Source organism: Photorhabdus heterorhabditis (assembly GCF_018448905.1).
Lineage (GTDB): Bacteria > Pseudomonadota > Gammaproteobacteria > Enterobacterales > Enterobacteriaceae > Photorhabdus > Photorhabdus heterorhabditis.
The window spans coordinates 1-43,773 of sequence record NZ_RCWA01000037.1 but is presented as its reverse complement, the minus strand read 5'-3'; the positions used below and the strand labels follow the sequence as shown (position 1 = coordinate 43,773).

The window sequence follows — 43,773 nt, the reverse complement described above, 5'->3', positions numbered from 1 at the left end:
GAAGCGAAACTGGGGTTATTACCCCGCCCTTATCAACATTCCCGAACAACTCAAGCCGCCTTTTCATTTCCTCATAGTCATCCCCTTTATCAAACAGCAAGGCAAACTGATAATTCCCTTTCTTACTAATTTCAAAATCAATTTTGACTGATTGACCAGACTTCGATACGTCAATCGGTCTGTATATATCAATGAACTTAGAGCAGGCCATTAATAAAGTGCAGCTCATAAAAACAATAATATTTCGCCAATTTTTAAATCTTTCGTGTATATGTAATACTTTCATTTCATCACTCCAAATAAAGTAAGACTGCGATAAACCATCTTTAACCATTAACAGTCACTTATCTCAAACACGAAAAACGGTGAATATGGCGAACCGGGTTCACAAAGCTGTTCTTACGACCCGCCGTTTTCTCACCGCTCTCTCAGACTTTCATCTATATGCTGCTGCAATGGACTCAAGAAATAATCGATCACGCGACGTTGATCGGTTTTTATTTCTGCCGTGATTGACATGCCCGGAGACAGCGCGACTCGCTGACCGTTAACCATCACGTGATCAGACTTCAAGCGAATACGGCTGCTATAGATGAGCCCATGCTTTTCATCCTCGATGGCGTCGTTTGATACGTTGAGCACTTCGCCGTCAACAGTGCCGTACTTGGTGAAAGTGAAGGTTTCCACCTTGACGGTAACCGGTTGACCAACATGGACGAAACCTACATCCTTGTTTTCCAGCATGGCCTCCACTTCTACCGGTTGATCTGCGGGGACGATGACCATCAGCGGCTGAGCAGGTGTCACCACGCCACCGACAGTATGGATAGCGAGTTGTTGAACTGTGCCGGCCACCGGGGCTTTAAGATTGGTCAAGGTTTCTTGGTAACGGGCCTTCGCCAGCTCCTGAACCAAAGTCGCTGCCTTTTTGTTGGCTTCCTGTTGCAGGTCGAGCATGGCGCGGCGATTTTGCGCAACAACAGCCTCACGCCGACGTCGCGCCTCGTCCTGAGCAGCGGCATGCTGTAAGACACTGGCCTGCTGTACGCTTAACTGACGTTGCATATCCAATCGCGTCTGCTCTTTTTCCAGATATTCATGCCGCGACACATACTGTTTCGTCAATAACCGTCGGTAATCTTCGGCTAATCGTGTCGCAATCGGTAGCGTTTTTCGCAGGCTAGCCACCTGGGCTTCGGCAGACTGGATTTCGGCGCTGCGTTGGAGGATTTCTGCGTCCACCAACTCCAGGTTGCTGCGGTATTCCTGGTATTGTCCTTGAAGCCAGCGTTGGGCACTGAGCACCTGCTCAGGGTTGGCGTTGTCAATCGTGCCTACCAGCGACGCTGGCGACTTTTGTTGATTGATCGCGTCGAGCATGGCGGCACTCCGCGCACTGTCGATACGAGCAGCCAGCAGCTCGCTCTGAATCCGGCTGACTTCGGCGCTCGCCGCCGTCGGATCGAGTTCGACCAACAATTCGCCAACTTTCACCGACTGACCGTCATTGACGTGAATCGCTCTGACCACCGCCGTTTCGCTAGATTGAATCAACTTGGTCTTGCCATTGAGAACAACCTTTCCCGGGGCAATAGCCACGACCTCGATTTTGCCGATGTAGGCCCAGAGCAACGCCAATACAGCGAAACCCATAATGCCCCAGGTGAAAATCCTCGGGGCTGGGTGCACCGGTGTTTCCTGCAACTCCAAAGCCGTCGGTAAAAACTGTAATTCATGAGCCAGTCGCGGCGACACGTCCATGTTTTTACGTTGGCGCCAAGACTGACGCCACGCGTGACGATAACGCTGCAATAAGGAAAGGGTGGCGCTCATTTGAAATTATTTTCCCTAAATCGGAGTATGTTTATCTTGGTCACATCTACCTCTGATGGTGTTATTAACCCTTGATTATGTTATTAACCATTGATTACGTTATTAGCCGTTTGCATCGTACGTTCTGGAAATGGGAGCCTTTCAGCCTTGCTGCATTCGATACAGTCGTGAATAGTGGCCGTCCTGACGCGCCAGTAACTCGGCGTGAGCCCCCTGTTCAACGATCTGCCCGCGATCCATCACAAGGATACGATGCGCGTCGCGTACAGCAGACAACCGATGAGCGATAATGATGACCGTGCGTCCCTTGCAAATGCTTTGCATGTTCTGCTGCACCACCCGCTCAGACTCGTAGTCCAGCGCACTGGTCGCCTCGTCAAAAATCAAAATGCGAGGATTGCCGATCAAGGCTCGGGCAATGGCTACCCGTTGCCGCTGACCGCCAGAAAGTGACGCGCCGTGCTCACCCACAATGGTGTCGTAACCTTCGGGCAGTTCAAGGATGAATTCATGAGCTCCAGCCATGCGGGCGGCGTGCATGACCACTTCGAGCGGCGCACCCGGATCGCTCAAGGCAATGTTTTCACGAATACTGCGGTTGAATAGCATATTGTCCTGCAATACCACGCCAATCTGCCGGCGCAGCGAGGACACATCAGCCAATGCCAAGTCCATGCCATCGACCATGACCCGTCCGCGCTCCGGAACATAGAGCCGCTGCAACAAACGGGTCAGAGTACTTTTGCCGGAACCGGAGCGGCCCACTACACCAATGATTTCTCCTGCACCAATGACCAAGTTGACTCCGCGCAACACCTCAGAACCATCAGCCCGATAACGAAAATGCACCTGTTCGAACTCTACCTGCCCCTTGAGCGGCGGCACCGTGCTACGTGTAGCCTGAGACAATTCAGTACGGGAATTGAGGATGTCTCCCAGACGCTGCACGGAAACCCCGGTCTGCTGGAAGCTGGTCCACAGTTGCGCCAGGCGCATGATCGGGCCACTGACACGGCCGGCCAGCATATTGAATGCGATCAGCTCCCCCACCGATAGCTGCCCCTCTATCACGAGATGCGCACCGAGCCAGAGTGTAGCGACCGTCACTAACTTGCCGATAAGCGAGACGCTTTCATTGGCGATAGTGGATAAGGTCTGTGTTTTGAAACCTGCGGCAACATAAGCCGCCAGTTGGTTATCCCACTTGCGGATAGCCTGCGGTTCAACCGCCATTGACTTTAGGGTATCGATGCCATTGACCGTTTCGACAAGGAATGCCTGATTCTCAGCATTGCGTGTGAAGCTATCCTGTAATCGCTTACGCAAGAGAGGTGTAACCAACCCTGAAACTAGTGCATAAAGCGGCAATGATAACACCACAACGAGAGTCAACCAGCCGCTGTAATAGAACATCACAAGGATGAATACCAGAGAAAAAAGCACGTCGAGCATCAAGGTAATGGCGTTGCCGGTGAGGAAGCTACGGATGTTTTCCAGTTCGCGTACACGAGCCACAGAATCACCGACTCTCCTTGCCTGGAAGTAAGCCAACGGCAGATTAATCAAGTGCCGAAACAGACCCGACCCCAACTCCACATCAATACGGCTGGTCGTATGAGCAAACACGTAGCTACGCAAACCGCTCAAGGCCGACTCGAACAACATGATGCCCAGCAATCCTACCGCGACAACATCCAGTGTGGTTAGGCCGTGGTGTACCAGTACTTTGTCCATGACCACCTGAAAGAACAACGGAGTCACCAAGGCAAACAACTGCAAGGCAAAAGACCCCAACAAAACTTCACCCAACAACTTGCGGTATTTGACGATAGCCGGGATAAACCAAGTGAAGTCAAAGCGCGAAGTCTCTCCAGGCAGACCGTTACTTGAACGCACAAGCACCAGTTGCCCTGTCCAACGCTGCTCAAGCTGTTCGAAGCTGATAACTTCGGGGCGCGCCGAACGTGGGTCCTGAATCAGAGCCTGTTCTTTATCCAGTTTAGCCAAAATAAAAAACTTTCCATCTCGGTCAATGGCAATGGCTGGCAAGGGAGTATGTTCAAGTCTGACAAGTGTTGTGTGTACAGCCTTGGCTTTCAACCCTGAATGACGGGCAGCCAGCAGCAGCTCTTTCAGGGTAAGACCTTGGCTGGAAGTGGAAAATTCGTGTGAAAGTTGTTCAGTCGATATAGCGATATTATGAAACCTAGCCAACATAGCCAGGCAAATCAGGCCGGTATCCAGCTCCGAGGAAGAATGGGGTGGCTCAGTACTCATTTCATTATCTTGCATCAGACAACTTAATCCTTAAATCAAAAATCTGGATATTCATCTCACCCCTAGCAAGCTATCCAGACATATCCGCAATCCGTTTAGTAAACAAATCACAATTTATATAATTAGGCGTTTATATCATCAGATAATAATAAATTTCATTTAATACATTCACAAACTGTGACATTAACCACACAATAATATTAAAATTTATTAAATTTATAATTTTTCCGCTTACATTGATAACAAAATATAAACATCAACAATTTGATTCAGTCATTGCAACTATTTTTGAATCTTTTGAATCGGTGAAATTAAGATATCGATCGGTATATAGCCATCACGATGAAACTAATCGGTATTACCGACTGGACAAAGCGGCTAATAATCGCTCAACAAAAAAGACTAGAAAAGATATTTCAATTATAAACTAGCCAAAATTTGGCATACAGGTAGGTTTAAGACACATTTATCTTGTATAGGCTAGCTTATTGCACGAGAATTTTTCAATCACCCAATCGAGAACTTTTTACAAAAATAAAAAGGCATATTTACCGAAGTCAGCACGGTAAATCAGAAATCTCATTAATAACATTAATGATATACTTATCAGAATTAAAAACCCCAATCCAACAACCGAGCAAACAATGATCAAAAAACGTCAAGGAATATATGACCACATCATTAATATATAAATTTTTTTGCACAAATCAATCTATCAAAGCAAGCGCTAATCCGTCTGTAAGCTAAGCCGCTCTGCTAATCCACTGCGCCTTTGAGTGGGAGTTTGAATGGCCTGACGTAATACCGCATCATGTGCATAAAGAGTCAGCTTTTCTCTAGCCCGAGTCATCGCTGTATAGACCAGTTCTCGGCTAACAACCGGTGTAAACTGCGTTGGCAGTACCAGAGCCGTGTGTTCAAATTCTGAACCCTGCGATTTGTGTACGGTCATCACATATGCTGTTTCATGCTGTGGCAAACGACTTGGCTGAATGCCTTTAATCTGTCCATCAGGTAGTTGAAAATAAGCACGTAGTTCATTATTTTCATCCCTGAGCATAATACCGATATCACCATTAAACAGGCTAAGTGTGCTGTCATTACGGGAGATCATAATGGGTCGGCCTGCATACCCACGGCTGAAAATCCCAGTAGGACGACGGATAAGCCCCTGACGATGTAATAGCTGTTCTATACGCTCATTAAGTCCACTAACACCAAATGGCCCTTCTCTAAGTGCACATAACAGGCGGTAGCGGTTAAATTCATCCAAAATCGCTTTAACAGATGCTTGCTTTGCGACCAATTGCAAATAAGAGCGATAACCCGATACTGTTTCAATCAACAACCGCTGATAATCCTCATCATCAAACAATCGGTAAAAACAAATATCATTCAATGGCTGTTGCAGAATAGAGAGAGCTTGCTGGCTCTTTCCCTGATTAACTGCCGCAGCAAGTTGACCAATCCCCGAATCTACATCAAAACGATAACTTCTGCGCAAAAGGCACAAACGGTCACGAACTTCAGGAACATTCTCCTGTTCACCTGCAACTAACTGGCATCCAGTCAATCGGCTTAGCTGTTCTGCCCTTACTGCGCTATATCCCATCTCAGCAAAACGGCATATATCTCCCAATACAGCTCCAGCCTCCACTGACGCCAATTGATCACGATCACCAAGCAAGACAATTTTTGCATAGGACGGCAACGCATCAATCAACCGGGCCATCATGGGTAAATCCACCATTGAAGCTTCATCCACCACCAATACATCCAAACTCAATGGGTTATCTCGGTCATAGCGTAACCGTTGGCTATCCGGCTGAGCCCCCAATAAGCGGTGAATCGTCTGAGCCTGATCTGGCATAGATTCAAACTGTTTCTCCGTCAGAGGAAGCTTTCTGACAGCACTGTTAAGAGATTCCGTTAATCTGGCCGCTGCTTTTCCCGTCGGAGCAGCCAGTCGGATCACCATATTTTTATCAGGATTAAGTTTGATTAAGGCCGCCAATAACTTAGCAACAGTGGTTGTTTTCCCGGTTCCCGGCCCACCAGAGATAACCGAGACTCTGCTAGTTGCCGCGACAGCAGCAGCCATCTTTTGCCAGTCCATGGCCTCACCAGATGGCGTAAATAATTCGTCCAGAATCGCTCTCAGTTGCTCTTCCTGAATATTATCAGTTGATTGATTGGCAGAGAAAAACGCTGCGACTTGGCACTCACTTTGCCACATCCTTTGCAAATAAAGTCGGTTATGTGAAAGAACAACGGGTGCTGGCTGGGAACCATCACTAACAGCTGCACAATGCTCCAATGCCTCGCGCAAATTCGGCTCATCAGGGTTCCCCGCAACTTGCCATAACTGTTCTGCAAATTCACGTTGCCGCCCATCAAAAAAATATTCAGGCATTATCCGGTTAACCGGTAGACAAACATGACCAGCCCCGGCCTCAGCACTCAACAATGCCATCACCAACAACAGAGCAGGATCTTCATCCCCAATCAATGCATGAGCAAACTGTAAATCCAATGGACGCAGAAGCCTGAGATCTACTGCCTGTTGTAATAATGAAATCATCAGTTTTTCTCTTTCTCAGGTTGTTCATTGCCACCGAAAAGCAGATCCAAAGCATTAACAAATTCGGCTGATGGCCGACAACTAAAAATACCATTTCCCGGTTGTTGTTTATCAATTCCTCTCAAGAACAGATAAATCACTCCGCCAAAATGTTGTTGGTAATCATAATTAACCAATCTGTGACGCAAGTAACGATGTAGTGCAAGTGTATAAAGCTGATATTGCAGATCATAACGATGCTCAATCATAGCGGTTTCCATCGCTTCACGAGTATACGCTTGGCTACCATTTCCCAACCAGTTTGATTTGTAATCCAACACATAGAACCGATCTTGCCAACAGCAGACTAAATCAATAAACCCTTTCAGCATCCCTTTCACCTGATGAAACGCCAATTGGGGACAACGGGCAGAAACAGGGTCATAACGACGCGTCACGGCATCTAGCTCCTGAGATCGCAAAAGTTGCTCAACTGGCAGATAAAACTGCATTTCATCCTGCTGGTGATGAAGAGGAATTTCTGAAAGCTGCATCCCGTCACTATTCAATGGGGTCGTAAAAACCTCTGCCATCCATTGCTGTAATATCCCACTCCAATGTTCATCAAACCCGGCTGATTTCAGCTGTTCAGCCAACCATTTCTCATCAGGTAATTGGCTGAAATTCAGCTCTTCTAATATCGAATGCAAAAAAGTGCCGGCAGAAGCTCCCCGTGGAAACGTATGTGGTGTCATTTCAAGTTGTTCTGCTATTTGTTTTTCACCATTGGCGTCAACATCCAACTTTGGTGCAATAGACTGAACAATCACATCTACAGATTCTTCTCCAGCAAAATAAGAGGAAGCACTGCCACGATGGACAACGGAGTTTTGTAAACCGGAATAACTGGTAATACGCCAGTCATCCTGAATGCTGCGTTTAAATTGCTTCGCCGACAACACCAAATCATGTTGGCTTTGTGACTTCCAGGGATGCTCACCAATGTCATTGATTGATGATACGACGATTCCATCCCCACTTAATTCTTTAAGGCATGTCGTCAAAAAATCAGCATCACCTTTAGCACCATTTTGCAGAAGATAACCCAGAGCGCACTGATGCAGATCGGTATCCCCGATCTTCTTCTTATTGCCTTTTATCAGCGGAGCCACGCCGACACTGCAATGGTAAACAGAACGCGTCAGTGCGACATAAAGTAAACGTAAATCTTCGGCCAACCGTTCTTGCTCAGCCAGTTTGATAGTTTCCTCATCAGGGAAAATATCAAGACAAGCATTAAAGCTTACACGATCATGATATATCGCCTGTTTCTGCGTTCTGAAATTACAGGCAAATGGCAACCATACCAGCGGGTATTCCAGACCTTTAGATTTATGGATAGTACAGATTTGTACCAAATGACGATCACTTTCCAGCCGCATCTGCTGGTTTTCTGATTGTGGATCAGGATGAGATATTTGCTGAGCTAACCAACGAGTGACTGCATGTTCACTATCGAGTTGTAAAGATATCTCTTGCAACAACTCACCAATATGCATTACATCCATCAAACGTCGTTCACCGTCATAACTGGCAAGTAAGTTCTCAGCAATACTATGGTTTGCCATTACCGCCCGTAACATAGGCAGTACTCCACGACGCTGCCACAGACGAAAGTAACCATCAAACTCATCAACTAGCTGATCCCAAGCTTTTTCATCATGATTCAGTTTGTCTATCTGCCGAGCAGTCAAACCAAATAAACCACTAGCAAGCGCACTTCTCAAAACCCGTTCTTTCTCTGGCGACAACACAGCTTGCAATAACCAAAGAATATCCTTTGCCTCTGCGGTATCAAATACACTCTCTCGGTTAGAAAGAAATACAGAAGGGATAGATAACAAGTTAAGTGCATCACGGATCAGTATGGCTTCTTTTCTGCTACGCACCAGAACCGTGATGTCAGCCGCAGTAACAGGCCGAACCTTCTCATTTTTATGTAACAGAGCATGCCCTTCACTGCCAGCTTGCAACCAATCACGAATTTGTGCCGCACAGAATCGTGACATCGTTTGCTCGTAATCTCCGGTAGAAACACCTTCCCCTGGCTGCAACCAGAAATTCAATGCGGCCTGCTCCTTAGTATCATAGCTAAAAGCAAGTCCCCGGTTTTTCTCCGCCGCAGAAACCTCGACAAAAGGGATCTGTTCAAACAAGAAGGGATTTTCTGAACGCATAAACAACTTGTTTACTGCCTGTACCATTGAATCAGCAGAGCGCCAGTTTGTCTCCAAAGTATAGTGAGCACTTACCTGAGAGCGGGCGCGGATATAAGTGAAGATATCTGCGCCACGGAATGCATAAATAGCCTGTTTGGGATCGCCGATAAATAACAATCCATTTTCAGGCTGATTGCCATAGATGGTGTGGAAAATCCGATATTGCTGTGGGTCGGTATCCTGAAATTCATCAATCAACGCAACCGGATAGCGCTGACGGATCGTCTGGGCAAGCAAATCACTACCTGGACCTTTCAGAGCATCATCAAGGCGGGTTAATAAATCACCAAACCCCATATGACCACGTATTAATTTTTCCTGACGGATTGACTGGCGAATCTCAATAATAGCTCTGGAGATAATCAAATCACGTAAAGTCAGTGGTTGCTGATACAAATTATCTATCGCAACAAAAAGTGAATGCTCAGGTGCATCACCTTTTTTTGTCTTTTCTACTAATACCGACTGCCGGAATTTCTCCAGCTCTTTTGGTAACTGATAATCCTCTGTAGGTTCCTGGGCCCAATCAGTAACTCTGTTCAGCCAGTTTGGTAAGTGCTTACTACTATAACTTCTTTTATCTACACCAGAACCCGCGATTAAATCATGCAACTCTCCGACAACTTCATTCCATTGACATTTAACTCCATAAATCAACTGCGTAATTTTCTCATGACGGCTTAACAGCGTTTCATCACTGTTTGGCGCATCAACGATATATGGCATATCCCCTTGCAAATAAGGATGTAATTCAGCCAACAATGCTTCCGGCCCACTCCAATCCTGGCTGATAACCTGAGCCATTGATAACGATAATGGATAGCAGTGGCGCCGCCAGAAATCGGCACATCCCTGCCTCTCTAGTGGATGTTCATCCTGAATTAATGTCTGTTCAAACAATATCCCGGACTCAAAGGCATTATGTGCCAGCATTCTCTGACAGAAGCCATGAATGGTATAAATCGCGGCCTCATCCATCTGTCGCTCGGCAGCCAGCAACCAGATAGTGGCTTGCTCTCTATCCGAAATTTCATCCAGTAGCTGTTGATAGGCAGACTCTGAATCTTCTACTCCGTTTCGAATACAAGCAAGGCGAAGTTCATGAATGTTTTCACGGATACGCCCACGTAACTCATCTGTTGCTGCCTCAGTAAATGTCACCACCAGGATTTCTTCCACGCTTAAAGGCCGTGGAAAAGCAGCATCTTTCCCCAGCCCAAGTAGAAGACGGAGATATAAAATACCAATGGTGTAAGTTTTACCCGTCCCGGCAGAAGCTTCGATCAGCCGCTGACCATTCAGCGGCAGAGTTAATGCATTAAGCTTGTGGGCAGATACCTCTGTGATCACCGAGCTTTTACCTCAACAGGTAACTGTTGCTGAAATTCAGTAACATCATGATAGGTTTTCCAACCTTTCAATTTCGCATATCCATCTGAGTTCCCTGATTTACCAATCACTTGTGAAATAAATGACAGCCCCCGATGTTTGTTTACGGCATCCCGGTAAAAATTAATCAGTTGTTTCTGTGTGGTTTTCTTTAGTACCTCAAGCATTTTATCTCTACTGTCGAAACTAAAGTTATTACGACTGAAATCACCAGAGAAACGGGCAACTTCGGCATAGAACGTTTGCGGCGGTTGCTGACTTTCATTAATCAGTGCGTTCTTGTACTGCTCAAAATCAGTTTGGGACATGTCTTCCAGTTTACTGCTCGCCTTTTGGTAGAAATCCTGATAACGCTGATTCAGATATTTTGGTTGCTTGCTATTACTTTGTAATAGAAAACCCAGCCCCCACTGTTCCCCAACACGGGTATTGAAAGCAAACACTGCATATCCCAGTTGTTCTACTGTTCTCAGCTGCTCATAGAACCACGGCTTGAGCATATTGCTTAGTAGACTCGAATAAGCATAACCCTCTATACGGTTATAACCGTTCGGAATATAAATTTCTGCCAGGGCACTATCAGTACTGCTACCAACACGCTGAAAATTAACTTGGTAATTTTTATCAATCACCACCTTATCCCCACTCCACCAGCTATTTCCTTGATTTGCCAGTTGCTTATGGGCAGATTCAGCAATCACTTTGCTCTGCTGTTCGGTCAAGTTTCCAATTATCATCATCTGCAAAGCAGAATTTTTTATTAATTCATGACGATACTCAACAATATCCTGAACGGTGATAGCTTCCAATTCTTTCAAACGAACGGACTGTTCTGTGTAAGGCACCACAGAAAGACGTTTCAGCGGCTGCATAGCCATGTCATAAGCTTTACCGTTATTAGAAACCTCTATTTGTTCACGATACCAAGATTTAGCTTGCTCCAGTTGATTCTCAGTTGGCGCAAACGCCATGTAATCATTAATTAAAGAGGTTAGAAGTTCCGGCAGACGCTGAGTGTAACCACTTACTCCTAATTGCAGCCCGTCTGCTGAACCAGTCGAAATACTCATTCCTGCAACAGAAGCCTGATAACCAAGTTGATCAAGGGAAAGCAGCGCCAGATAGTCAAGTAAAGAGAAAGTTACCTGCTTACGAGCGCTATTCAGACTTTCGGCGTTGCGCAAATCAAGAGCGATACTGGCTTTCGGTTCATCAGCAAAATACTGGCTTGGCATATAAAGCAGACGAAAATTCTGCTGTTCAAGAATCATCTCTGGATGTTTCTGATTTTTACCTGCCTTTATTAACTGCAAGTCATCGGGAATATAAGGATTTGGCGCAGGTAGAGAAAAGTTCATCTGTTTTTCTAACTGTTGCCATTTCACCATTTGTTGTGATGTGATTCGATCAACTTGATAAGGTGCCTGAACAAAATAAGCCTGTTTATTGTGTGGCTCTTTTGGACTGATATACCAGATACGTGCATTCTCAGGGGTCAATTCATCAAGTCGGTTGACGATTGCTTTTGGATTATAGTCATCAGCCAAATAACCGGCATTGAGTACATTAGAAACAGGAACCCGCAGCATAGCATCCGATAACCATTCGATATAATTCATATTACGAACAATAGAGCCGTACTGGAAAGACAGGTTCAAAACCTTAGCGATTTCATCAAAATAGCTTTTCTGAATGCCTTTTTGTTTTAGCAAATGAATATAAGTGAAAATAGCAGCAACGACCTGATCCCGCTGTTCCAGTCCTTTATCTGTCAAGGTAACATAAATAAAAAATATACCTTTGTTGCGGTCAACCATCGGTTCAGCTCCGGCACTGATACTTTCTGCCAGCCCCTGAGTTTGCAACCAGTCTGATAATGTATTCAGGCTACGATTACCAATCATATAACCGAGATATTCATCCGTTTTACTGCGGAAATCAGCACTGTTATTGTCAATACTGAACTCTAATTGCAGCGCTTTTTGCGGCTGAGCAGGAACATAATGGATGACAATCCCTTTCTCTTTTTCTGTTACTGCTGGGACAGTAATAGCGGGCACACTGGCTTTTCTGTCAGGTATCCGACCAAAAGTATCAACAGCTATCTGAGTTAGTTTATCGATAGACTGATTGCCGTAAATGACACCTTTCATCAGATTGGCTGAATAATAGCGTTGATAGAAATCCACTAGCTCTGTCTGCAATTTACTCCCTGGTTTATCTTTCAATGTTTCTAGATTACCACCAGAAAAACGAGCATTTGGATGCGCAGGATTCAAGGTTTCTGATCGTATTTGAGCAACCCGCATCCCATCACGAGAACGCGCCATTGTCAGCTCTGCATTGACGGCATTTCGTTCCCGATCTGCATTGACTGGGTCAAGCAAAGGTTCTGCCAGTGCATCAGCCAGACGATCTGTCGCATTAGCTAACGCTTTATTTTCCACTTCAAGGTAGAAAGCGGTGCGATAAGAAGCAGTGCTGGCATTATAACTACCACCGTGTTTTTGCAAAAACTCAGATAAACTGCCCGACTGTGGATAACGCTTAGACCCCATCAGAACCATATGTTCCAGATAATGAGCAAGCCCAAGCTGGCTGTCAGGGTTTTCCATACTACCAACTGGAATTGCTACCGCTGCCAGAGATTTCGTTGCCTTTTCATCAGACACCAGCAAAACCGTCATATTGTTTGCTAATTTTATTCCCTGATACTGACGATGGTCATTTTCGCTTTTATAAATTGTCTCTTGCAGTGGCTGCCACTGTTGTGTTTTCGCATAGCTTGCCGTTCCCCAAACAAGCAGGAACATCACAACAATCATGCGGATAAAATGTTTATGCATTATCTGGTATTCTCCCTATGTATTCTGATATTGCGCTATCGGTAACAAATAACTGAGCGCTTCCTGTTTAAGTTTTGCCAAAAATAATTTATCAACTTGCCTGAAAGCCCGCTGAACATAAGGATCATCACCTTCACCTCTGCGTCCTTGATCTCCAAGCCATGCTTTCAGTAACTGGCTTTCAGCTTTTAATTGAATTTCATCACTGTCATCAATCTCACCGGTTTCTTTATTCATGCATGCTGAAAGCCACATCCAACCACTTTGACAAAATAGCGGCAAAGGTGCCGATATTCCTCGCTGATAACCTTCAACCAATTGATTCAGATAATTTTTCGCTTGTTCTGACGCTACAGGAGCAAAACGCCACTCGTTGTTGTCACGCCCATAACTACGGCTTTCACCCTCACCACCAGCAAGGCAGTAAGCCAGATGCTCAATCCATAATTGCATACCATCATTTGCTGTCAGACTAGCTGGACGCCAACGTAACAAACCATCCAGCTGCACCTTACTAATTCGCCCGGTCAGAAGAACCTGCCCTAAATCATGATGTAAATCGACAGACAAAGTTTCCATTTGTTGTTCACGAATCTTATCCGCCAGAGGTTGCATCTCCTTTTGCTGCTTCAACCAATAAACCTCACCAAAAGCGCCAAAAGGCAACCCTCCAGCAGCACGAAGACGATTAAAAAGCGGTTCAGGTGATTGCTGCTCAATCAGCGTATTCAGCAATAACTGATTAAATTGATAACGTTGAAGGTTATCCAAAATGAAAGGCTCTTCCTCTGGTAATTCCGTTTCTTCAATAACAAAGTTTACTTTCAGACAACGTTGGAAAAAAAACCTGACAGGATGACGGTAAAAACGACTCAAATCATCCAGTGTAATCTCCTGAATTTGTTCCGCTTCAACAGGCTGACAAAATTCAGAATGCGCAGCCCCTTGTTCAGACGCTGCCGGCAGCCATTCTCTTGCATAGCTTTGCTGATAACTACCCGGTATAAAATTTTCCGGTGCAAATGGAACGCGAGTATGAAGACACAACAGGTGTTTTCTGACATTAGTGGCACTTTCATCAACATTCAGCTTTTCATTTCCCGGCAAGCAGAAGCTTTGGCAAACATAATCCAGTAATTCATTAACCAGTACTGAAGGATTGCATTCCGTATCATCACGAATGGATTTACCAATGTAACTGATATAGAGAAACTGTTCGGCAGATATCAGAGCTTCAAGGAATAAATAGCGGTCATCATCCCGCCGTTTTCTGTCTCCTCTTTGGCTTTTCTCTGCCATCAAATCAAACCCAAGCGGTGGAATTGAACGGGGATAAATACCATCATTCATACCCAACAGACAGACAACCTTAAAAGGGATAGAACGCATCGGCATCAGGGTACAAAAGTTGATAGATCCAGCAAGAAAACGCTGACTGATTTTTTCATTATCAAACCGAAGCGCCAATTCATCCCTTAACAGAACCAATGGCACACTTTCCTGATAGCGGGCATTCATCCCATTGCCTATGACTTTCTGCCACTGCTGTTCTATCATTGCCAGCACTAATTCGGTTTCACTGTCTGATGCAAAAAATGTTTCCAGCAACTGCTGGCAGACAGGTAACCAATCCTCTAATGTCTGGCTCTCACCAAGAATTTTGCGCCAATGGCTCAGTTGCATTAAAAACTCAGCCAATTGACCCGCAAGCTCCGCAGCTAACCCGCTGGATTCATCATAAGGCAATACATCTTTCCAAGGGCCTGACCGGCTATCCATTGCATAACCCAACAACATTCTGGTCAGCCCAAAACGCCATGTATGCTGGCCTGTTACCGGTAAGGATAACTCTTCCACATTATCGTCATCTAATCCCCAGCGAATACCTGATTCATCAACCCAACGCCTTAATAAACGCAACCCATCTTCATGAATTCCAAATTTATTTGCTAACGCTGGAACTTCCAGCAACGCTAAAACCTGCTCAGTAGTAAAACGGCTTTGGGGTAAATCAAGCAGTGTAATAAATACCTGTAAAACTGAATGCGCCTGACGAGCCTTACGATCAGAAATGGCAAATGGAATATAACGTTCAACAGAAGCATTACCAAACACCGCCTGAACATAAGGGGTATAACTGTCAATATCCGCAACCATCACAATAATATCCCTTGGCGTCAGTGACGGGTTATCTTCCAGTAACCGTAGAAGCTGATCCTGTAAAACTTCCACTTCACGTTGAGGACTATGGCAAACATGGAAAGATAAAGAACGATCCAATGGATTAAGCAGTCGTTTTTTCAGGCTATTTTCAAATGTTTCCTTCGTTGAACCAATTTGAGCATGATCTTCCAAATAAAGGAGATCCCTTTGGAGTTGATGTAATACATTATCTGGTTCTAACTCAACAAAGGCGTGGACATCTGAACTTTGCTCAAGTTGCGACAATAAATAAAGATTATCACGACCTAATCGCCCCCATGACGCTAACAGAGGATTACTGACATCTTGTTCACCTTCATCATTAAACAATGATTGAGCATTTCTAGGATCTTTAAAATATTCCAGCTCTTGCTCACTCTTATAGTGACGTGGCTTACGGCTACTCATTTTTGCCAGAAAAGTATAATTCTGAATATCTCCCCAATAATATTGACATGGATTAGTAAACATCAGGTGAATATCAATATGCCGTCCCAATGCCTGTAAAGCCTGTAAATAAACAGGCGGTAAGGCAGAAATACCACAGATAAATACCCGTTTTGGTAAACGGGCTGAAAAATCAGTCCTGTTTTCCAGTGTCGAAATAAAACGCTGATATAAGTTAGCACGATGCCATTGAGGTTGTTGCAACTGGTGAGTATATTCCGTCAGTTCCAACCATAATCTTTTTTGCCACAACTGGTTATCACTCAAACCATCAATAAGTTGTCCTTGCTGCCAACTTTCCAACCATTGCGGACGATAAACAAGATATTGGTCAAACAGGTCAGCAATTCGTCCAGCCAATTGATGAATCTTTCGTTTATCAACATCTTGATCAAGGTAGTGCCTAAGTGCGACAAATTCTGCTTCTGGCAACAATTGCGGCAATAATGCCATCAATTTCCATGTCATAGCATCTTTACTGAAAGCGCTTTCTTTAGGAATATCAGGCAATACTTTAGTAAACATATCCCAGATAAAAGTCGCCGGAAGTGGAAACGAAATATTAGCTGATATGCCTATTCTTTCAGCTAGTTGGATTTGTAGCCACTGTGACATTCCTGGGCTTTGTACCAAAATGACTTCCTGTTCAAATGGATCAGGCAACGGATTATCCCCGATAAATATTGCTATCAATTCTTTAAGAAGATCTAATTGATTAGAATGATAAACTTTGAACATCAGGACTCCCGTTTGAACAAATCCACCGGCTTGCTTTACTTTGCTGATTATAAGGCGTTGTTACTATAACTGTAAGCTGATAGCAATCAGATAACTGATATGCCGTCTGAAATTCAGCGTGCCATCCCGGTGGCGGTGTTAATTCTGATAAAGCACTTTGACCTGCAATTAATTCATATTGTTCCAGGTATCCATAAGATAATTTGTCTGCCTTTGATTGTTGCCAGTGTTGCTGAAACCCAGATAATAACGCCTGATGATAACGTATTAATCCTAACAAAGAGATAGAAAAGACCATAACGGCAACCATAACTTCGGGTAAACTCATTCCTGACTGATGATCATGACAAAGATCTGATTTCATGAGCAAAACCCCATATCTACTTCGGGACAGAAATCTAACCAACCGCTTTCTACCGGAATAAGAGAATCACTTCCACCATAAGAGACTAATTTCATCCATTGATATAATCCCACAGATTGCCCGGATGTCACTTCTGCCACACCTTTCAGCAGAAAAAAATTACTTGAATACCTTTTTAAACAACTTGTCAGATAAAATTCATTCTGTTGCTGACAATACCACTCTTCTGTTTTATCACTATGAAGTAGCCATGACTGAGCCATTCCCCAGGCCAATGCAGATTCTGCTTGCTGAAAAGCTTTTAAGTATCTGCGTTCATCAACCATCATGATTAATGCGTTATCCAGATGATAGTGCAAAGCTTTCAGCATCATAAGACTCACAACCAACAACATTAGTACTGAAATCAGCAATACATTACCTTGCTGAAATTGAGGACAAATATTCGGAGAATGCTCAGCCATGGTACCTATTCCCTGATATTGCGCAAACGTGTTACTGCCTGATATTGGTAGTTTATTGATGGATGTTTAAACCAATGTGCAATAAGCACCAATTTAATAAAAACTAAGCCATCATTTGTTCGTAATTTTTCAACTGTAAATGAATCTACTCCTATTTCATTTGGATCAAATAGTCTTTCCCAACCATTTTCCTGACAGTTACCGGCACCTCTTTTCCACTCGACTGACTTATTACTGAGACGATAGCCGAAGAATTCCGATTCACTGTGTTCTGGTGGTTCCCATTGGTTATTAATGTTGAGATCATAGGCAATAATCAGGCATGAATTCTCACTTTCATCACTTTTATTATTGATTAATATTGGATTCCCATCGCAATAATGTTGACAATATCCAGCACGACGAATGTCTTTCTCTATAATATGCAATGTTTGTTTAACGAAGTAAGCCAAACGATATCGCTGATATAATTCCATTATTTGTTTGGTGAAAACGGGATAACTTTTGGCAATCGCCAGTAAGATAATACTGCCAATAGCCATTGCTACAATCACTTCTAATAATGTCATTCCATATTGGTTTTTATTATTCATTATTCCAATATACCCGTTATCTTTCAAGTTGCTTCTTTGTTGGCTGCACTTACTCACCCCGGTCACAGTGTTATCTATGCTTCCGGGGATTCGCTCCCTTGCCGCCGCGATGCATCTTGAAATCCATAGGGTATATATCCGTCATCTTTCAAGTTGCTTCTTTGTTGGCTGCACTCATTCACCCCGGTCACAGAGTTATCTATGCTTCCGGGGATTCACTCCCTTGCCGTCGCGATCCATTTTGAAATCCATAAGGTATATAACACCACTTATTTTATAGAAAAAATCATAATTAACCACAAGCTGGAATACTATTAAACTTATTATTACTACATGTTCTTACCCTGCCCCGTGAAGAAAAAATAACAGATATTTCACCAGCGGAATTAACCAAAGTAAAACTCGCAGGTATCATCGTGTTTCTTATTCCATGAAACGCTATCTGCTCCTTAGTTGCTGAAGTTATAACAACATCCTGATAAGGTGATTTTATTCCTTCAATATTCTCCAAATCACAATCAACAGATGCGGGGTTAGAAAGCGCTATGCACCAACCTTTACCCGTTTTTAACCACAGTATTACCTCTTTGTTCAGATAATTTGCTAAAGATTGCTGCCTGGCTATAAATGTCAATATTTTCTGTACTGACTCCTGTAATCTAGCCCTTTCTTGGTGATTGCCCCATTCTTGTACCCCCCATAACGAAAATATTGAAACTAAAATAATAACAATCATCAATTCCAATAAAGAAAAACCCAGTTGATTATTAATACCATAACTGCCAATTATATTAATATTATTTCCCATTAGTAATTCCTTATATTCTTTCGCAAGACATTTTATTTATTTAAAAAACAGAATAAAGACATAATTAAATTTTATGCGAGAGCGAATCAATAAAAAAATAATAACATATTATTGTTACATTTAAATTGCGTAGAGCTTCGCAAAAATCAATAAGGATAAACGTTTTTGTTTCTTATTATTGTAATACACAGTAAATTCACATGATTATGAGAGAAAGGGATTCCAAAAATGCAATCGAAGAAAAAACAATGTATTTTCAAATAAGAAACTCATTTTATTAAAGAGTCATACCCTATGGATTTCAAATTGCAGCGCGGCGGCAAGGGAGCGAATCCCCGGAAGCATAGATAACGATGTGACTGGGGTAAGTGAAAGCAGCCAACAAAGCAGCAACTTGAAAGATGAAAGGTATAGATATCAGCAGGCCCTAAGCACAATGGCCCCATCAGGACATGTTTGACCAATATGCCATTCTGGTTGGTGCCTTGAACAGTTTCCGGTACCGATCCCTGTAGAGTCTATTTTATTAATATCTATTTAATATTCACATTTTGCAAAATAAAAATTCACATATTGTAAAATTTTGTTTTTAGAGTATACTATCCGAACAACTAAGGAAGGGGAACAATGCGGGTTATATCCAGAACACCATTTATTGAGGCGCAAAAGCGTTTCCCCAATGAACGTGACGCTATACAGGGTGTATATCTCCTACTTAAGTCACTAAATGTCAAAACCCCGCTTGAATTAAAGCAGTACTTCCCCAATCTTGATCGTTTTAAGTATCGCGCTCGATGGTGGTGTATTGATATTGGTGGTAACAAAATCCGGTTACTGGCCTTTATCGAGTTTTCAATGGGGCACTGTTACATTAAACACATCATATCCCACACAGAATACGACAAGTTAACCGACTACTACCGGAGAAACAGAGCATGATCAATTTTGTAGTCGTTCAGGAACGGGCTAACGCTCTGTTTTCAGAGATCCCTTGGCTGACCTACATCAATACCTCAGAACAGCACAAAGAAGCACTGGATTTGATTGATGAACTTTTTAAAAACTATGAAAATAACAAAGGGTTAATTGAAATTCTAGCTACTGCAATTGAACGCTATGAAGATACTGCCCCTGAATTTGCAGAATTTAATCAGGCTATTGAAAATATTCCTACGGGAGTTGCAGCCCTGAGGGTTCTGATGGATCAATACGGTCTTAAACAAGCTGACCTTAAAAACGAAATCGGGGGAGCTTCCCTCGTATCACAAATTCTGAGTGGAACGAGGTCGCTGACAGTAACCCATATAAAAGCCTTGAGTACACGCTTTAAGGTTTCTAGTGCAATTTTTATCGATTAGCTTTATCTGTTCCCTCAGGGAGACAATTTATAATAAATTGTCTCCCTCCAGATTATTGCTAATAACCGAATGACTAAATAGCAACCGGCGCTTTTATTCCTGGATGCGGGTCATAATCAACGATTTCAAAGTCATCAAATTTATAATCAAAAAGTGATTCTGGTTTACGCTTAATCACCAGCGTTGGCAATGAACGCGACTCACGGCTGAGTTGCAATTGAGTCTGCTCCATGTGGTTACTATAAAGATGTGTATCACCACCGGTCCAGACAAAATCGCCCACTTCCAGATCGCACTGTTGTGCCATCATATGTACCAACAATGCATAGCTGGCGATATTGAACGGCAAACCAAGAAATACGTCACAGGAACGCTGGTAAAGCTGACAAGAAAGTTTACCGTCAGCAACATAAAACTGGAAAAAAGCATGGCATGGCGCTAATGCCATTTTATCCAGTTCACCTACATTCCAAGCCGAAACGATAATTCTACGTGAATCTGGGTCACTTTTAAGCTGTTCCAGTACGGTTTTCAGTTGGTCGATTTGGTGACCATCCGCAGCCCCCCATGCACGCCATTGCTTACCATACACAGGCCCCAAATCGCCATTTTCATCCGCCCATTCATCCCAGATAGTGACATTATTATCATGCAGATATTGAATATTCGTATCACCATTAAGGAACCAAAGAAGCTCATGAATAATCGAGCGAATATGGCAACGTTTGGTTGTAACTAGCGGGAAACCATCCTGCAAATTGAAACGCATCTGATGCCCGAAAATGGAGATAGTGCCAGTCCCGGTGCGGTCTGCTTTCGGAGTACCTTCTTCAAGCACTCTTTTCATTAAGTCCAGATACTGTTTCATTTTACCTCTTGTACCTTATTACCTTGGCATTTGTATGCCCATACCATCATTAAAATTCCTGCCAGAATCATTGGAATAGAAAGAATCTGTCCCATGCTGATCCCATCAAATAGTCCCAGTTGTGCATCCGGTTGACGGAAGAATTCCACTATTATCCTGAAAACACCGTAACCAATTAAGAATAAGCCAGAAACACTGCCCATTGGACGAGGTTTACGGATAAATAAATTCAAAATAATAAACAGGACTATCCCCTCTAACACCATTTCATAGAGCTGTGAAGGATGGCGGGGAAGAACACCATATTGTTCAAGTATTGATAGCAATGAGGGATCAGCTGCTGCCAGGGCAATATCTTCACCACGGGAGCCGGGGAACAACATAGCCCATGGCGTATCCAATGTGACACGTCCCCACAATTCGCCGTTGATAAAATTACCGATTCTTCCCATACCTAAACCAAAAGGTACTAGCGGTGCAATGAAGTCAGAAACTTGTAAGAAGTGGCGTTTAGTTCTACGGCCAAACCACCACATGGCGCAGATAACCCCAATCAAACCACCGTGGAAAGACATTCCTCCATCCCAGACTTTAAACAGATAAAGAGGATTATCGAGAAATACCGAAAGATTATAAAACAGCACGTAACCAAGACGGCCACCAACAAAAACACCCACAAAACCCGCATAGAGTAAGTTCTCTACTTCGTTTTTTGTCCAACCACTATTCGGTTTTGCTGCCCTGCGTGTTGCCAGCCACATGGCGAATACAAACCCTACCAAGTACATAAAACCATACCAATGGAGGGATACGGGACCTATTGAAAAAATTACCGGATCAATATTAGGAAATGCCAGGTAGCTGTTACTCATCGTTCCCCACTTAATATTTAAAATTAATGCCCTAAAGCAAATGATTGCGAACCACAGCACAGGCCGTTAAACGGATTAAATGCCACCTCTGACCAAACCGCCAACCCCATGCTGCTCCATAAATGTTGCAGATAACTCCTTTACTCTTACACTAGTTTCAGCCTGTAGCACTTCGGCCATTAACTTTTCAACCTGAGCTATCTCTAGATGGCGTAATAAATATTTAATCCTTGGCACACTACAACCACTCATGCTCAAACTGCGATAACCAAGACCAATCAATATCAGAGCTCCCATAGGAGAACCCGCCATTTCACCACAAATACTAATAGCAAGACCTGCTTGCTGGCTATTTTCAAATACCAATTTTAATGCCCGAATTACAGCCGGATGCAAGCAATCATAAAGGGAAGCAACGTGAGTATTATTTCGATCCACTGCTAACAGATACTGCGTCAGGTCATTGGTTCCAATCGAAACAAAATCGACCCTGTTTTTTAATTGTGGCAATAAAAAAATCACCGAAGGAACTTCAATCATCACACCAAGCTGCGGCATAGGTATCTGGCACGCCAAAATTTGCTCAACTTCTTCTTTAGCCCTGTCTATCAACCGCTTAGCTTCATCAACTTCCTCCATGCTGGTCACCATGGGCAGTAATATTTTCAAATTACCCGTATTGACATTAGCTCTGAGCATAGCTCTAAGCTGAATAAGAAAAATTTCCGGTTGATCCAAGGTTACTCGTATACCACGCCACCCCAAACAAGGATTTTCTTCTCTAATAGACATGTAAGGTAGTTGCTTATCTGCACCGATATCCAGTGTACGCAATACCACAGGTTTATCAGGAAATAATTGCAACATTTCCTGATAACGGGCTTTTTGCTCATCTTCTGAAGGGAAACCTCTGTGCAGCATAAAGGGTATTTCGGTTCGATAGAGACCAACACCGTCAATACTATTACCTATCTGTAATTCATATTTTAGGCTTAAACCAGCATTGAGCTGAACAAGGATGCGTTCACCACTTTTGAGCCGAGCTTCCTGATCAACATCTCCCTCAGCCAGCTTATTCAGTGCTTTTTCTTCTTCAATAATCTGTTTATATTCCTGAGAAATCAGTGGCTCTGGCTCAATAAAGACTTCTCCACGGAAACCATCAAGAATAAGTATACGATTATGAAGGAGTTCTGGCTGAATATCAGCGCCCATAATGGCAGGAATACCCATTGCACGAACCAATATGGCAGAGTGTGAATGAGTCGCGCCATCACGGACAATAACCCCCGCCAATCTTTCCTGCGGCATTTCTGCTAACAAATTAGCACTCAATTCATCAGCAACCAGAATAAACCATTCAGGCCACTGATAGCTGACAGTAGGTGAATCATCCAGATGAAACAGTAATCGCTGCCCAAGTGCACGTAGATCTGATGCTCTTTCCCGCATATAGGCATCCTGCAAGCTGGCAAATTGCTCTGCGTATTTTTCAATGACTTGTTTAACAGCCCATTGCGCAACATATCCCTGTTCAATACAGGAAAACAGATCTTGTTTTAATTGGGGATCATTCAAGATGTAGGAATAGAGATCAAAAATAGCCGCAGTTTCTTTCTGAGAACCAGTAGTAAAACGCTTACTCAGCCGTCGGCATTCTGCTGTCGCATCTTCAAGTGCCTTAATCAACCGAGAACGTTCTGCCGCATGATCAAGGGTCGATGCTTCAAAAACTTGTTCAAGTGAAGGTTGGGAGCAATCCTGCCAGCCTTGAGCCATGACTATTCCATTGGCAATTGCCAGCGCTTTAATTCTGGTCTGCCGGTAATGACCAAACAAACCCTTTGTTTGAGCCTGGGCAAGAATCACAGCCAGTTGCGTCGCAAGCGTCACCATAAAAGACTCTTCGCTTTCATTAAACAACCGCTGTTCCTGCTGCTGAACAACTAAAACACCTTGCAACTGGCGACGATAAATAACCGGAACACCCAGAAAAGCACGGAAGTTATCTTCTTTAACTTGGGGTAAGTATTTGAAACTTGGGTGACTACGTATATCAGCCAGATTGATCAGTTCAGATAATTGCCCGACTTGTCCAACGACCCCCTCATCAAAAGCCAGACTGATAATCCTTCCCCGGGGTTTCTTCAAGCCCCGAGTTGCCATCAGGTAATAACACCGCCGTTGATGATCAGCAAGATAGATAGAACACACATCAGTGTTCATAGCCAAGCAGGTTTCGTTCACCAATAGCTCAAGCGCTTCGGCTAGATTAGTCGCCATAGCAACTTTTTCAACAATTTCCCGTAAACGCATCAGCATAGAGCTAACCTAACTTCTCTTACGACGATGAGAATATGAAGGACGCGACAGCGATGGTGTTTCCTGCATTGGCATCACAACCGAAGCAAATTCTTTCATCACACGCCGGTAAACATCACGCTTAAAAGAGACAACTTGCCGCACAGGATACCAATAGCTGACCCAGCGCCAACCATCGAACTCCGGCGTATTACTGTGCTGTACATTAATATCTTCTTCATTACAAAGCAGTTGTAATAAGAACCACCGCTGTTTTTGGCCAATACAGACAGGTCTTGTATCCCAACGCACCAAACGCTTGGGTAATTTGTAACGTAACCAATTACGAGTAGAAGCCAGAATACGTACATCTTTCCGACCTAAACCAACTTCTTCATACAGTTCCCGGTACATAGCCTGTTCTGGTGACTCCCCCGGATTAATGCCTCCCTGAGGAAATTGCCAAGAATGCTGCCCGTAACGCCGGGCCCACAAAACCTGGCCTTGCCGATTACAAATTACAATTCCTACATTCGGGCGGTAGCCATCATCATCGATCACAGACTACCTCGATAAACTAAATTTGAAAGATGACTAATTGTTTCACACTACCCTCAAGTGGTAAACCTCTATCATTGGACTTTGCAGTAGCTAGCTAAATCTCTACAATAGCATCATCTCAACGGGGTGCTGGCTGTTTAAAACAGCCTTGCTGAGAAGTAAACCCGCCGAACCTGATCCGGCTAATACCGACGTAGGGATTTGAGCTGCTAATCATTTCACAACAGAAATTATCTTGCTGTTTAGCGCTTCCAGATCCTTTGCCAATCCTCTTGAATTAAGGAGAGCAAAGTGTTTAAGACGTTATTTTCCAAATTAATCGTACTAGCCATATTACCAACCTCTGTTTTGCTATCTAGCCAGGTTGTACAGGCAAGACCGGTATTAACTGTTTATACCTATGATTCTTTTGCCGCTGAATGGGGTCCTGGGCCTGCAATTAAAAAAGCATTTGAGGCTGAATGTCACTGCGAACTAAAACTGGTGGCTCTGGAAGATAGTATATCTCTACTCAATCGCCTAAGAATGGAAGGGAAACGGGCCTCTGCCGATATCATTATTGGATTGGATAACAACTTGATTGAAGCCGCGCAACAAACGGGTCTGTTCACTGAAAGTAAAGTGGATCTCAGCAAACTGAAACTCCCTGAGCAATGGCATAACAATGTATTTATTCCTTATGACTATGGCTATTTTGCTTTTATTTACGACAAAAATACTTTGCCACATCCGCCTAAAAGCATGGATGAATTGATTAATAGTCCCAATAATTGGAAAGTTATCTATCAAGACCCTCGTACCAGCACACCAGGACAAGGTTTGCTGTTATGGATGCAAAAAATTTATGGTAATGACGCCCCACAAGCTTGGCAAAAACTTGCTAAGAAAACCCTAACAGTCACCAAAGGTTGGAGTGAGGCTTATGGTTTGTTCCTGAAAGGGGAAGGTGATCTGGTCCTGAGTTACACGTCTTCACCGGGTTATCACATCTTATCTGACAAGAAAGACAATTACGCTGCGGCAATTTTCAGTGAAGGCCATTATCTGCAAGTCGAAGTTGCTGCTCAATTGGCTTCCAGCAAGCAGCCGGAACTTGCCCAAAAATTTATGCAATTTATGCTGACTCCGGCTTTCCAACAAGAAATCCCAACCACTAACTGGATGTATCCAGTCATTGATATCCAGCTCCCTGAAGTGTATTCGCAATTTTCATTACCAAAAAACTCGCTGCAATACAGCGCGGAAGAAGTCGCCACACACCGTAACAAATGGATTCGTACATGGCAAAGCGCTGTCAGCCACTAATTGCCGGATGGCTGCTGCCGGGGGCTATCGCCTCCGGTCTTTTACTGTTAGTCGCCTTGCTGGCGTTCGGTACACTTTGGTTTAACGCACCTGAGGGTAGCTGGCACCTACTGACAGAAGATAGCTATTTGTGGCATGTCGTACGTTTTACATTCTGGCAGGCTTTTTTGTCAGCGCTGTTTTCTGTTATTCCGGCTATTTTTCTTTCCAGAGCGCTTTACCGACGCCATTTTCCAGGCCGAACCTTATTTCTGCGCCTATGTGCTATGACACTGGTTTTACCCGTACTAGTCGCTTTGTTCGGCATTCTGACTGTCTATGGCAAAGTCGGCTGGCTGGCGCAGTTCTGCGAATGGATCGGCATCAATTACCATTTCACACCTTATGGTTTACAAGGGATTTTGCTAGCACATATCTTTTTTAATATGCCACTGGCAACACGACTTTTACTGCAATCACTGGAAAACATTGCGGTGGAACAACGGCAGCTAGCAGCTCAGTTAGGTATGAATGAATGGCAACATTTCCGTTTTGTTGAATGGCCTTATCTGCGCCGCCAGATCCTGCCAACTGGTGCACTGATTTTTATGCTCTGTTTCGCCAGTTTTACCACTGTACTTGCTTTAGGTGGCGGCCCTGCTGCAACAACTGTCGAACTGGCGATCTATCAGGCGCTAAGCTATGACTACGATCTTAACCGTGCTGCTTTGCTAGCCTTGATTCAGCTTACCTGTTGCCTTGGCCTTGTACTCCTCAGCCAGAAGCTTAACAGCGCTTTGTCTGTCGGCTACAGTAACCAACAGCAATGGCGTAATCCACAAGATACTTTGCCGAGAAAAATCTGTGATAGCCTGTTAATTATCGCAGCCTTATTACTGCTGGTACCACCATTACTAGCTGTCGTCGTGGATGGTCTAAATAGTGGAATATTTAACGTATTACGCCAGCCTGCATTGTGGCAGGCATTTATCACATCAGTCGTCATTGCTTTAGGGGCGGGGTTTCTGTGTGTTTTGTTCACTATGATGCTACTGTGGAGCAGCCGCGAGCTATACCTGCGCCATTCCCCCCGCTGGGGACAAGCAATGGAAATGAGTGGCTTGTTGATCCTGGCTATGCCCGGCATTGTGCTAGCAACTGGGGTCTTTCTGTTGCTTAACGAAACCGTTGGCTTGCCTCGTTCGCCCTATGGTCTGGTGATTTTAACTAACTCGCTGATGGCAATCCCTTATGCACTGAAAGTTCTGGACAATCCGATGAAAGATTTAGCCGCCTGCTATAATCCTTTGTGTCGATCCCTGAATATTCAAGGTATTAACCGATTGCTCTGGATTGAACTAAAAGCCCTAAAAATCCCGCTGGCACAAGCTTTAGCCTTTGCCTGCGTCCTCTCGATTGGTGATTTTGGCATTGTGGCGCTGTTTGGTAATGAAGATTTCCGTACACTGCCCTTCTATCTGTACCAGCAAATAGGGGCTTACCGTAGTCAAGATGGCGCAGTCACTGCCTTATTGCTGTTATTATTATGTTTTATGTTGTTTAGTTTACTTGAGCGCTTACCAGGACGACGTAATGCTTAAACTAGAGAATCTGACTTACACCTATGAACATCTGGTGATGCTGTTTGACTTGCAGATTCAGGCCGGGGAACGTATCGCCATTCTTGGGCCCAGTGGAGCAGGTAAAAGCACATTACTGAATCTGATCGCCGGTTTTCAAACAGCAGAAAAAGGCTCTCTATGGCTGAATGGGGAAAATCACACCAATACGCCACCTTCTCAGCGCCCCGTATCCATGTTATTTCAAGAAAATAACCTCTTCTCCCATCTAACGATTGAACAGAACATTGGGTTGGGATTACATCCCGGATTACGTCTTAATAGCAAACAGAAACAGACGTTACAACAAATAGTCTCCCAAGTTTCGTTGGAGGATTGCCTTACTCGTTTGCCTGCTCAACTTTCTGGTGGACAACGACAGCGGGCAGCATTAGCGCGTTGTTTAGTGCGCCAGCAGCCAGTTCTGTTACTTGATGAGCCCTTTTCTGCTCTTGATCCAGCACTGCGTAATGAAATGCTGGTATTGCTGGAGCAAGTTTGCAATGAACGCCAACTTACTTTGCTGATGGTTTCGCATAATCTGGATGATGCCGCCCATATAGCTGACCGCGCTTTATTAGTTGTTGATGGCAATATTCATTATGACGGATCAACAAATGCACTGGTTGCCGGCACTGTTCCTGAAGCGACTATTTTGGGTAGGAAGGTCGATTTTAATTAGACGTTATTACTGCCTTCGCTATCAGAATAAACGAGAAGAGGATATTGCTTAGTATTTCGATTCTTTCCTTCTGTGACTAATGCCTATAGCCTTCATTTTAATCCCCCAGGTTATTTACATATGAAAGCCTTATTGACATCCTCCCCACCCAAAGGACGAGGATTCCTACTACGTTCAGACCGAAGTCTAAATCATTTCGGTGGGTTCCTGCTTCAACGGGCGGTCTGACTGCCCCCGCCCTCCACAGGCAAGCACGGCATGCCCTGCCGCTAAAATTGCGTGCACCGTTAATATCGGCGTTTACGGTATAGCCACATGCCTGACACTCGAATTTATTCTGTGACCGGCGGTTTTCTTTTGCGGTATGACCACAGCTAGCACCTTGTTGACTGGTATAGGCGGGCGGTATTGCTAATAACTGACCTCCGCGCCAGAGCTGCTTATACTCAAGCTGACGGCGCATTTCATACCAGCCCTGATCCAGTATCGCGCGGTTTAAACCTGATTTTGCTCGTACCATTGAGCAACAGCAAACACCGAGTTAGTCTGAAAACCGCGCCTTATATCCCCGCCCTGAAGCTGTCTTTTGATCATATTTCATAGATCAAGAGACAGCTGAAGCACGGGGTTTTACGGCGCATCGGATAAACATTTTTGATTTAAAAGCCCCCTTGAGTTGGAATTTAAAACTCACTATCGTCGTTTTCTAATGCCAACTATCCGTGGTGCGGAACAAGGCAGCACAAATACGTTACTCCAGTCTGAGTAATGACCGTATGGTATACAAAAGATTGGAAACCGCCCGCACCGACTGGACGCCTCTAGCACAGGATTTCCAGAAGCAACTGTATTCACTGATTTTTCATCAGCAGCCTTATCAGAAATTTATTCGTCGCTATATTACCAGTACCCTAGAAGGAAAATTTGATGATAAACTAATCTACCGTGAAAGGTTGCGCCATAAACTGTCTGACTATCAGCGTAATGTACCGCCACATGTAAGAGCAGCAAGGCTGGCAGATGAATATAATCTGCAACATAATCGGCCTTTACAGTATCAAAATGGTGGCTGGATAAGATATGTCATGATGCAATCCGGGCCAGAACCGTTGGAAAACCTGCATTCGTCACCAGATTATGATCACTATATCAATAAACAAATTCAGCCTATCGCTGATGCTATCCTGTCAATTTTACAGGATAATTTTACAACTTTGTTCACCGGGCAGATAGTAATGCCTTTTAGCTAATCACTATTTAACTAATTACTATTTTTTGCAGGTGACGACTGGCTTTGCTTCCATTAACATATCGCCCCTTTAACGAGTGATAAGGGGATTAAAGGGGCATCTTTGCTATCTGCCCATTATCTCCGTTAGATCAAATAAAAAGCTGTCGTCCTTCACCTTCAATAACATTTATCTAACAGAAACTGAGTCAAAATTTATGCCATTTACCCTCGGTCAACGCTGGATCAGCGATACAGAAAGCGAACTTGGATTGGGAACCGTTGTTGCATTGGACGCACGAATGGTCACTTTGCTTTTTCCTGCCAGCGGAGAGAACCGCCTTTACGCTCGCAATGATTCCCCTATTACCCGTGTGATGTTTAACTCAGGGGATGTTGTCACCAGCCACGAAAGCTGGCAACTCAAAGTAGATGAAGTCCAACAAGAAAATGGCCTACTTATTTATACAGGTACACGCCTTGATACCCTGGAAGAAAATGTCACTCTGCGCGAAGTATTCCTCGACAGTAAACTCACCTTCAACAAACCACAGGATCGCCTGTTTGCAGGACAAATTGATCGGATGGATCGCTTTGCCCTGCGCTTTCGTGCCCGTAAATATCAAAGCGAGCAATTTAAACTTGCTGAAAGCGGTCTGCGCGGTATTCGCGCAAGCCTGATCCCTCATCAGCTTCATATCGCTAACGAAGTAGGCAAACGCTATGCCCCAAGGGTGCTGCTGGCTGATGAAGTTGGCTTAGGTAAAACCATCGAAGCTGGGATGATCATCCACCAGCAATTGATGGCCGGTCGTGCTGAACGTATTCTGATTATTGTGCCAGACAGCCTTCAGCATCAATGGCTGGTCGAAATGCTACGCCGTTTCAATTTACGCTTTTCCCTGTTTGATGACAGCCGCTATACCGAAGCACGACACGACAGTGATAATCCATTTGAAACAGAACAATTGGTACTTTGCTCACTGGATTTTGTCCGCCGCAATAAACAGCGTTTTGAGCATATGCTTGAAGCCAGTTGGGATCTTATGGTAGTGGATGAAGCTCATCATCTGGCCTGGAGTGAAGATGCACCAAGCCGTGAATATCAGGTCGTTGAGCAATTGGCTGAACAGATCCCTAGTGTGTTGCTGTTAACTGCAACCCCGGAGCAATTAGGGCAGGAAAGCCATTTTGTCCGCCTGCGCTTGCTTGATCCAAGCCGTTTTCATGATTATCAAGCTTTTATTGACGAACAACAAAAATACCGCCCGGTTGCTGATGCTGTCACTCTGCTGTTATCAGGTGAACAGCTCAATAATGACCAATTAAATCTAATGGGTGAGCTCATCAGTGAACAAGATATTGAGCCTCTACTGAAAGCAGCCAACAGCAACGGTGATGATAGTGAAACTGCACGCCGCGAATTGATTTCCATGCTGATGGATCGCCACGGTACCAGCCGTATTCTATTCCGTAATACCCGTAATGGCGTGAAAGGTTTCCCCCATCGGGAACTACATCAGATAAAATTGCCTTTGCCAACACAATATCAAACAGCCATTAAAGTCTCCGACATTATGGGTGCTAAAAAATCGCTGGAATCTCGCGCCAGGGATATGCTTTATCCCGAGCAGATCTATCAGGAATTTGAAGGCGAAAACGCCACCTGGTGGAACTTTGATCCTCGTGTAGAGTGGTTACTTGGTTTCCTGATGGCAAATCGTGATGAAAAAGTACTGGTAATTTGTGCTAAAGCAACCACTGCTCTGCAATTGGAACAAGTACTGCGTGAACGCGAAGGTATTCGCAGTGCTGTTTTCCATGAAGGATTATCATTGATTGAACGTGACCGCGCCGCCGCCTATTTTGCTTCTGAAGAAGATGGTGCTCAGGTGCTACTGTGTTCCGAAATTGGCTCAGAAGGTCGCAACTTCCAGTTCGCCAACCAGTTAGTCATGTTCGATTTACCGTTCAACCCAGATTTACTGGAACAGCGTATCGGACGTTTGGATCGTATCGGCCAAAGCCGTGATATCCGGATCAATGTGCCATATCTGGAGAATACCGCCCAAGCTGTCTTGATCCGCTGGTATCACGAAGGTCTGGATGCATTCGAGCACACCTGTCCGACAGGCCGTACTATTTACGATCACTATTATGAAATTCTGCTGAACTACCTTGCCAAGCCGAATGAGCAGGAAAAATTTGATGAATTTATTGATCAATGCCGCCAACAGCATGAACAGCTCAAACAGCAATTAGAACAAGGTCGTGACCGACTGCTGGAAATGAATTCCAATGGTGGAGAGCATGGTTTGCAGTTGGCAGAAAAAATTTCAGAGTATGAAAATGATACTGAGTTGGTGAGCTTTTCTCTCAACTTGTTTGATATCGTTGGTATCAATCAGGAAGATCGCAGTGACAACATGATAGTGTTAACACCCTCTGATCATATGCTGGTCCCGGATTTCCCAGGGCTGCCACAAGATGGCTGCACTATTACATTTGATCGGGAGCAGGCGCTGTCTCGTGAAGATGCCCAGTTTATCAGTTGGGAACACCCGATTATCCGTAATGGGTTAGACTTGATCTTGTCTGGTGATACCGGTAGCTGTGCTGTCTCTCTTCTAAAAAATAAAGCATTACCCGTTGGAACGCTGTTGGTAGAGCTAATTTATGTGGTTGAAGCGCAAGCACCAAAACATCTGCAATTGACCCGTTTTCTTCCCCCAACCCCACTGCGAATACTGATGGACTTGAAAGGCAACAATCTGGCTGGTCAAGTAGAATTTGAGAGCTTTAACCGCCAGCTTAATGCAGTAAACCGCCATACCGCGAGTAAGCTGGTTAATGCCGTGCAAAAAGAAGTTCACACTATTTTGCAACAAGCAGAAGGTTTAATAGAAACACAGGCACAATCATTAATCGAACAGGCGAAGAAGGAAGCTGATGAAAACCTCACTGCTGAACTTTCTCGTCTGGAAGCACTGAAAGCAGTCAATCCCAATATTCGTGATGATGAATTGGAAGCAATTGAATCCAATCGCCAACAGTTACTGCTTAACCTGAATCAGGCCAGCTGGCGTCTGGATGCAATCCGCCTTGTTGTTGTTACACATCAGTAAGAAAGATTAGAGATACTCGGATTTAGTGCGGGATGGAATGAACGCCATTCCCGCATTTTCCCTGGTACCCTGATTTCAATGAGCAAGATACTGTCTTTTACCGGAGTCTTAATGGAAGCGTATAACCCACCCACCGATCCCTGGCTACATGTGCTCTATCAGGATCAGCATATCATTGTGGTCAATAAACCTAGTGGACTACTCTCTGTTCCTGGACGGGCTGAGGAACACAAAGACAGTATTATGACTCGGATACAGCAACAGTTTCCGGCTGCGGAATCTGTTCACCGGCTGGATATGGCAACCAGCGGTGTAATGGTAGTTGCATTGACCAAAAATGCAGAACGTGAACTGAAGCGCCAGTTCCGTGAACGGGAACCGAAAAAAACTTATATTGCACGAGTTTGGGGATATCTGAAACCGGAAACCGGCATAATTGATCTCCCTCTGATTTGTGACTGGCCAAACCGACCAAAGCAGAAAGTTTGTTTTGAAACCGGGAAATCAGCGCAGACTGAATATGAAATACTCGCTTACGAAGATCAAGCAACCAGGGTGAAACTCTCGCCAATAACGGGTCGTTCACATCAGCTCAGGGTACACATGCTGGCACTTGAGCACCCAATTCTGGGAGACCGGTTTTATGCTCATCAGCAGGCAAGAGCAATGGCGCCTCGCCTGCAATTACATGCACAGGAGCTATATATCACCCATCCGGCCTATGGAACTCCAATGCATTTTCAGTGCACAGCCGATTTTTAATCAGTTGACAAATACAGTAATCGAATCTAATGAAGCCAATATCAAGCACAAAGCCACGCCGAACCCTCCCAAGAGAATACGGATATTTGCCATTTTTTGCATCCCTCTTTAGTTAAAGCCAATAAATCATAAAACTTTCTAATATTTTAGAGAAATAAAAAATAAACACAACGATCATAGGGGACTTTATTCCCCTATGTATTTAATAAGATGTTTTTTAAAAAGAAAATTTGACTATTTAAAACCTTTTTCTTTTTTAATAAGATCATACGCAGCCTGAATTGACTGGGCTTTTTGTTTAGCAATTTCCATCATTTCCGGTGGTAAACCTTTTGCCACTAACTTATCTGGATGATGCTCACTCATCAATTTACGATAAGCACGTTTAATTATCGTCGCATCATCATTTTCACCCACACCGAGTACCTTACAGGCATCTGCCAATGTTGGCCCCTGAGTTGCTCTCCTATAACCGTCATACTGTTGTTGCCACTCTTCACCACCACCGAAATTGCGGCCACCTTCCATCATGGCAAGGAATTGTTCAAACTGGTTACGAGAGATCCCAAGCTCATCAGCTATGATAAACAACACTTTCCTCTCATTCGGATGCAACTGACCATCAGAAAATGCAGCCTGTAACTGAATTTCTAAAAACATCCGAACTAAATCAGACCGACCAAAACAGGCACGACGTAATTGTCTCAATGTCTCACGCAAAGGAAAATTGGGTTCTTTGCCCTCACGAAAAGCATGCTGGGCCGCTATTCGGGCTTGCCCGTGAAGTTGCATTCGGTCCATTAATCGGCTGGCAAGCTGGATATCCGTTTCAGTTACCCGTCCTTTTGATTTAGTTATATGCCCCATCACTTGAAAAGTACTGCTGAAAAACAGCATCTGACGGGACTGATTATTTGCAAAAAACCCTTGGCTTCTGCGTACACTGGCCCTATCAAACATATGACCGATAAATAAACCAATGACAATACCCCAGAAACCTGCTCCAGACGTAACACCAAAGATCAGCCCAATCAGTTTTCCCCAATAATGCATATACTCCTCAATTCATCAATGCCCTGAGTGCAGTTTTGCATTATCATACTATTCATTCAGCTCCGTGCCTAACGGCAAGATAAGTAAAGGTGTGACTTTACACTGGCGCATATTCATTGAGTGCGCTAGTCTCTTGAGGTTTGCCGGCACAATGCCACTGATGACGGAACCGCATAAATATCTATGAAGAAATGTTATCCAACTTTGCTGGCCACAACAGTATGGGCCGCACTTTACAGTCAGCATGCACATGCTGATCTCGCAGCACAATGTATGCTGGGTATACCTGTTTACGATCAGCCAATAATTAATGGTGATCTCAATCAATTACCTGTCAATATTCTGGCAGATGATTCACGTGCAGATTATCCGCGCTCTGCTGAATTCATCGGTAATGTCAATATTAAACAGGGCAATAAAACGCTGACCGCAGATAAGGTACAACTTGATCAAACAGAAGATGAAATTCCGGTAAGGACTGTTACTGCAACGGGTAATGTTCATTACAATGATCCGCAAATTATTCTAAAAGGTCCACGCGCCTGGTCTAATTTAAATAATAAAGATACAGATGTTGATCAAAGTGATTATCAAATGGTCGGGCGTCAGGGACGCGGCACCGCAGATAAAATGAAATTACGTGATGCAAACCGTTATACCATTATGGATAACGGTACTTTTACTTCCTGCCTGCCAGGTAATGATAGCTGGAGTGTTGTTGGCTCTGAAGTCATTCTCGACCGTGAAGAAGAAGTGGCTGAAATATGGAATGCCCGTTTCAGAGTAGTTAATGTTCCGGTATTTTACAGTCCATACCTTCAACTACCGATCGGTAGTAAACGCCGCTCCGGTTTCCTTATTCCTAACGCCAACTATTCCAAAAAGGACGGTATTACATTTCTGCTGCCCTATTACTGGAATATCGCACCAAATTATGATGCTACGATTACGCCGCACTATATCAGTCAACGCGGTTTAAAACTGAATAATGAATTCCGTTATTTAACTAAAGCAGGTACAGGTACACTAGCACTGGACTGGCTGAATAATGACAAACAGTATATCGAGGATAAAAAGACCGGAACGCGTACTGCCAGAGAGAGTGATAATCGCTGGTTATTTTACTGGAATCATAGTGGTGTTATGGATCAGGTATGGCGTTTTAATATCGACTATACCAAGGTCAGTGATCCTGGATATTTCTCTGATTTCTCTTCCCAATATGGTTCCACCACTGATGGCTATGCCACACAGAAACTCAGCTTGGGATATGCTCAACAAAATTGGAATGCCACACTATCAACTAAACAGTTCCAAATATTCTCAACCGGCGGTAACAAAAATGCTTATCGCGCAGAGCCACAATTGGATCTGAACTATTATAAAAATGATCTAGGTCCGTTTGATCTTCGTATCCATGGTCAAGCGGTAAAACTCACCAGTACTGAGAAAAATAACCCTGAAGCAACCCGTTGGCATCTGGAGCCATCCGTTAACCTGCCACTCTCCAATGGTTGGGCAAGTATCAATAACGAAGCCAAGCTGATGGCAACCCACTATCAGCAAGATATTCCTGACATCAGAAAAAATTCCGAATTACAAGAATCTGTTAACCGGGTTCTGCCACAGTTTAAAAGTGAAGCCAAAATGGTGTTTGAACGTTCAATGTATCTGAACAACGATTACACCCAAACGCTAGAGCCACAGATTCAGTATCTGTATGTGCCGTATAAGAACCAAGATAATATCAATAACTACGATTCGGCCCTGCTACAGGCTGACTATACCGGTCTGTTCCGTGACCGCTTTTACGGTGGTTTAGACCGTATTTCATCCGCGAATCAGGTCACTACCGGTCTGACTACTCGTATTTATGATGAAGATTTAGTTGAACGTTTTAATCTGTCATTAGGTCAAACCTACTATTTTGAGCGCCCACGCACTGGTACCAATAAGGAAAATCTCGTTAACAGTAAAGATGGGTCAGATATGATGGCCTGGGCTGGTGACACCTACTGGAGGATTAATGATTCCTGGGGCTTGAAAGGTGGTTTGCAGTACGATAGCCGTCTGAGCAGCGTGACAATGGGAAATGCTGTACTGGAATATCGTCGTGATGCTGATAGGCTTGTACAGTTGAACTACCGTTTTGTTGACAGAGATTATATCCAAGCAACCCGTTTGCGCACCTGGGATCAAAAAGCAGAAACCGCTCCCACATTTCAGCAAGGGATTTCTCAAATTGGTTTAGTTGCAAGCTGGCCGTTAAATGATCGCTGGGGTTTAGTTGGCTCTTATTATTATGATACTAAGAAACAGCAACCAGCAAGTCAGTTAGTAGGCTTGCAGTACAACACCTGTTGCTGGGCAATTAACGTCGGCTATGAGCGTAAGATCATTGGCTGGAAAGATGATAATAGCGAATATGACGACAAATGGTCATTTAACTTTGAACTCAGAGGCTTAAGTAACAATCATAGTCTGGGTAGCCAGAAAATGTTGCAGTCTGGCATCATGCCATACCAGCGTGCATTCTGATACTAATAACGCTTTGATATTAAACACAATAAACCCGCTAACGCGGAACTTACATATGATGGAAAAAGTATGAAGAACTGGAGAAATCTCATTCTCGGATTGATGTTTTCAGTGAGTACTGCCTTCGCTGCACCTCAACAAGTGGATAAAATTGCTGCGGTTGTTAATAATGGGGTAGTTCTGGAAAGTGACATCAACAGCCTCTTACAGTCCGTTAAACGGGATGCACAACATGCAGGCCAGCAAATACCGGACGAACAAACACTACGTCATCAGATCCTTGAGCGACTGATTATGGATAATATCTTGTTGCAAATGGCAAAGCAGATGGGGATTACTATTCCTGATCAGGCTCTGAACTCTACCATTGCCAATATTGCAGCCCAAAACCACATAACGGTGGATCAGATGAAACACCGTATTGTTGCTGACGGAATCAGTTTCGATACTTACCGTAATCAGGTTCGTAAAGAGATGCTGATAGCAGAAGTGCGCAACAATGAGGTTCGCCGTCGTGTCACCATTCTGCCACAAGAAATCGATACCTTAGCCAAACAAATTAGCAACCAAAATGCTAATGATACTGAGCTGAACATCAGCCACATTCTGATACCGTTACCAGAAAATCCTGATCAGGCACAAATGGAAAAAGCCACTGCTGTGGTACGTAAAATTATGTCTGAGCTTAAGAATGGCGCTGACTTCGGTAAACTGGCTATCGCCTATTCCGCTGATCCACAAGCCCTGAAAGGCGGCAATATGGGTTGGAGTAAGCTTCAAGAACTGCCAACCCTGTTTGCGGCGCAACTACAATCAGCCCAGAAAAACGCCATCGTTGGCCCAATTCGTTCCGGTGTAGGTTTCCATATCCTCAAGGTAAATGATATCCGTGGCGGTAATGCAACAATCGCAGTCACAGAAGTTCATGCCCGCCATATTTTGCTGAGAACTTCTCCTGTCATGACTGATGCTCAAGCACGCGCCAAATTGCAGCAAATCTCCAGTGAGATTAGTAGTGGAAAAACTGATTTTGCCGATGCAGCAAAAGAATTTTCAGAAGATCCTGGCTCAGCATTACGTGGTGGTGATCTCGGCTGGAGTACACCTGATATCTTCGATCCTGCTTTCCGTGACGCGTTAATGCGACTAAATAAAGGTGAAATCAGCCAGCCGGTTCATTCGTCTTTTGGCTGGCATCTGATCCAACTGCTGGACACCCGCAAAGTTGATAAAACAGACGTCGCTCAGAAAGATCGTGCTTACCGTATGCTGTTCAACCGTAAATTTACTGAAGAAGCACAAAGCTGGATGCAGGAACAACGCGCCTCTGCTTATGTGAAAATTTTAGATGGTAGCAATGCACAACAATAAACCCATTGTTCATAAACCCATTGTTATTACCCCCGGCGAACCTGCCGGGGTTGGACCCGATTTAATTGTCGCTCTTGCTCAGCAAAGTTGGCCAATACAATTGGTCGCCTGTGCAGATCCAAATTTACTTCTGGACAGAGCCAAACAACTCAATTTTCCTTTACAGTTACAAGAATATTCTCCAGATAAAACGCCGGCACCGCAAGCTGCTGGAACATTGACAATATTGCCAGTCCCCCTTCATGTTCCAGCAGTCGCCAGTGAATTGAATCGGGAAAATGGCAGATATGTTACTGAGACTCTGGCAAGAGCCTGCGATGGTTGCCTAAATGGGGAATTTTCAGCGTTAGTCACAGGGCCGGTCCATAAAGGGAACATCAATGATGCTGGTGTGCCTTTTATCGGCCACACTGAATTCTTTGCTGATCGCAGTGGATGCCAGCGGGTTGTCATGATGCTTGCTACCGAAGAACTTCGGGTTGCTCTGGCAACAACTCATCTGCCCATTGTTGATGTGCCAAAATCCATTACTTTTGATAGCCTGCGGGAAGTTATCACGATCCTTAACCATGACTTAAAAACAAAGTTTGGCCTGGCAAAACCCTGTATTTATGTGTGTGGTTTAAATCCCCATGCAGGAGAAGGCGGTCATATGGGGCATGAAGAGATTGATGTTATTATCCCTGCATTAGAAAGTCTAAGGGCAGAAGACATTGTTCTGGAAGGGCCTTTACCCGCAGATACTTTGTTTCAGCCCAAATATCTTCAACATGCAGATGCCGTTCTTTCTATGTATCACGATCAGGGGCTACCCGTGTTAAAATACCAAGGTTTTGGCAGAGCTGTGAATATTACGTTGGGCCTGCCATTTATTCGCACTTCTGTCGATCATGGCACAGCATTGGAATTGGCTGGTAAAGGTCAAGCTGATGTGGGAAGCTTTATCACCGCATTAAATTTAGCAATTAAAATGATACAAAACAGTAATGAATAACAGAGTCCACCAAGGGCACTTTGCCCGTAAACGCTTCGGGCAAAACTTTTTAACCGATCAGTTTGTCATTGGTAGTATTGTTACAGCTATCAATCCACAACCAGGCCAAGCAGTGTTGGAAATTGGCCCTGGTCTTGGTGCATTGACTGAGCCGGTTGGAGAGCGCATGGATAAAATGACTGTGGTTGAGCTTGACCGCGATCTGGCGGCGCGCCTGCAAGTTCATCCACAACTAAAAGATAAACTTACCATTATCCAACAAGACGCAATGACCGTTAATTTTGGCGAACTGTCTCAGCAAAGAGGGCTGCCGCTACGGGTCTTTGGTAATTTACCTTATAATATTTCTACGCCATTAATGTTCCACCTTTTTAGCTATACTGATGCTATTGCTGATATGCATTTTATGCTGCAAAAAGAGGTAGTGAACCGTCTGGTAGCCGGTCCCGGCAGTAAAGCTTTTGGACGTTTAAGTGTCATGGCTCAATACTATTGCCAGGTTATCCCGGTGCTGGAAGTACCGCCAACAGCATTTACTCCCGCACCTAAAGTCGACTCAGCCGTTGTACGTCTGATACCGCATAAAAGCATACCTTACCCGGTCAAAAATATTCGTATGCTGAGCCGGATCACCACACAAGCTTTCAACCAAAGGCGTAAAACTATCCGTAACAGCCTGGGTGATCTTTTCACTGTAGAACAACTCACAGAGTTTGGTATCGACCCAAGTACACGTGCAGAGAATATTTCTGTTGAACAATACTGCAAAATGGCAAACTATCTAGCGGAACAACCTGAAATGCAGTCATAACAGGAGTCAATCATGATTAATGCGCCCAGAGTTTCTATTCAGGTACAGAGTGTTTATGTAGAAAGCCAGTCGAGTCCCGAACAACAGCGTTTCGTTTTTGCCTATACAGTCACTATTCGTAATCTTGGGCGCGAACCGGTTCAACTGCTTAACCGTTACTGGCTAATTACCAACGGTGATAACCACCAGACTGAAGTCCAAGGGGAAGGCGTTGTTGGTAAGCAGCCAGTCATTCCGCCAGGTACTGAATACCGTTACACCAGTGGCGCTATATTGGAAACGCCTTTGGGTACGATGGAAGGCCATTATAAAATGGCCGATCACCATGGTGATTTATTCCGCGTTGACATTCCAGTTTTCCGATTGGCTATTCCAACTTTGATTAATTAATTATGTCTACATATCTCGTCGGTGATATTCATGGCTGCTATCGTGAATTACGTGCTTTATTAACTAAGGCCAATTTTGAACCCAATAGAGATACGTTGTGGCTGACAGGAGATTTAGTTGCCCGTGGCCCAGATTCTCTTGATGTTCTTCGGTATGTTAAACAGTTAGATTCAGCCGTAAAAGTGGTATTAGGCAATCATGATCTTCATCTATTAGGCGTTTATGCCGGGATTAGCCGTAATAAACCCAAGGATAAGCTCAATGAATTACTATCTGCCCCAGATGCCGATGAGTTAATTAATTGGCTACGTAAACAACCATTATTACAGATCGACGATAACCTGAAATTGATCATGACTCATGCGGGACTCACACCTCAATGGGATCTGGAAACCGCTAAAATGTGCGCCCGCGAAGTTGAAACTATGCTCAGCAGTGGTAGCTATCCTCTGTTTCTCGATTCAATGTATGGAGATATGCCAAACAACTGGTCACCAGAACTCTCTGGGTTGGCACGCTTACGTTTCAGTACTAATGCATTGACGCGCATGCGTTACTGCTTTCCTAATGGTCAGTTAGACATGGTTTGCAAAGATAGACCTGAAAATGTTCCTGCGCCTCTGAAACCTTGGTTTAAGCTACCACAGCAGATCCCAGTAGAGTATTCTATTGTTTTCGGTCACTGGGCATCACTGGAAGGTCAAGGAACGCCGGATAGATTTTATGCATTGGATACAGGTTGTTGCTGGGGAGGCGAACTGACTATGCTACGTTGGGAAGATAAACAGTATTTTACGCAACCATCGTTGCCAGCAATAAAATAACGTTAAAACCGGACACGCCGTGAAAAAACTCATCGGCGTGTTTTATCAATTAGATACGGCGCTGTAAAATCTCAAAACAGTAGCTGTGAGAATTCAATTCATCTGCATCATGGTATTCAGTGAATTGAGAATCCCATTCATCCGGTTCATAGTCAGGAAAATGCGTATCACCTATTACTTCTGCATCAATATGGGTCAGATACATACGGCTAGCCAATGGGATAAATTGGTCATAGATTTTACCACCTCCCATAACCATAACTTCTTCTGCATCACCCGCTACCGCCAGCGCCTCATCAACTGAACTTACCCAAGTTACACGCTCATCATTACCCGGCTGATTACTCAACACAATATTGAGTCGCCCTGGTAACGGGTGGCCTATGGACTCGTAAGTCACTCGTCCCATAATGACTGGTTTATTCAATGTATTACGTTTAAACCAAGCCAGATCCCCCGGCAGATTCCACGGCATTGTATTATCCATGCCGATGATCCGATCCATAGCTAAGGCAGCGATCAAGCTGATATTCATTAAGTCACCTTATTAGGCAAATAGTATAAAAATTGATGACACTATACGGAAAGGGATGTACCCAGTCGATAGGATCAACGCTTTCTTAAGCATAAAAAATTAATTTATACTTAATTTGTTACTTAAGACATTCATTGATCTAAATAATAACAAATCTAATATTAACTATAGGGTACATTATGCTGGAAACATCACTACTCGTTATCACTATTTCAACTTTGGGAATGCTCTCTCCAGGCCCTGATTTCTTTCTGGTAGTCAAAAATGCCATACGTTATCAACGCGCTGCCGCAATGATGACTGTGATGGGCTTAATTGCCGCTATCACCTGTCATATGTCTTACTGTGTCGCCGGACTGGCTCTTGTTATCACCACAACTCCGTGGCTGTTCAACCTGATGAAATATGCCGGAGCTGCCTATCTTATTTGGATTGGGATCAACAGCCTGCTTTCTCGCAGCGGGAATACCATCACTCTTGATGACCAGCCACAACAGACTGTCTCCTTTAAAAAAGCTTTTATGCAGGGATTTTTATGTAATCTACTCAATCCTAAAGCAACTTTGTTCTTCCTAGCGATATTTACTCAAGTACTGAATGTCAATTCTGGTGTTGAGGAGAAATTATGGTATGCCTTTATTATCTGGAGTCTGTCGATAGTCTATTGGCCATTACTGGTAATATTAATCCAGAGTGCACCGGTACGTTACGGATTAGCTAAAACTCAGAAGATTATTGATAAACTGCTTGGTATTGTTTTAATTGGCTTAGGTGTCAAAGTAGCGCTAGGATAACAGGAATTCATTCCATTCCTTTAAGTTTTCAATAAACATAAAAGAGTGCGTTTAATAAAGCGCACTTCAAGATCCAGCCCCGATTTATTTAGAGATTTTATTATTCCCATTTTTTATAATCGATTATTTAATTGGATTATGAAAAAATTATTCCTCAGTTGAAAAAATCATTAAAACCAATTCGTTTTGTTAAATATATTTTTTGATTAACCTATTCATATTCTTACTTACCCTTTTTCAGAGATTAAATCCTGCCTTATTAACCGTTTTATCTATTCTTTTATTACATAATTTCATGGTTTTCTTCATAAAATGATAGCAAAAAATAATCTTAATATTATCCTTTACGGATAGTATTATTTTATAATTTCTTTTCAACTCTTTATTAATGATTAATCGCCTTCGATCAAATACAATTAACTGTTTTACTGAAAAACATAACCATTTGTATTAAATGATAATTTTATATAAACCTTTAATATCCCCGTACTTTCAGTTTTAAATGAACATGGTAGGTCAAACAAATTTAAAATAATCTGATGGTGGCATAGCAGATAAAGAAATTAAATATGAAAATGAGTCAGATGTTTTTAATTATTCTGTACATTTTAAAAATCAGCCATTAATACAGACCGATTTTTTAATTAAAAACTCACCTAATGAACGACTTTCATTGAGTAGCTTTTATAAAACTGATAGTTTTCCGTTTCCTGTACCGCATTTAATTTTTCCATTTTACTTAAATTAATATTTAGATTTACTTGCCATTCCTTTTCAGGTATTTTAATTTTAAAACCAGAAAGGGTAAAAGATAGGGTAATGGAATTCAAATTAACCCCCTTATTCTTTAATCATTTAATTATTATAAATAAAACTCTTGGATTCACATAATAAGTGCAACATCGTTAATCCGGAAGTAAACATGTTCGTATTCCTTTAAATAATTCATTCGGTGTTTTCCCTCCCCGTGTTTTTCTGGGGCGATTATTTAATCGGTTTACCA

32 protein-coding genes, 2 pseudogenes and 1 riboswitch are annotated in these 43,773 nt (G+C 43.6%); of the genes and pseudogenes, 15 read left to right on the top strand and 19 right to left on the bottom strand.

The genetic code is table 11. The annotated features are described in order from the left end of the window. From EAE89_RS18510 to EAE89_RS18460, 11 genes are all read right to left on the bottom strand, one after another. On the bottom strand, nucleotides 1-286 hold a 286-nt coding region (locus EAE89_RS18510; protein WP_244866608.1), incomplete at its 3' end, for a DUF5625 family protein. A 131-nt stretch (nucleotides 287-417) separates the two neighbouring features. After that, the gene (locus EAE89_RS18505; protein ID WP_054479835.1) at nucleotides 418-1,833 is read right to left on the bottom strand and encodes an HlyD family type I secretion periplasmic adaptor subunit; all 1,416 of its coding nucleotides are present in this window, start codon (nucleotides 1,831-1,833) and stop codon (nucleotides 418-420) included. A 141-nt stretch (nucleotides 1,834-1,974) separates the two neighbouring features. Next, nucleotides 1,975-4,125, bottom strand: a complete 2,151-nt coding sequence (locus EAE89_RS18500; RefSeq protein WP_149616070.1) for a type I secretion system permease/ATPase — start codon at nucleotides 4,123-4,125, stop codon at nucleotides 1,975-1,977. A gap of 712 nt (nucleotides 4,126-4,837) precedes the next feature. Beyond that, nucleotides 4,838-6,691 (bottom strand): exodeoxyribonuclease V subunit alpha, encoded by a 1,854-nt coding sequence (gene recD / locus EAE89_RS18495; protein WP_214086378.1) that lies wholly within the window; start codon nucleotides 6,689-6,691, stop codon nucleotides 4,838-4,840. After that, nucleotides 6,691-10,296: an exodeoxyribonuclease V subunit beta gene (recB, locus tag EAE89_RS18490; RefSeq protein ID WP_339423439.1), complete on the bottom strand. Its 3,606-nt coding sequence runs from the start codon at nucleotides 10,294-10,296 to the stop codon at nucleotides 6,691-6,693. Before recB ends, recD begins: the two co-directional genes overlap by 1 nt. Continuing rightward, a complete protein-coding gene (gene ptrA / locus EAE89_RS18485; protein WP_214086376.1) occupies nucleotides 10,296-13,184 on the bottom strand; it encodes a pitrilysin in 2,889 nt (962 codons plus the stop codon). Before ptrA ends, recB begins: the two co-directional genes overlap by 1 nt. Before the next feature lie 15 nt (nucleotides 13,185-13,199). After that, nucleotides 13,200-16,571, bottom strand: coding sequence for an exodeoxyribonuclease V subunit gamma (gene recC, locus EAE89_RS18480; RefSeq protein ID WP_214086375.1), 3,372 nt, complete (start codon nucleotides 16,569-16,571; stop codon nucleotides 13,200-13,202). Then, the gene (locus EAE89_RS18475; RefSeq protein ID WP_054479825.1) at nucleotides 16,549-16,935 is read right to left on the bottom strand and encodes a prepilin-type N-terminal cleavage/methylation domain-containing protein; all 387 of its coding nucleotides are present in this window, start codon (nucleotides 16,933-16,935) and stop codon (nucleotides 16,549-16,551) included. The genes recC and EAE89_RS18475 overlap by 23 nt, the downstream gene beginning before the upstream one ends. Continuing rightward, complete coding sequence (locus EAE89_RS18470) at nucleotides 16,932-17,399, bottom strand: YgdB family protein (RefSeq protein ID WP_054479822.1); 468 nt, start codon at nucleotides 17,397-17,399, stop codon at nucleotides 16,932-16,934. The genes EAE89_RS18475 and EAE89_RS18470 overlap by 4 nt, the downstream gene beginning before the upstream one ends. Before the next feature lie 5 nt (nucleotides 17,400-17,404). After that, nucleotides 17,405-17,992, bottom strand: a complete 588-nt coding sequence (locus EAE89_RS18465; RefSeq protein WP_054479820.1) for a prepilin peptidase-dependent protein — start codon at nucleotides 17,990-17,992, stop codon at nucleotides 17,405-17,407. A 292-nt stretch (nucleotides 17,993-18,284) separates the two neighbouring features. Further along, complete coding sequence (locus EAE89_RS18460) at nucleotides 18,285-18,800, bottom strand: prepilin peptidase-dependent protein (RefSeq protein WP_149616073.1); 516 nt, start codon at nucleotides 18,798-18,800, stop codon at nucleotides 18,285-18,287. A 627-nt stretch (nucleotides 18,801-19,427) separates the two neighbouring features. Between EAE89_RS18460 and EAE89_RS18455 the strand changes: the two genes are divergently transcribed. Together EAE89_RS18455 and EAE89_RS18450 are read left to right on the top strand one after the other, a co-directional pair. After that, complete coding sequence (locus EAE89_RS18455) at nucleotides 19,428-19,739, top strand: type II toxin-antitoxin system HigB family toxin (protein ID WP_054479816.1); 312 nt, start codon at nucleotides 19,428-19,430, stop codon at nucleotides 19,737-19,739. After that, nucleotides 19,736-20,158, top strand: a complete 423-nt coding sequence (locus EAE89_RS18450; protein WP_054479814.1) for a helix-turn-helix domain-containing protein — start codon at nucleotides 19,736-19,738, stop codon at nucleotides 20,156-20,158. The genes EAE89_RS18455 and EAE89_RS18450 overlap by 4 nt, the downstream gene beginning before the upstream one ends. A gap of 73 nt (nucleotides 20,159-20,231) precedes the next feature. Here EAE89_RS18450 and thyA read toward each other — a convergent pair whose 3' ends face one another. The 4 genes from thyA to rppH all read right to left on the bottom strand — a co-directional run bounded on the left by thyA (nucleotide 20,232) and on the right by rppH (nucleotide 24,760). Beyond that, nucleotides 20,232-21,026 carry a thymidylate synthase gene (gene thyA / locus EAE89_RS18445; RefSeq protein ID WP_054479813.1) on the bottom strand — a complete coding sequence of 265 codons (795 nt, stop codon included), beginning with the start codon at nucleotides 21,024-21,026 and terminating at the stop codon, nucleotides 20,232-20,234. Continuing rightward, nucleotides 21,023-21,898 carry a prolipoprotein diacylglyceryl transferase gene (lgt, locus tag EAE89_RS18440; protein WP_054479811.1) on the bottom strand — a complete coding sequence of 292 codons (876 nt, stop codon included), beginning with the start codon at nucleotides 21,896-21,898 and terminating at the stop codon, nucleotides 21,023-21,025. Before lgt ends, thyA begins: the two co-directional genes overlap by 4 nt. 75 nt (nucleotides 21,899-21,973) lie before the next feature. After that, nucleotides 21,974-24,220, bottom strand: a complete 2,247-nt coding sequence (gene ptsP / locus EAE89_RS18435; protein ID WP_214086374.1) for a phosphoenolpyruvate--protein phosphotransferase — start codon at nucleotides 24,218-24,220, stop codon at nucleotides 21,974-21,976. A gap of 9 nt (nucleotides 24,221-24,229) precedes the next feature. Continuing rightward, nucleotides 24,230-24,760, bottom strand: coding sequence for an RNA pyrophosphohydrolase (rppH, locus tag EAE89_RS18430; protein ID WP_054479807.1), 531 nt, complete (start codon nucleotides 24,758-24,760; stop codon nucleotides 24,230-24,232). Between the two features lie 112 nt (nucleotides 24,761-24,872). Then, a riboswitch (TPP riboswitch) is annotated at nucleotides 24,873-24,978 on the top strand. Between the two features lie 73 nt (nucleotides 24,979-25,051). On the opposite strand from rppH, the gene thiB reads away from it, so the two are divergent. From thiB to thiQ, 3 genes are read left to right on the top strand one after another with little or no spacing between them, the layout of a single operon-like run. Continuing rightward, a complete protein-coding gene (gene thiB, locus EAE89_RS18425; RefSeq protein ID WP_054479805.1) occupies nucleotides 25,052-26,065 on the top strand; it encodes a thiamine ABC transporter substrate binding subunit in 1,014 nt (337 codons plus the stop codon). Next, a complete protein-coding gene (gene thiP / locus EAE89_RS18420) occupies nucleotides 26,041-27,645 on the top strand; it encodes a thiamine/thiamine pyrophosphate ABC transporter permease ThiP (RefSeq protein ID WP_054479802.1) in 1,605 nt (534 codons plus the stop codon). Before thiB ends, thiP begins: the two co-directional genes overlap by 25 nt. Beyond that, complete coding sequence (gene thiQ / locus EAE89_RS18415) at nucleotides 27,638-28,345, top strand: thiamine ABC transporter ATP-binding protein ThiQ (protein ID WP_054479800.1); 708 nt, start codon at nucleotides 27,638-27,640, stop codon at nucleotides 28,343-28,345. The genes thiP and thiQ overlap by 8 nt, the downstream gene beginning before the upstream one ends. Before the next feature lie 186 nt (nucleotides 28,346-28,531). On the opposite strand, the pseudogene EAE89_RS18410 reads toward thiQ, so the two are convergent. Then, nucleotides 28,532-28,862, bottom strand: a pseudogene (locus tag EAE89_RS18410) (RNA-guided endonuclease InsQ/TnpB family protein); the annotation flags it as partial. Between the two features lie 153 nt (nucleotides 28,863-29,015). Here EAE89_RS18410 and EAE89_RS18405 point away from each other — a divergent pair. The 3 genes and pseudogenes from EAE89_RS18405 to rluA form a co-directional block, all read left to right on the top strand. Continuing rightward, a pseudogene (locus tag EAE89_RS18405) lies at nucleotides 29,016-29,595 on the top strand (DNA polymerase domain-containing protein); the annotation flags it as partial. A 196-nt stretch (nucleotides 29,596-29,791) separates the two neighbouring features. Continuing rightward, a complete protein-coding gene (gene rapA / locus EAE89_RS18400) occupies nucleotides 29,792-32,698 on the top strand; it encodes an RNA polymerase-associated protein RapA (protein WP_214086373.1) in 2,907 nt (968 codons plus the stop codon). A 111-nt stretch (nucleotides 32,699-32,809) separates the two neighbouring features. After that, nucleotides 32,810-33,460, top strand: coding sequence for a bifunctional tRNA pseudouridine(32) synthase/23S rRNA pseudouridine(746) synthase RluA (gene rluA / locus EAE89_RS18395; protein ID WP_054479792.1), 651 nt, complete (start codon nucleotides 32,810-32,812; stop codon nucleotides 33,458-33,460). A 234-nt stretch (nucleotides 33,461-33,694) separates the two neighbouring features. Here the strand turns inward: rluA and djlA are convergent, their stop codons facing one another. Further along, a complete protein-coding gene (djlA, locus tag EAE89_RS18390; protein WP_054479790.1) occupies nucleotides 33,695-34,513 on the bottom strand; it encodes a co-chaperone DjlA in 819 nt (272 codons plus the stop codon). A gap of 183 nt (nucleotides 34,514-34,696) precedes the next feature. Here djlA and lptD point away from each other — a divergent pair, with 183 nt between their 5' ends. From lptD to apaH, 6 genes are all read left to right on the top strand, one after another. After that, nucleotides 34,697-37,051, top strand: coding sequence for an LPS assembly protein LptD (gene lptD / locus EAE89_RS18385; RefSeq protein WP_054479789.1), 2,355 nt, complete (start codon nucleotides 34,697-34,699; stop codon nucleotides 37,049-37,051). A 69-nt stretch (nucleotides 37,052-37,120) separates the two neighbouring features. Then, nucleotides 37,121-38,422, top strand: coding sequence for a peptidylprolyl isomerase SurA (surA, locus tag EAE89_RS18380; RefSeq protein ID WP_054479787.1), 1,302 nt, complete (start codon nucleotides 37,121-37,123; stop codon nucleotides 38,420-38,422). Further along, nucleotides 38,409-39,416 carry a 4-hydroxythreonine-4-phosphate dehydrogenase PdxA gene (pdxA, locus tag EAE89_RS18375; protein ID WP_422615518.1) on the top strand — a complete coding sequence of 336 codons (1,008 nt, stop codon included), beginning with the start codon at nucleotides 38,409-38,411 and terminating at the stop codon, nucleotides 39,414-39,416. The genes surA and pdxA overlap by 14 nt, the downstream gene beginning before the upstream one ends. Further along, a complete protein-coding gene (rsmA, locus tag EAE89_RS18370) occupies nucleotides 39,409-40,227 on the top strand; it encodes a 16S rRNA (adenine(1518)-N(6)/adenine(1519)-N(6))-dimethyltransferase RsmA (RefSeq protein WP_054479783.1) in 819 nt (272 codons plus the stop codon). The genes pdxA and rsmA overlap by 8 nt, the downstream gene beginning before the upstream one ends. Nucleotides 40,228-40,239: 12 nt before the next feature. Beyond that, nucleotides 40,240-40,617 (top strand): Co2+/Mg2+ efflux protein ApaG, encoded by a 378-nt coding sequence (gene apaG / locus EAE89_RS18365; RefSeq protein WP_054479781.1) that lies wholly within the window; start codon nucleotides 40,240-40,242, stop codon nucleotides 40,615-40,617. A 2-nt stretch (nucleotides 40,618-40,619) separates the two neighbouring features. Next, nucleotides 40,620-41,441 carry a bis(5'-nucleosyl)-tetraphosphatase (symmetrical) ApaH gene (gene apaH, locus EAE89_RS18360; protein ID WP_054479780.1) on the top strand — a complete coding sequence of 274 codons (822 nt, stop codon included), beginning with the start codon at nucleotides 40,620-40,622 and terminating at the stop codon, nucleotides 41,439-41,441. 49 nt (nucleotides 41,442-41,490) lie between these two features. On the opposite strand, the gene folA is transcribed toward apaH, so the two are convergent. Further along, nucleotides 41,491-41,976 carry a type 3 dihydrofolate reductase gene (folA, locus tag EAE89_RS18355; RefSeq protein ID WP_214086371.1) on the bottom strand — a complete coding sequence of 162 codons (486 nt, stop codon included), beginning with the start codon at nucleotides 41,974-41,976 and terminating at the stop codon, nucleotides 41,491-41,493. Between the two features lie 179 nt (nucleotides 41,977-42,155). Between folA and EAE89_RS18350 the strand changes: the two genes are divergently transcribed. Further along, nucleotides 42,156-42,770, top strand: coding sequence for a LysE family translocator (locus EAE89_RS18350; RefSeq protein ID WP_054479776.1), 615 nt, complete (start codon nucleotides 42,156-42,158; stop codon nucleotides 42,768-42,770). A gap of 656 nt (nucleotides 42,771-43,426) precedes the next feature. Here EAE89_RS18350 and EAE89_RS18345 read toward each other — a convergent pair. Then, nucleotides 43,427-43,600, bottom strand: a complete 174-nt coding sequence (locus tag EAE89_RS18345; RefSeq protein ID WP_161804218.1) for a hypothetical protein — start codon at nucleotides 43,598-43,600, stop codon at nucleotides 43,427-43,429. Nucleotides 43,601-43,773 lie beyond the last annotated feature (173 nt).

Excerpts from the sequence above, each read along its gene's own strand:
- rsmA (WP_054479783.1), top strand. The coding sequence starts at position 39,409 with ATGAATAACAGAGTCCACCAAGGGCACTTTGCCCGTAAACGCTTCGGG.
- ptsP (WP_214086374.1), bottom strand. The coding sequence starts at position 24,220 with ATGCTGATGCGTTTACGGGAAATTGTTGAAAAAGTTGCTATGGCGACT.
- recD (WP_214086378.1), bottom strand. The coding sequence starts at position 6,691 with ATGATTTCATTATTACAACAGGCAGTAGATCTCAGGCTTCTGCGTCCA.
- EAE89_RS18470 (WP_054479822.1), bottom strand. The coding sequence starts at position 17,399 with ATGGCTGAGCATTCTCCGAATATTTGTCCTCAATTTCAGCAAGGTAAT.
- EAE89_RS18475 (WP_054479825.1), bottom strand. The coding sequence starts at position 16,935 with ATGAAATCAGATCTTTGTCATGATCATCAGTCAGGAATGAGTTTACCC.
- surA (WP_054479787.1), top strand. The coding sequence starts at position 37,121 with ATGAAGAACTGGAGAAATCTCATTCTCGGATTGATGTTTTCAGTGAGT.
- apaG (WP_054479781.1), top strand. The coding sequence starts at position 40,240 with ATGATTAATGCGCCCAGAGTTTCTATTCAGGTACAGAGTGTTTATGTA.
- lptD (WP_054479789.1), top strand. The coding sequence starts at position 34,697 with ATGAAGAAATGTTATCCAACTTTGCTGGCCACAACAGTATGGGCCGCA.
- apaH (WP_054479780.1), top strand. The coding sequence starts at position 40,620 with ATGTCTACATATCTCGTCGGTGATATTCATGGCTGCTATCGTGAATTA.
- EAE89_RS18450 (WP_054479814.1), top strand. The coding sequence starts at position 19,736 with ATGATCAATTTTGTAGTCGTTCAGGAACGGGCTAACGCTCTGTTTTCA.
- EAE89_RS18460 (WP_149616073.1), bottom strand. The coding sequence starts at position 18,800 with ATGGGAAATAATATTAATATAATTGGCAGTTATGGTATTAATAATCAA.
- rapA (WP_214086373.1), top strand. The coding sequence starts at position 29,792 with ATGCCATTTACCCTCGGTCAACGCTGGATCAGCGATACAGAAAGCGAA.
- EAE89_RS18465 (WP_054479820.1), bottom strand. The coding sequence starts at position 17,992 with ATGAATAATAAAAACCAATATGGAATGACATTATTAGAAGTGATTGTA.
- ptrA (WP_214086376.1), bottom strand. The coding sequence starts at position 13,184 with ATGCATAAACATTTTATCCGCATGATTGTTGTGATGTTCCTGCTTGTT.
- thiP (WP_054479802.1), top strand. The coding sequence starts at position 26,041 with ATGGCAAAGCGCTGTCAGCCACTAATTGCCGGATGGCTGCTGCCGGGG.
- thiQ (WP_054479800.1), top strand. The coding sequence starts at position 27,638 with ATGCTTAAACTAGAGAATCTGACTTACACCTATGAACATCTGGTGATG.
- djlA (WP_054479790.1), bottom strand. The coding sequence starts at position 34,513 with ATGCATTATTGGGGAAAACTGATTGGGCTGATCTTTGGTGTTACGTCT.
- pdxA (WP_422615518.1), top strand. The coding sequence starts at position 38,409 with ATGCACAACAATAAACCCATTGTTCATAAACCCATTGTTATTACCCCC.
- thyA (WP_054479813.1), bottom strand. The coding sequence starts at position 21,026 with ATGAAACAGTATCTGGACTTAATGAAAAGAGTGCTTGAAGAAGGTACT.
- folA (WP_214086371.1), bottom strand. The coding sequence starts at position 41,976 with ATGAATATCAGCTTGATCGCTGCCTTAGCTATGGATCGGATCATCGGC.
- lgt (WP_054479811.1), bottom strand. The coding sequence starts at position 21,898 with ATGAGTAACAGCTACCTGGCATTTCCTAATATTGATCCGGTAATTTTT.
- EAE89_RS18350 (WP_054479776.1), top strand. The coding sequence starts at position 42,156 with ATGCTGGAAACATCACTACTCGTTATCACTATTTCAACTTTGGGAATG.
- rluA (WP_054479792.1), top strand. The coding sequence starts at position 32,810 with ATGGAAGCGTATAACCCACCCACCGATCCCTGGCTACATGTGCTCTAT.
- recC (WP_214086375.1), bottom strand. The coding sequence starts at position 16,571 with ATGTTCAAAGTTTATCATTCTAATCAATTAGATCTTCTTAAAGAATTG.
- EAE89_RS18505 (WP_054479835.1), bottom strand. The coding sequence starts at position 1,833 with ATGAGCGCCACCCTTTCCTTATTGCAGCGTTATCGTCACGCGTGGCGT.
- EAE89_RS18500 (WP_149616070.1), bottom strand. The coding sequence starts at position 4,125 with ATGCAAGATAATGAAATGAGTACTGAGCCACCCCATTCTTCCTCGGAG.
- EAE89_RS18455 (WP_054479816.1), top strand. The coding sequence starts at position 19,428 with ATGCGGGTTATATCCAGAACACCATTTATTGAGGCGCAAAAGCGTTTC.